General features: G+C 68.0%; 41 protein-coding genes and 3 pseudogenes. 28 read left to right on the forward strand and 16 right to left on the reverse strand.

What is annotated here, in order from left to right; translation table 11 throughout:
• From RZ84_RS35830 to RZ84_RS00810, 5 genes and pseudogenes are all read left to right on the forward strand, one after another.
• Positions 1 to 2623 (forward strand): amino acid adenylation domain-containing protein (locus RZ84_RS35830; protein ID WP_198539922.1); only part of this gene is annotated, 2623 nt, incomplete at its 5' end.
• Between the two features lie 3 nt (positions 2624 to 2626).
• The gene (locus RZ84_RS00800) at positions 2627 to 2848 is read left to right on the forward strand and encodes an MbtH family protein (RefSeq protein ID WP_043262698.1); all 222 of its coding nucleotides are present in this window, start codon (positions 2627 to 2629) and stop codon (positions 2846 to 2848) included.
• A pseudogene (locus RZ84_RS39470) lies at positions 2848 to 3077 on the forward strand (ATP-binding cassette domain-containing protein); the annotation flags it as partial. The gene RZ84_RS00800 and the pseudogene RZ84_RS39470, both read left to right, overlap by 1 nt.
• A 101-nt stretch (positions 3078 to 3178) precedes the next feature.
• On the forward strand, positions 3179 to 3574 hold the full coding sequence (locus RZ84_RS39475) for an IS110 family transposase (RefSeq protein WP_052229651.1): 396 nt from the start codon (positions 3179 to 3181) through the stop codon (positions 3572 to 3574).
• A gap of 63 nt (positions 3575 to 3637) precedes the next feature.
• Complete coding sequence (locus RZ84_RS00810) at positions 3638 to 3904, forward strand: hypothetical protein (RefSeq protein ID WP_157878721.1); 267 nt, start codon at positions 3638 to 3640, stop codon at positions 3902 to 3904.
• Between the two features lie 178 nt (positions 3905 to 4082).
• Here RZ84_RS00810 and RZ84_RS00815 read toward each other — a convergent pair whose 3' ends face one another.
• Complete coding sequence (locus RZ84_RS00815) at positions 4083 to 4580, reverse strand: MarR family winged helix-turn-helix transcriptional regulator (RefSeq protein WP_043262700.1); 498 nt, start codon at positions 4578 to 4580, stop codon at positions 4083 to 4085.
• Between the two features lie 117 nt (positions 4581 to 4697).
• Between RZ84_RS00815 and RZ84_RS00820 the strand changes: the two genes are divergently transcribed.
• A complete protein-coding gene (locus tag RZ84_RS00820) occupies positions 4698 to 5072 on the forward strand; it encodes a DoxX family protein (protein WP_043268707.1) in 375 nt (124 codons plus the stop codon).
• A 62-nt stretch (positions 5073 to 5134) separates the two neighbouring features.
• Here RZ84_RS00820 and RZ84_RS00825 read toward each other — a convergent pair whose 3' ends face one another.
• On the reverse strand, positions 5135 to 5395 hold the full coding sequence (locus RZ84_RS00825) for a hypothetical protein (protein ID WP_043262701.1): 261 nt from the start codon (positions 5393 to 5395) through the stop codon (positions 5135 to 5137).
• Positions 5396 to 6322: 927 nt separating this feature from the next.
• Between RZ84_RS00825 and RZ84_RS00830 the strand changes: the two genes are divergently transcribed.
• Both RZ84_RS00830 and RZ84_RS35840 read left to right on the forward strand, forming a co-directional pair.
• Complete coding sequence (locus RZ84_RS00830; RefSeq protein WP_043262702.1) at positions 6323 to 6949, forward strand: isochorismatase family protein; 627 nt, start codon at positions 6323 to 6325, stop codon at positions 6947 to 6949.
• Between the two features lie 272 nt (positions 6950 to 7221).
• Positions 7222 to 7641 carry a nuclear transport factor 2 family protein gene (locus tag RZ84_RS35840; RefSeq protein ID WP_241777484.1) on the forward strand — a complete coding sequence of 140 codons (420 nt, stop codon included), beginning with the start codon at positions 7222 to 7224 and terminating at the stop codon, positions 7639 to 7641.
• A gap of 492 nt (positions 7642 to 8133) precedes the next feature.
• Here RZ84_RS35840 and wrbA read toward each other — a convergent pair whose 3' ends face one another.
• Positions 8134 to 8751 (reverse strand): NAD(P)H:quinone oxidoreductase, encoded by a 618-nt coding sequence (gene wrbA, locus RZ84_RS00840; RefSeq protein WP_043262703.1) that lies wholly within the window; start codon positions 8749 to 8751, stop codon positions 8134 to 8136.
• Between the two features lie 495 nt (positions 8752 to 9246).
• Positions 9247 to 9699, reverse strand: a complete 453-nt coding sequence (locus RZ84_RS00845) for a hypothetical protein (RefSeq protein WP_157878722.1) — start codon at positions 9697 to 9699, stop codon at positions 9247 to 9249.
• Between the two features lie 160 nt (positions 9700 to 9859).
• Between RZ84_RS00845 and RZ84_RS35845 the strand changes: the two genes are divergently transcribed.
• Positions 9860 to 9997 carry a DDE-type integrase/transposase/recombinase gene (locus RZ84_RS35845; protein WP_157878723.1) on the forward strand — a complete coding sequence of 46 codons (138 nt, stop codon included), beginning with the start codon at positions 9860 to 9862 and terminating at the stop codon, positions 9995 to 9997.
• A gap of 409 nt (positions 9998 to 10406) precedes the next feature.
• Here the strand turns inward: RZ84_RS35845 and RZ84_RS38655 are convergent, their stop codons facing one another.
• Complete coding sequence (locus RZ84_RS38655; protein WP_157878724.1) at positions 10407 to 10670, reverse strand: hypothetical protein; 264 nt, start codon at positions 10668 to 10670, stop codon at positions 10407 to 10409.
• Between the two features lie 181 nt (positions 10671 to 10851).
• The gene (locus RZ84_RS00850) at positions 10852 to 11499 is read right to left on the reverse strand and encodes a LysE family transporter (protein WP_043262705.1); all 648 of its coding nucleotides are present in this window, start codon (positions 11497 to 11499) and stop codon (positions 10852 to 10854) included.
• 81 nt (positions 11500 to 11580) lie between these two features.
• Here RZ84_RS00850 and RZ84_RS00855 point away from each other — a divergent pair, with 81 nt between their 5' ends.
• On the forward strand, positions 11581 to 12516 hold the full coding sequence (locus RZ84_RS00855; RefSeq protein WP_043262706.1) for a LysR family transcriptional regulator: 936 nt from the start codon (positions 11581 to 11583) through the stop codon (positions 12514 to 12516).
• 167 nt (positions 12517 to 12683) lie between these two features.
• Here the strand turns inward: RZ84_RS00855 and RZ84_RS00860 are convergent, their stop codons facing one another.
• Positions 12684 to 12998 carry a DUF6980 family protein gene (locus RZ84_RS00860; protein ID WP_043262707.1) on the reverse strand — a complete coding sequence of 105 codons (315 nt, stop codon included), beginning with the start codon at positions 12996 to 12998 and terminating at the stop codon, positions 12684 to 12686.
• Positions 12999 to 13169: 171 nt separating this feature from the next.
• Here RZ84_RS00860 and RZ84_RS40315 point away from each other — a divergent pair, with 171 nt between their 5' ends.
• Both RZ84_RS40315 and RZ84_RS39480 read left to right on the forward strand, forming a co-directional pair.
• Complete coding sequence (locus RZ84_RS40315; RefSeq protein ID WP_241777994.1) at positions 13170 to 13244, forward strand: hypothetical protein; 75 nt, start codon at positions 13170 to 13172, stop codon at positions 13242 to 13244.
• Positions 13245 to 13488: 244 nt separating this feature from the next.
• Positions 13489 to 13818: a hypothetical protein gene (locus RZ84_RS39480; protein WP_063772643.1), complete on the forward strand. Its 330-nt coding sequence runs from the start codon at positions 13489 to 13491 to the stop codon at positions 13816 to 13818.
• A gap of 147 nt (positions 13819 to 13965) precedes the next feature.
• Here RZ84_RS39480 and RZ84_RS00870 read toward each other — a convergent pair whose 3' ends face one another.
• The 4 genes and pseudogenes from RZ84_RS00870 to RZ84_RS00880 form a co-directional block, all read right to left on the reverse strand.
• Positions 13966 to 15180 carry a metal-dependent hydrolase family protein gene (locus RZ84_RS00870; RefSeq protein WP_052229652.1) on the reverse strand — a complete coding sequence of 405 codons (1215 nt, stop codon included), beginning with the start codon at positions 15178 to 15180 and terminating at the stop codon, positions 13966 to 13968.
• A gap of 281 nt (positions 15181 to 15461) precedes the next feature.
• Complete coding sequence (locus tag RZ84_RS00875) at positions 15462 to 16007, reverse strand: hypothetical protein (protein WP_043262708.1); 546 nt, start codon at positions 16005 to 16007, stop codon at positions 15462 to 15464.
• A gap of 175 nt (positions 16008 to 16182) precedes the next feature.
• Positions 16183 to 16305: pseudogene (locus tag RZ84_RS37745) on the reverse strand (IS256 family transposase); the annotation flags it as partial.
• 177 nt (positions 16306 to 16482) lie between these two features.
• A complete protein-coding gene (locus tag RZ84_RS00880) occupies positions 16483 to 17358 on the reverse strand; it encodes an SDR family oxidoreductase (protein ID WP_043262709.1) in 876 nt (291 codons plus the stop codon).
• 104 nt (positions 17359 to 17462) lie between these two features.
• Here RZ84_RS00880 and RZ84_RS00885 point away from each other — a divergent pair, with 104 nt between their 5' ends.
• Entirely contained in the window at positions 17463 to 18437 is a 975-nt protein-coding gene (locus RZ84_RS00885) for an Lrp/AsnC family transcriptional regulator (RefSeq protein WP_043268716.1), read from the forward strand.
• A gap of 533 nt (positions 18438 to 18970) precedes the next feature.
• On the opposite strand, the gene RZ84_RS42440 is transcribed toward RZ84_RS00885, so the two are convergent.
• Positions 18971 to 19339 (reverse strand): NUDIX hydrolase, encoded by a 369-nt coding sequence (locus tag RZ84_RS42440; RefSeq protein ID WP_347232718.1) that lies wholly within the window; start codon positions 19337 to 19339, stop codon positions 18971 to 18973.
• Here RZ84_RS42440 and RZ84_RS00890 point away from each other — a divergent pair.
• Positions 19301 to 20065 carry a GNAT family N-acetyltransferase gene (locus tag RZ84_RS00890; protein ID WP_043268718.1) on the forward strand — a complete coding sequence of 255 codons (765 nt, stop codon included), beginning with the start codon at positions 19301 to 19303 and terminating at the stop codon, positions 20063 to 20065. The genes RZ84_RS42440 and RZ84_RS00890 overlap by 39 nt on opposite strands.
• Positions 20066 to 20114: 49 nt before the next feature.
• Here RZ84_RS00890 and RZ84_RS35870 read toward each other — a convergent pair.
• The 3 genes and pseudogenes from RZ84_RS35870 to RZ84_RS00895 all read right to left on the reverse strand — a co-directional run bounded on the left by RZ84_RS35870 (position 20115) and on the right by RZ84_RS00895 (position 22405).
• Positions 20115 to 20619, reverse strand: a pseudogene (locus tag RZ84_RS35870) (transposase).
• A gap of 124 nt (positions 20620 to 20743) precedes the next feature.
• On the reverse strand, positions 20744 to 21061 hold the full coding sequence (locus RZ84_RS38665) for an SH3 domain-containing protein (RefSeq protein WP_157878726.1): 318 nt from the start codon (positions 21059 to 21061) through the stop codon (positions 20744 to 20746).
• Between the two features lie 921 nt (positions 21062 to 21982).
• Positions 21983 to 22405, reverse strand: coding sequence for a MarR family winged helix-turn-helix transcriptional regulator (locus tag RZ84_RS00895; RefSeq protein ID WP_043262710.1), 423 nt, complete (start codon positions 22403 to 22405; stop codon positions 21983 to 21985).
• A gap of 182 nt (positions 22406 to 22587) precedes the next feature.
• On the opposite strand from RZ84_RS00895, the gene eno reads away from it, so the two are divergent.
• The 12 genes from eno (at position 22588) to RZ84_RS00955 (ending at position 38086) form a co-directional block, all read left to right on the forward strand.
• Positions 22588 to 23865: a phosphopyruvate hydratase gene (gene eno, locus RZ84_RS00900; RefSeq protein ID WP_043262711.1), complete on the forward strand. Its 1278-nt coding sequence runs from the start codon at positions 22588 to 22590 to the stop codon at positions 23863 to 23865.
• Between the two features lie 344 nt (positions 23866 to 24209).
• A complete protein-coding gene (locus RZ84_RS40325; RefSeq protein ID WP_241777487.1) occupies positions 24210 to 24677 on the forward strand; it encodes a transposase in 468 nt (155 codons plus the stop codon).
• 780 nt (positions 24678 to 25457) lie between these two features.
• On the forward strand, positions 25458 to 25943 hold the full coding sequence (locus tag RZ84_RS00910; RefSeq protein WP_157878727.1) for a hypothetical protein: 486 nt from the start codon (positions 25458 to 25460) through the stop codon (positions 25941 to 25943).
• Positions 25944 to 27120: 1177 nt separating this feature from the next.
• On the forward strand, positions 27121 to 28488 hold the full coding sequence (locus RZ84_RS00915; RefSeq protein ID WP_043262712.1) for a hypothetical protein: 1368 nt from the start codon (positions 27121 to 27123) through the stop codon (positions 28486 to 28488).
• A gap of 95 nt (positions 28489 to 28583) precedes the next feature.
• Positions 28584 to 28874, forward strand: coding sequence for a hypothetical protein (locus RZ84_RS00920; protein WP_043262713.1), 291 nt, complete (start codon positions 28584 to 28586; stop codon positions 28872 to 28874).
• A 19-nt stretch (positions 28875 to 28893) separates the two neighbouring features.
• Positions 28894 to 29331 carry a hypothetical protein gene (locus RZ84_RS00925; RefSeq protein WP_198539923.1) on the forward strand — a complete coding sequence of 146 codons (438 nt, stop codon included), beginning with the start codon at positions 28894 to 28896 and terminating at the stop codon, positions 29329 to 29331.
• Positions 29332 to 29984: 653 nt separating this feature from the next.
• Positions 29985 to 30926 (forward strand): ABC transporter ATP-binding protein, encoded by a 942-nt coding sequence (locus RZ84_RS00930; RefSeq protein ID WP_043262714.1) that lies wholly within the window; start codon positions 29985 to 29987, stop codon positions 30924 to 30926.
• A 59-nt stretch (positions 30927 to 30985) separates the two neighbouring features.
• Positions 30986 to 32320 carry an ABC transporter permease gene (locus RZ84_RS00935; protein WP_107068214.1) on the forward strand — a complete coding sequence of 445 codons (1335 nt, stop codon included), beginning with the start codon at positions 30986 to 30988 and terminating at the stop codon, positions 32318 to 32320.
• A gap of 4 nt (positions 32321 to 32324) precedes the next feature.
• Complete coding sequence (locus tag RZ84_RS00940; RefSeq protein ID WP_043262716.1) at positions 32325 to 35078, forward strand: bifunctional YncE family protein/alkaline phosphatase family protein; 2754 nt, start codon at positions 32325 to 32327, stop codon at positions 35076 to 35078.
• 362 nt (positions 35079 to 35440) lie between these two features.
• Positions 35441 to 36112 carry a metal ABC transporter permease gene (locus RZ84_RS40330; protein ID WP_241777488.1) on the forward strand — a complete coding sequence of 224 codons (672 nt, stop codon included), beginning with the start codon at positions 35441 to 35443 and terminating at the stop codon, positions 36110 to 36112.
• Positions 36113 to 36746: 634 nt separating this feature from the next.
• A complete protein-coding gene (locus RZ84_RS00950; RefSeq protein WP_043262717.1) occupies positions 36747 to 36974 on the forward strand; it encodes a hypothetical protein in 228 nt (75 codons plus the stop codon).
• A 623-nt stretch (positions 36975 to 37597) separates the two neighbouring features.
• Positions 37598 to 38086, forward strand: a complete 489-nt coding sequence (locus tag RZ84_RS00955; RefSeq protein ID WP_052229654.1) for a DUF6069 family protein — start codon at positions 37598 to 37600, stop codon at positions 38084 to 38086.
• A 730-nt stretch (positions 38087 to 38816) separates the two neighbouring features.
• Here RZ84_RS00955 and RZ84_RS00960 read toward each other — a convergent pair.
• The gene (locus RZ84_RS00960) at positions 38817 to 39395 is read right to left on the reverse strand and encodes a TetR/AcrR family transcriptional regulator (RefSeq protein ID WP_063772644.1); all 579 of its coding nucleotides are present in this window, start codon (positions 39393 to 39395) and stop codon (positions 38817 to 38819) included.
• A gap of 464 nt (positions 39396 to 39859) precedes the next feature.
• Between RZ84_RS00960 and RZ84_RS00965 the strand changes: the two genes are divergently transcribed.
• Both RZ84_RS00965 and RZ84_RS00970 read left to right on the forward strand, forming a co-directional pair.
• Entirely contained in the window at positions 39860 to 41263 is a 1404-nt protein-coding gene (locus tag RZ84_RS00965) for an MFS transporter (RefSeq protein ID WP_052229656.1), read from the forward strand.
• A gap of 62 nt (positions 41264 to 41325) precedes the next feature.
• Positions 41326 to 42210 (forward strand): IS982 family transposase, encoded by an 885-nt coding sequence (locus tag RZ84_RS00970; protein ID WP_043262718.1) that lies wholly within the window; start codon positions 41326 to 41328, stop codon positions 42208 to 42210.
• The last annotated feature ends 23 nt before the right edge of the window (positions 42211 to 42233 follow it).

A 42233-nucleotide genomic window follows, 5' to 3' on the forward strand; every position in this document is an offset into this window, starting at 1 on the left:
GCGCGGCCCACGGCACGACGAACCGGGCGCGACGATCGCCGCCGAGTTCGAGCGCCGGGCGGCGGACCGACCGGACGCACGGGCGCTGGTGTGCGGCGGGGACGCGCTCACCTTCGCCGAGTTGGACGCCCGCGCCAACCGGCTGGCCCGGCTGCTGCTGGCCCACGGCGCCCGGCCCGGCCGGCCGGTCGCGGTCGCGCTGCCGCGGTCGCTCGACACCGTCGCCGTGCTGCTGGCCACCGCCAAGGCCGGCGCGGTCTACCTGCCGGTGGACGTCGAGTACCCGGCCGAGCGGATCGCGTACCTGCTAAAGGACTCCCGGCCCGCGCTGGTCGTCAGCACCGCGGCGGTGGCGCCGCGCACCGACGGTGCGGTTCCGGTGGTGCTGCTGGACGAGGAGTCCGCACGGCTCGACGGGCTCGCGGGCACCCCGCCGTCCACCGCGGAACGCCCCGCGGTCGCCCCGACCGACCCCGCTTACCTGCTCTACACCTCGGGATCGACCGGCCGCCCCAAGGGCGTCGAGGTGGAGCACGCCTCGCTGACGAACCTGCTGCGTGCCCACCGCGAGGGGCTGTTCGCGTCGGCGTGCCGGGTCGCCGGTCGCGAGGTGCTGCGCGTCGCGCACACCGCGGGCGTGTCCTTCGACGCGTCGTGGGACCCGGTGCTGTGGCTGCTGGACGGGCACGAACTGCACGTGGTCACCGACGACGTCCGCCGCAACCCCGAGGAGCTGCTGGCCTACCTGCGCGACCAGCGGATCGACTCGATCGAGACCACTCCGTCCTACGCGCACCAGCTCGTCGCGATGGGGCTGGTGGACCCCGACCAGCACTACCCGGCCGCGATCGCGCTCGGCGGCGAGGCCGTGGACCAGCGGCTGTGGACCGCGCTCGCGGACATCCCGGACGCGCTGGCGTGGAACCTCTACGGGCCGACCGAGGCCACCGTCGACTCGGTGATCGCGCGGGTGGGCGACCAACCGGCGCCGGTCATCGGCTCGGTGGTCCGCAACGGGCAGGCGTACGTGCTCGACGCGGGCCTGCAGCCGGTCCCGTCCGGCGTCGCCGGCGAGCTGTACCTGGCCGGTGACGGCCTCGCCCGCGGCTACCGCGGACGCGGCGGGCTCACCGCGGAGCGCTTCGTCGCCGACCCGTTCGCCGCCGACGGCAGCCGGATGTACCGCACCGGCGACCTGGTGCGGATGCGCCGGGACGGCACGCTGGAGTTCGTCGGCCGGGTCGACGACCAGGTCAAGGTCCGCGGGTTCCGGGTCGAGCTCGAAGAGGTCTCCGCCGCGGTGTCGTCGGCTCCGGAGGTGGCTTCCGCGGCGGTGATCGTGTCCGAGGATCGGATCCTCGCCTACGTCCTCGCCGAGCCGGGGTCCACCGTGGACCCGGCCGCGGTCCGCGCGCACGCGTCCCAGGCGTTGCCGGACTACATGGTGCCGCGGACGGTGACCGTGCTGAACGAGTTCCCACTGACCCCCAACGGCAAGCTGGACACCGGCGCGCTGCCCGAACCGCACGCCGAGGCCCGCGGCACCGCACCGGGCGCCGGGCCGCGCTCGCCCCGGGAGGACGTGCTGTGCACGTTGTTCGCCGACGCGCTCGAGGTGGACCGGGTCGGTATCCATGACAGCTTCTTCGACCTCGGCGGGCACTCGCTGCTGGCCGGCCGGCTCATCTCCGAGATCGCGAGCACGTTCGGCGTCCGGGTCCCGATCCGGCGGCTGTTCGAGAACCCCACGGTCGCCGGGCTGGCCGCGCACCTGGACGACGGCGGGGAGGACGGCTCGCTGGACGTGTTGCTGCCGCTGCGGTCCGCGGGAAGCCGGCCGCCGCTGTTCTGCGTGCACCCGGTCAGCGCGCTGTCCTGGGGCTACGCCGGTCTGCTGCGGTACCTGCCGACGGACCGGCCGCTGTACGGCCTGCAGTCGCGCAAGCTCACCGAGCCGGACTACACCCCGGCCGGCATCACCGAGATCGCCCACGACTACGTCGCGCAGATCCGCTCGGTCCAGCCGCACGGACCGTACTTCCTGCTGGGCTGGTCGCTGGGCGGGAACATCGCGCACGAGATGGCCGTGCAGCTGGAGGAGTCCGGCGAGCGGGTGGAGTTCCTGGGGCTGCTGGACTCCTACCCGCACGCCTCGGCGGAGGGCCTGGCCACCGCCGGCGAGGCGCAGGTCTTTCGCGCGATGCTGATCAGCGAGGGCCACGAGCTGCCGGACGACTGGTTGCCCGACCGGGCCGACGTCAAGCGTTTCCACCAGGAGGCCGGCAACCCGATGGGCAGCCTGGACGAGGAGTCCATCGACGCGGTGGTGCGGGCCTTCGCCGCCCAGGCCGAGCTGATGTCGACGTTCACGCCAAGGGAGTTCCACGGCGAGACCGTGTTCGTCACCGCGCGCTCCGACGCCGACCACGCCACGCCGCAGGCCCGCGGGTGGGACCGCTACCTGCGCGGTCCCATCGAGCACCACGCCGTGCCCTTCCTCCACGCCCACCTGCTGAAGCCGGGCGCACTCGAACAGATCGGCCCGGTCGTCGCCAAGCACCTCGTCACCGCACAGGACGAGGGCGAACAATCCGGCAAGCCACAAGCCACAACCAGGAGCTGAACCATGGCCAACCGCGTCACCAACCCCTTCGAGTCCGCCGACGGCGAGTACTTCGTGCTGGTCAACCACGAGGACCAGCACTCGCTGTGGCCGGCGTGGATCGACGTTCCACCCGGGTGGACGGTCACCTACGGTCCGGACGAGCGCCGGGCGTGCCTGGACCACGTCGAACGCGTCTGGACCGACATCACCCCGAGGAGCCGGCGTGCGGAGGACGCCGCCTGATGCGGGACGAACCGACCGTACGCGTCCGGGACCTGCGCAAGTCCTTCGCCGGCCAGCCGGCGCTGCGCGGGATCGCCCCGAACATGCGGCCGGCGGCGTGTTCGCGCTGCTCGGCCCGAACGGCGCCGGCAAGACGACGACCGTGCGCATCCTGACCACGCTGCTGCGCCCGGACTCCGGCACAGTCACCGTCGCCGGGCACGACGTGGTGACCCACCCGGACCGGGTCCACGTCGACTCCGGGCAGATCGCGCCGGCCGACGCGGTCAGCCAGCTGAACCTGCGGGCCGTGCGCGTGCTCGACCTCGGGCTGCGCCGCACGACACAGCGGTGGCGACCGCCCTGCGCGACATCTTCGGCAACGCGACACCGCCCGGCCTGCCGCAACCCGACGGCTGGCCGGCCCAACACGCCCCGGCCGAGGGCCGGCGGGTACAGCAGGTATGGAATGTCACCTCGGCCACCAACGCGATCCTGGAACTCGGCGACAAGCTGACCTGTCAGGGCGTTCAGCGGGTGGTCATGGAAGCGACAGGTCCCTACTGGCGGCCCTTCTTCTACCTCTTGCAGACGAGGGGACTGGAGTGTCGGCCGGTCAACGCGCGGTATATGAAGAACGTCCCTGGCCGACCCGAGTCCGACAAACTGGATGCAGTCCGGCTGGCCACGCCGGCCGAACACGGCATGGTCCGGGCCCCGTTCGTCCCGCCGAAGCCCGTCCGGTAGCTGCGGGACCTGACCCGCACCCGGACCGTGTTCGTCCAGGAACGCACCCGGCACAAGCATCGGGTGGACAAGATCCTTCAGGACGCGCAGATCAAGCTTTCCAGCGTGGTCTCGGACCTCTTCGGACTGTCGAGCCGGGCCATGCTCGACGCGCTCGTCGCCGGCGAACGCAATCCCCGGACGCTGGCCGGCCTCGCCCAGGGAGCCTGGTCAAGCAGAAGTCCGCTCTGGTCGAGGCATGGACCGGGCATCTCGATGACCATCACGGCCGCCTGCTGCGCGTGCTACTGGAGACTGTTGATCACCTCACCGCCCAACTCCGTGAGCTGACTTCGCGTCCATCGAGGTGTTCTGCGCCCTGGACGCGGGCAACTTCGAGCTGGACAACTTCTCCCCGCACAAGCACGCCAAGGTGCGAACTCGGGCCGCCGAGAACGATATCGAGCTGGTCTTCCTGCCAACCTGCGGCCCTTGGCTGAACTGGATCGAAGCCGGGTTCGTCGCGCCGTCAGCTCGAGTGCGGATCTGTCAGGCACCTGTTGTCCGGGTCGATGGACCGGACGATCCGGCGGCCGATGTCACGCAATTGCCGCGTCTGTGCTTTGGTCAGCGGATCGAACACGAGCCTGCGCACTTCCTCCACATACCCAGGGGCGGTTTCGACGATCTTGGCCCAGCCTGCATCGGTGAGTGTGGCCAGGGTGTAGCGGCCATCACTCGGGTCGGGCGTGCGGCGCACGCACCCCTTCTTCTCCAGTCGGCCGACCACCTGGGACAGGCGGGAGAGCGATCCATTGGTGAGCGCCGCCAGCTCGCTCATCCGCAGGGTGCGCTCTGGCGCCTCGGACAGGTTCGCCATGACCCCGTACTCGAAGTGGGTGACCCCGGCGTCGCGGTGCAACTGGGCATCCAGGGCGGTCGGCAGCTTGAGCAACAAGCTGGCGAGTGCGAGCCAGGTCCGCATCTCCTCATCGGTGAGCCAGCGGGGCTGCTGCGGCGTCTCCATGCGAGCAGTGTAACTCAATCGTTGAAGTGATCGACTCGACTTTTTAGTTGGCGATTGAAGTAGTTGGCGGCTAGCTTTGACTTAAATGTTGAAGTAATGGAAGGGGTGTGGAGCCCGATGAACATCGTCTTGTGGGTCATTGCGAGTGTGCTCGCGTTCGCGTTTCTCGGTGCCGGGTTGATGAAGATCGGCCAGCCGAAGGAGAAATTGGCTGCTTCCGGCATGGGTTGGGCTGACGATTTCCCGACCGGCACGATCAAGGCCATCGGCGCGCTGGAGGTCGTTGCCGCCGTTGGTCTTATCCTGCCGACTGCCCTGGGAATTGCGCCGGCGCTGGCGCCCGTGGCCGCGCTGGGCCTGGTCGGACTCATGCTGGGTGCCGCGATCACCCACGGCCGGCGCAAGGAGGCTCAGTTCGTCGTGGTGAATCTGGTGCTGCTCGCGCTGGCTGCCGTGGTCGCCTGGGGCCGGTTTGGCCCGTATCCGTCATAGTCATCGATCCGCTCCAGGCCGCTGCCATCGAGCTGGTGGCGTGCGCGAGACCGCCACGTGGATCACACGGGCCGCGCTGTGGCTGAGCATCCGCTGGAGGCCGTCGTTCGTCGACGGAGGGGACGTTGAAGCCCTGACCGATGCGTACGGAAGTCCACGCGCCCCGTGGCCTTGTGCGCGGTGGGGACGGTGACCTTCGCCTTGCCTTCGGGGGACAGGCGGCCCACGGCGGAGAGGATCCGGTCGGGGCCGTAGGTGTCGACGAGCTGGACGATGGCCTTGAGTTCCCGGCCGCCTTCGTCGTGCTCAACGTAGTCCTGCACGGCGGGTCTCCAACACACACCCGCAGGGCGCTTACCGCAGACCTCCCTGGCTACAGGGGAGTTGACAAAGTATAGGAATACAGCCGATCGGCTTCCACGAATCCTGACGGCTCGTAGAGAGCGTTCGCTGCGGTTCGATCCCTCTCGTCTCCGGGTGGGGCGTCGTCGCCCACGTAGAGGATCCCCTCTGTGGCGCCGAGCGCCCTTCAATGGCCACAGGACGGCCCATCGGACAATGGCTGTCCACTGCCACCGCCCGGACGCCCTGTCGCCGGAGCGGGACAACGCACCGGACGCGCCAGGCAGTCCCGACGGCTGGTGAGCGGGCTCAACCAACTCGGTTACCAAGTCACTCTCCCGACCGCCGAAGCTGCCTGAGCTGCGGGAACGGAAGGCGGGACGGGGATTCATATGAGGACGGCGGTGAAGGTGGTAGTGGCGCGCATGAGGGCACGGGGTACGTGGCGCCGTCGAAGCGGACACGCTCCACCTCTGCCTAGAGCGCCGCTGGTCCGAGGTCCTCGGCGACAGCACGAGCGCACCCGTCACACAGCGGACCGAGGACTGCCCCACGCCGATCACTCAAGGGACGGGAGCCACAGGTGACCTGCGTCGGCATGCGCCGATTTCGTACATCACACCCGAGACGGTGTCTGGGGTGGGCGTACGGCTCCAGTGACTGGTACGGAGGGCGCCTGGAGCGTGCCGACGGGATCGGCATGGACGTGCTCGTCCTCGCCTCGCGCATCAGCGCACTGCGCGATCTGCGTTCGGCGGGGAAAGAGGTGCCGTGGGCGCGGCCGACAGTGATCAGCAGGACGTTTAAATGTCCTGTTTGCGCACCTTGTAGTCGCGGTAAATGTCACGAGAAATGCGCGCGCAGAGGAGACGCGTGACGCACCGTACACGGAGCTCACGAGGGGCGACATGGCAGGCGAGACACCTATCCGCAGCGATGACCACTTGCTGACCCCGGACAACGCAGCGGTCGTCGTGATCGACTACCAGCCCGAGCAGATCGGCACGGTCGCTTCTACCGGTCGCGACGAAATGATGCTCAACGCGACAGCCGTCGCCCGCACTGCCACGGCATATCAGCTCCCCCTGGTCCTGACCACCGCAGCAGTCAAGCTCGGCGCCAACACCGGCACCATCCAGGAACTCCGCGACACACTGCCGACGATCGATGAGATCGACCGGACGACATTGAACGCCTGGGAAGACCCGGAGTTTCGCTCCGCCGTCGAAGCAACGGGCCGCAAGAAGATCATCATGATGGGGCTATGGACCGAGGTCTGCGTCGCCTTCCCCGCCCTCGACATGCTCCGCACGGGATACGACGTCTATCCGGTCGCCGACGCCATCGGCGGCGTCAGCCGCGACGCGCATGAGCGGGCGATGCAGCGGATGATCCAGGCGGGGGCCCAACCCGTCACTGCGATCTCGATGGTCGCAGAGCTGCAGCGCGACTGGGGCCGGGCTGGTGCTGACAACCTGCGCAGCATTCTTCGATGGTACTTCCCCCGTCTTCAGGAAATCCGCGCCGGCGCGTAAGACCGGCAATCGAGACCAGCCGAGCGGACAGCCACGATCTATGCCGCCGTGGATCCTGTTGTTGGAGCAACTGCACTGATCAGGTCGACCATGGTCAGAGCGCGGCCCGGGCAGCGACCAGGACGACCTGGTGGAAGTCAGTGCGGTGGCTCAGCACGCCTGCAGGAAACACCAGTCTGCCGGTCATCCAGGCCCAGAGCTGTGGGGTGAGTCTGGAATTCGTGCTCGGCGGGCACTCTTCGACACCGCATACGGAACGAATCAGACACGTCATGAGCAACAAGGAACTGGCCCTGCAGGCTGTCGGCGAACTGTTCGGACAGAAGGACCCCTCCGCGGTGGACCGCTGGGTCACCGCCGACTACCGACAGCACAGCACGCTGGTCACCGAGGGCCCCGAGCCGCTGCGTGACCTGGCGGGCCGGGGACAAGCGGGCCGAGCAGGCAAGAACCTCCTCTACACGACCGTGCACAGGGTTGTCGCCGAGGGTGATTTCGTCCTGCTCCGGTCCGAGGCCAAGTGCGGTGTCCCGGTCGCCTACTGGGGCCTCTTCCGTGTCGCGACGGCAAGGTCGTCGAGCACTGGGACGTCATCGCTCCCATCCCCACCGAACTTCCGTACAATAACGGCGCGTTCTGACCATTCCCCTACACGCGCGGCAACGAACCAACCGACAGAGCAGGGCACATGAGCGAGCTCATATACGCCGGCAAGACCTTCAAGTTCCAACGCACGCGGTGGCAGTAGCCCTCCGGCCGCCCGCCCCGCCCCTGAAGCCACGCCGGCACCGACAGCGACGGCCGGATGACCTGCCACTCCGCCTCCGTCAGGTCCGAGCCGTAACACCGCACGCGGTCGGGCCCGTCCGCCGCGTTGCCGAACCTGTGCGCGAGACAGTCACACGACGGGGACGGCGAGTTGGACTCCACACATGCCAGCACGAAAGATCTGTGACAACAGGGCCTCTTGGTGCTGCTCGGTTCGGATCGCAACCCCGAGCCACCAAGAGGCCCTGCTGTCATGCCCCGATCGCCACCAGATCACACGAAGGGGAACCCGTTCGACTAGTCAAGCCCATCGAGCGGTGAGCCGATGGCTTCTCAGAAGTCGACTACTTCCGGCGTCGAAGGTGCTCACCTGCTGGCGGCCACAGCACCGGGTCTCTCCGACCCGGCAAGTCCCATTAGGCGGCGAGGCCGCTTGTGATCGCGGAGGCGATCTCGACTACGCGCTTGGCCTGGTGGCGGGCAGCGTTGCGGGTCTGCTCGCCGATGGCGTTGTTGCCCTGGGCATCGACATGGGACGTGCCGTACGGGTTGCCGTCGGCGAACTTCACTGCGTCGGTGTAGCCGGGAGAGGCGATCAGGCCGCCGAAGTGGTGGATGGAGTTGTACAGCGCCAGCAGTGTGGACTCCTGGCCGCCATGCGTGGTGGCCGTGGTGACGAATCCGCTGTAGACCTTGTTGGCCAACTTGCCCTGGGTCCACAGACCGCCGAGGGTGTCGATGAACTGCTTCAGTTGGGAGGAGACGTTCCCGAAGCGGGTGGGGGTGCCGAAGATCACCGCGTCGGCCCACTCGACGTCGGCGGGCGTCGCCTCTGGAATGCCAGCGCTGGCGGCGGCGTGCGTGGCCCAGGCTTCGTTGGAGGCGATGGCGGCCTCCGGCGCGAGTTCGGCCACCTTGAGCAGGCGCACGTCGGCGCCGGCCGACGCGGCGGCGCCGGAGATTTCCTTGGCGATCTCGGCACTGAAACCGGTCGAAGAGTAGTAGATGATGGCAAGCTTGACGGGAGTGTGCATGGTTTCGGTCTCCGTTTCCTTGGCGCCTGTGGTGTGATTGCGGCCAAAAATTCGCATGCGAAATCTTCTCTAGGTTTCTCGTATGGGTATCCCTATCTGCGGCGATGGCAGAGGCACCTTCGGGGCAGATGAAGGGTGATCGGTTGCTTCAGGGGTGACATTGCCGCCGCAAGGAGAGGCGTGCTCGAGCCCAATATCCTGGTGGTCGAACTGCCAGGGATGGTCGGAAGACTCTGAGGCCGGAAATACCGGGCGAGAACACGATCTATTTTGTTCACCGGCATCAATTCCCCAGGGGGAGCTGGCAGATATGACGGCCCCATGAGACCGGCTTCGCCTTCCGAAGTGTGTAAGTGTCGGTCCTGCCCGTGGAGGCAGGACCGACACCCGAAGGGGGCTGCCCTTAAGACTCAGTAGCGGGAATGCTCGCAGGAGTGAACGAAGTGCTCATGAATGCCGCTACGCCAGTCGCTCTCGAAGTGGCGATGACCGAGGTCACCGGTGATGCGCGGACAGTGGCGGCAGCTCCCCGGCCCAGGGGTCGACCCAGTGATGACCGAGGTCACCGTGATGCGCGGGCGGCGTCAGCTGCCCCTCGGCCCAGGAGTCGATCGTCACCGGACGTCCCCCGAACATCGACCGACGGCCCTCGCCCCGGCCGTCGAAGCGGTGGTGGTGCTCGCCGCTGTGGCCGTAGATGTGGGACCGGTTGCCGTATCCGTCGTGATAGCGGATACCGATCGACGATTCCTGCCAATTCTCGCCATGGTCGTAGCGCCCGCCGTGGAAGCTGGCGGCCGTCGCGGACTCGACCAGAGTGCCCCGGGCGGGAGCGTGCCCATTGGCCGAAGGGGTGGCCGCCATCGCGGAACTGGGGGCAAGGAGCGCCCCTCCCGCGACCGCCACGGAAGCACTTGCGATCGCGATACGACGCACAAGCTTGTTCACTGTCTTTCCTCCTTTTAACTGTTCCACCTTCCGGTGGCTTGGTGGTCCTGCCGATGTTTTCGACGTTGTTGAAGCTACACATCCCGAGTTGGTTGAACAATAAACTAGCTGGTGGGAAACGTCACAAAGCAGCCGGGAATAGGTGCGCGACACTGCGGTGGTGCCGACCACAGGCCGGAAGAAATGGCATCTCGACGCGGTGTTCGTGAAGGTCAACGGCGAGCGCGCGTGCCTATGGCGGGCCCTCGACCAGGACGGCGACGTGCTCGACATCCTGCTGCTGCCCGGCGCGATGTGAAGACCGCCCGGCGATTCATGGACGCTGGTCACCGACAAGCTGGCAAGTCACGGCACCGCCCGCCGCGAGTTGAACACCGGAGCGGCGGAAGGGAGGGCGGGGAAAAGCCCGCCTGGGCGGGGACTTGGCGGCGGGCGACGTGCAGGCTGCGGGTGAAGGAGATCCGGTCCGGATCCAGTTGCCGTGATCGCGCTGCCTGGTGGGCGAACCGTCGGAGGGCGTGATGCACCAAGAGCATGCCGTGGAGCTCTTGGGCCACGCCCTCCGGCATCTTGGACCGCAGGAGGGAACCCACACCGTTTTGATGAACTTTCAGTTCATCCAGCAAGGATTTCGCTCTCCCATCGCTCCTGGTAGAGCACGGCGAGTTCGCGTGCGGGTACTTGATCGGGATCGAGGATGGTGGTGATCAGCCGGTAGACCCCGTGCTGCCTTCCAGGGTGTACTCGATGGCGCGGACGTGCTCGGGGTCGTGGCACTGGTAGTAGTCCTCAGCGGCGAAGGTCTGCGACAGGTAGGAGCCGTCCTCCAGCTGGCGGCACAGCGGCAGGACCGCGTTGCTCTTGACCCGCCACAGGAGGTCGGCTCCGCTGGTCCTGGCGGCGCGCCAGGGCGGAAGGCAGGGAGGTTCCGGTCGGCCAACACCAGCATTCCCGGCTCCAGTCGGTCCCACAGCTGCCCCACCAGCGCGACCTCGCATGCGGTGCAGTGGCTTCTGCCGGTGGCGGCTGGCGTGTTGGGAGTGGTGGCGCTGGTGACGGGCGCGCCCGCGGGGATTGTGCTGCTTGCCGGCGGTGTCAGTTGGGGTTCCTGGTTGTCGAACCGGGCGCGGGCTGCGGAGGATGCGCGGGCGCTCACGGCCTGGCCACCAGGCTCACCGCGAGCGCCCCGGTCACCGCGCTCGACACCAACGCGGTGATAAGCCGTCCCCGTGGGCCGGTAAGCGCCCTGCCCAGGAGTGCTCCACCCGTGGCCAGGAGCAGCTGCCAGCTTGCGGAGGCGGTGATCACTGCCGCGACGAATGCGGCACGGGCCGACCCGTCGGCATCACCACCGGTGTGCCCGGCCAGCACGAGGGCCGAGAAGTAGACGATGGTCCAAGGGTTGAGGAGAGTCAGGCACATGAAGCCGAGATAGGCACCTCCCGGGCGGCCCAGGGCGGAGGACGGGGCTGCTGGGTCCCGGGCGATGTCCCGTTCACGTATCGCCGTCAGTGCTCCCCGGACCGCCAGGCCCAGCAGGATCGCGCAGGCGATCCAGCGCAGCGGAGCTGTGACGGACTGGACGGCCCGTGAGAGGGCGGCACCGCCGAGCACGGCGAGCGCCGCATAGAGGCCGTCGGCGGTGGCCACGCCGAGCGCCGCCGAGGCGCCCACTCTCAGCGAGGTCCGCGCGGTCACACTCACGAGGAGGACAGCCAGTGCGCCCACGGGCACGGCGAGGGCGTAACCGGCCCATAGGCCCGACAGAAGGGCATCGGTGACGAGTTCGGAGAGGGCCATGCAGGCAGTCTCCGAGGCCGTGATCGTTCGCGTCCATCGAATGTTTTCGCTCACAACCATGCGGTCACGCCGAATGGTTGCATGATCGATCCCCGGCTTCAGACTCTGCGGGTCCTGTACGAGCAAGGCACGGTCACCGCGACCGCCCGCGTTCTGCACCTCACCCCATCCACTGTGTCCCAGCAGCTGAGGCAACTCGCGGCCCAGGTGGGCGTCGAGTTACTGGAACCGGACGGGCGGCGCGTCCGGCTCACGCCTGCCGCACTGGCCCTGATCCGGCACGCCGACGCACTGTTCGCACGCTGGGAACAGGCGAGCGCAGAGCTGGCGGCCTACCGGAAGGAGGAGGCAGGCCGACTGCGGATCACGGGTGTGGCCACGGCCATCACAGCAGTGATAGCGCCCGCCGCCCGGCGCCTACTCGACGAGCATCCGCAGATGAGAGTGGAGGTCGGCGAGGACCACGCCGAGAACCGGTACGACCTACTGCTGACGGAGCGCGCGGACATCGCGGTGGTCATCCCGGCACCTGACGGCCCGGCACAGGGCGATGCGCGCTTTACTCAACTGTCGCTACTGGAGGAACCCCTCGATGTGCTGGTGCCACCCAGGCACCGCTTCGCGGCACGCACGGACGGCATCGACCTGGCGGAAGCCGCCGACGAGACTTGGGTCAGGGCCGGGGACCCGCACGATCAAGAGCAACTACTGACGACGGCGGGCGCGACCGCCGGGTTCACACCTCGGACGGCGCATGCTGCGGTGGACTGGTGTGCGGTGGCCGCTCTGGTCGCACACGGCTTCGGGATAGCGCTGGTGCCGCGCCTCGCGGCGGTTCCGCGAGAGCCGAAGCTGGTACGGGTGCCCCTGCGCGGTGCCCCTGCGCCGGTACGGCGCTTGGTCGCCTGTGTGCGGCGCGGCAGCGAAGAACACCCCCTGATCGCCCGCGGGCTGGCGGCACTGCGCGCGGCTGCCGCCGTTGATGAGGAGCGGCGGGTGGGCATCAGCTTGTGTTAACCAGGGTTTGGCGTCCGACGGTGGCGTGGTGGGGTGGCGCGTTCGGTGGCCGCGGGGATGGTGCTTGCGCCCGCCGCGACAACCAGAACTCGGACCAACACCGCCCAACAGCAACACCAGCCTTGCCAGGGCGCGTATCGGAAGTGGCTTGAGGGACTATCGCTTCGTTAGTCCTGAGGCAGTGTGGTGAGCCAGCGGTCATCCTGGAACTCGGCGGGGACGTCGTCCTCCCACGGATCGATGCCGCGGCGTTCCAGTTCGTCAAACCACCGGTCCCGCTGCGACTCGGGCAGGCGTCGTCCGCACCAGGGATAGAAGTCGATCGTGATGCTCGATGTGCCGCCGTCATGGATGATCAGCCCGTACTCCTGAAACCCGGCGCTGAATTTGATCAGCGCGTCCGGGCAGGCGAAGGGGTCGTCGTGCTGGTCACAGCGCACGTTCACGCGGCTGCTCATCGCCTGGCAGCAGTGGTTGTTCATGGCCTCGGCTTCTTGCTGGTCGGTACTACGCCCACAAGTAGATCACGGACTGTGATGATCACCGGGTGGCACCTGGAGATATGACGGACACGCAGTGGGCCCGGTTCGAGCCCCTGCTACCCAAGAGGGAAGGAAACCGGACGGCCGCCGACCTGGTCCAGGCGGCAGCTGATCGACGGCATACCGTTCCGCACCCGGACTGGCGTTCCGTGGTGGCGGGATGTGCCCGAGCGGTACGGCCCGTGAGGCCGGGTGTGCTGCCTGCTCCGCCGCTGGCAGCGCAACGGCACATGGAAGGGGCTCCTATCCAACTGCAGGCCGACGCGGACGCGAAGAGCCTGACCACTTGGAACGAGTCGGTGGCCGTGGACCGCGCCCGCCGGCACGCCGCCGGGGCGCCGCCGCACAGCGCCGTTGCGCGCAAAACCCAGCACGGGTCGAGGGGAGCCGTCGGCATGCTGCGGAGAGGTAGCTCGCATCCCTTCCCACCATGGACCTCAACCTGACTGCGGAGGAGGAAGCGCTCGTCTTTCATCTGGCCGCCCTCCTCCGCTCCGGCCGATCCCCCACCAACGACGACTTGGCGGACGAGCTGGGCGACGAGGTCCGCCCGCTGCTGCAATCGCTCCTTGAGAAGGGCTGGCTCACCGTCAACGAGAAGCGGGAACTGACCTTGTCGGTGATCGCGCGGCTGCGGTGTCCAGTCGGAAGGAAGTGGCAGGGCCTCAGTCGACCGACACGAAGCGCGCACAAACGACAGCCCCGCTCATGCCCCGTAGACCAAGACCCGAGCAGGGTCGGCGGCGACGAAGCTAACTGAGGCTTGGTGCGCCTTCTCGGCTGCGGCGGGCCCGGGCTTGGTGGCGTCGGCGCCAGATAGACCAGTGTCGTCGGTGCGCAAGGTCGTGGACGGGTCGACCGAGCAGGGCGGTGAACAGGCGCTTGATCTCGTTGCAGGTGAGCGGGATCAGCCCTTGAACATCCTTCCAGCTCGCATCACGGCTCGGATGTCGAGCAGAGTCTCCAGATGCTGCAGCGGATTACCGGCTACCGCGATGAGGTCGGCGTCGTAGCCGACGGCGATCCTTCCTTTGCGATCGGCCAGCCCGCATGCCTGCGCGGCAACGGAGGTGGCCGAAGCCAAGGCTTCGGTGTTGGTGAGGCCGAGAGAGCCGAAGTGGATGATCCCGTACGGGAGCACGCCGTGGGGCTTACGGGGACCGGCACCGGCATCGGAGCAGCACACCAGCCGCGCTCCTTCGCGGTGCATCCGTGCGAAATTCGCGCTGCGCTGCTCGACACGCTCGGCCATGTGCGGTGCGACCATCGAGCCTGTCGGCAGCCATGCTTCGGTGGCGCCGATGAAGATGCCTGCCTCCACCACGGCCCCGACGGTCTTCCAGTCGGGTTCGACACCGTCCTCGGTGAAGAAGGAGGCGTGCTCCAGGCCGTCGACGCCGGCTGCGACGGCATCAGCCATCCCCTGCCGGCCGTGTGCATGTGCGGTGACCGGCCTGCCGTGCGCATGGGCGGCCCGGGTCACCGCGGCCAGTTCGTCGCGTGTGTACTGCGACTGATGCGGCCCCCATCCAGGCGTGGTCACACCACCGGTCGCCATGACCTTGACCACGTCGACGCCGCGAGCGACGCGCTCCCCGACCGCGGCCTCCACAGCCGCGATGCCGTCGGCTTCGCCTCCCAAGAACCAGCAGTGTCCGCCAGTTCGCGTGATGGGAGGCCCGGCGGCAACAACCTCCGGGCCCATCTCCATGCCTGCCGTGTAGCGGTCACGGATCGACAGGGCAAGAAAGCGACGATCGCCGAGGTCCCGTACGGTCGTGACGCCCGCCCGCAGTTGCTGCCCCGCGTGGAAGCCCATGCGCGTCAGGGTGATGTGGTCACTTTCATCCGCCATCGCCTGCTTCGACCTGTCGTCGGGGTCGAAGGCGAGGTGCACGTGGGAGTCGATGAGCCCGGGCAACAGCGTGACGTCGCCGAGATCCAGAACGCGCAGATCCGCGGAGGGAACTGTTCCCGTCATATCGACACCGGCAATGCGCGAACCCTCGATGAGCACCAGCGGGCGCCCCGCTCGCAATGCGTACCCGTCGAACAGCCGCGCCGCGCGGACCGCCCAGATCCGCTGGCCCTGTATGTGTTGTTGATCGCCGCTGACAATCACCCGGCTGTGTCTCCTCACCACTCAGTAACTGCTCATACCCCAGCCGCAGTTCGCGATCTTGCCGATGGGGTGGCAGACCGACACTAGGTCACGGGACAGCCCACGGACAGGTCCGCTCAGGAGGAGGCAAAGGCACCGTTGGCCCATGAGCCCCTGGACACCCGGCTCAGCTCGTCCGGAGTCATTGTCAAGAGCTGTGGACGAGTTGAGGTGGCTCAGGGAGCGCGAGCCGCCGGCCCCGGAACGGACCGGCGGCTACTGGGCGGGTGGGCGCGGTGCGCCTAAGCCGATGCGAAGGTCAGCGTCGCCGGGCCCGTCTGGTTCTTCACTCCCGCGCCGCTGCACGCAGTGGCGTTCAGCTCGGGCAGTGTGACCGTGCGGGTGGCCTTGTCGCCCTTGCCGAAACCGTCGGTGACCTGGCCGGTCGCGGTGACCTGGGTGCTGCCGTCGGCCAGTCTCGCGACCGCCACCGTGGTGAAGGTGACGGTCGACTTCTTGTCGTTGTTCCACTCGTAGGTGACCACGTCGGTGACGCTTCCCGGCTGGTTGATGGTGGTGCAGGACGCGTTCTCCGTGATGGAGAAGGAGCCCTTGCCGGAGGCGATTCCGGCGGGGTTGGGCAGGCAGGAGGTGTAAGTCTCGGTGATCTGCACCTTGGTCGACTGGGTAGTGTTGGTCAGCGGTGGTTTGTAGGTGGCGGTCTGCGAGCCGCTGCACGACAGGTCGAGCCCGGTGGCGTGTGCCTCGGCAGGGACGAGGAGTCCGCTGCCCGCGAGGGTGAGGGCTGCGGCGGTGCAGGCGGTCCGGCAACGTATGCTGGTGAACACGGAGCCTCCCTGGGCTCGTTGGGTATTGCGGACAGAGCCCATTAGCGAGCCGTTTCGGCCATCTGGCCAGACCTCGACGGCACCGAGAGAGGGCGCACCGTAGCGGTCCGGGGCGCCAGCCCGGCGTCGCGCTTCAGGGCAGTTACTGCGTTGGCTTATAGATCAGTTGAGTGGCTCAGGCCGCGCTGAGCTCGGGTCGCTCGACGAGTTGACCGTGTTCGAAGCGGGCTCCGGCGCGGACGAGGGCGACGAGATGAGGTGCGTGCACGGCCCGCCACCGCTGCTGGACGGACTCGACGGAGTGGCTGTTACCGGCACATTCGAAGCGGCCGGGGCGGCGGGGAAAACGGTTCGCGATGCGAGTGGAGCGGGAAACGGCCGCACCGGCAGACCTGCTCATGTTCCTCACCCGTGCGTCCGCCAGCTTCCAAGAATCGCGCACGTGCTGGGGGGGGATCAACTGCATACGCAGGTTTCAGCGGAAGTCAGCGGCATGGTCGCAGACCCATGCACGGTAGGTACGTGCAGGTGTGCCGGTGACTGCTTCGACTGTGTGGGTAATGGTCGGGCGAGGGGCGGCGAGCATGTCGGCGTAGCCGTCGAGGAGGGGTTCCACGAACGTGTCGGGGAAGCTGTCGTCGGCCAGGAGTCGGCGGCGTGCTGCCTCGCGAGAAAGCTCAACCCACTGGAGTGGGCGGCCCAGTACCTGGCCGATGGTTCGCACTTGCTCTGCCTGGGTGAGGACTTCGGGGCCGGTCAGGTGATAAGTGGCGCGGTCGTGCCCGTCTTCGGTGAGCGCGCGCACGGCCACTGCGGCGATGTCCGCCTCATGGAGGAGCGCCATGGGCACGGCCCCGTACGCGCCGTGCACGACATCACCGGCTCGAAGCTGATCGGCCCACCACAAGGTGTTCGCGGCGAAGGTGCTCGGGCGAAGGTAGGTCCAGGAGAGCGCGGACTGCTCGATGAGCTGTTCCACGCGCGCATGCGACCGACCCACGGGATGGTGCTGCTGCTCGGGGAGGAACCCATCCTGGACAGCGCCGGAGGACAGGAAGACCACGCGACGGGCGTGGTGCTTGATGGTGTCCACGACGACGACGGCAGGCTCGGCGCTGTGGAAGGGCCACATCAGGAACACCACATCCGCTCCGGCCACCGCCGCCTCCAGTGCCACCGGGTCGCTCAGGTCGCCCTGCCGCACGTCGACTTGGCTGGGCAGGCCGGCCCCGGCCGGCGTGCGGGTCAGTGCCCGCACCGTGCCGGAACGTGCGGCCAGGAGTTGGGAGACCACCTGTCGGCCCACGTTCCCGCTCGCCCCTGTGACCAGGATGGTGCTGTTGTGTGTCATCGAATCCCTCCGCCCTCGGCTCCCCTCACTCTTATCGGACGGGGGCGAAGTCTCCAGTCGGCACCACATCGTTGCAAAGATCCGGCATGAACTAGTCTTGAATGATGGAAACCGTCACTCTCGATGGCGTCGATCGAGGTCTGATCCACGCACTGCGGATCAACGGGCGGGTGCCGTTCCGCACCTTCGCGGAAGTACTCGGCGTGTCGGAGAACACGGTGGCCCGTCGCTACCGACGGCTGCGGTCGTCCGGCCTGCTGCGGGTCGTGGGAGCGGTCAACGGCGCGCGCCTCGGCCACACCTCGTGGACTCTGCGAGTGCAGTGCACCCCTGACGGAGCCGGAGCCATCGCAAGCGCGCTCGCAGCGCGGCCCGACACTGCCTACGTGTACCTGCTCTCCGGGGGAACGGAGGTATCGTGCAACGTCCAAACCCCGAACGCCGATGAGCGTGACGCCCTGCTCCTGGACAAACTCCCCCGTACCAGCCGCGTCACCGCAGTCTCCGCGCACCTGCTCCTCCGCGCGACGGTGTTGCCGGGCACCTGGGCCGGCGCGGCCTCGCTCACCGAAGAACAGGTCCACACCCTCGGCCCCGCCGCCACTTCGGCGACCACCGAGGCGATCACTCTCGACGATCAGGACCGAGCCATGCTGGAGATCCTGGCCCGCGACGGACGGACCGGCTATTCCGAGCTCGCCCTGGCCACAGGCACCGCAGAGTCCACCGTCAAGCGCCGTGTGGACGCGCTGCGCCACGCCGGAGTACTCACATTCACGACGGACATCGCGCCGTCCGCGCTGGGTTTTCCCACCGAAGCACGACTGTGGATGTCGGTACGGCCATCCCAACTGGCCGACGTCGCACGCCGGATGGCCAGCCATCCCGAAGTCTCCTTCGCTGCCATGACCACCGGTCCCAGCAATCTCGTCGCCGCAGTGAACTGCCGTGACACCGAGGACCTGTGCCGCTATCTCACCGAACGCGTAGCTGCGCTCGATGCCATCCACGCCATCGAGACCGCCCCCGTCATCCGCACCCTCAAACGCGCTGCAGCCTGCGTCCTCACACCCCGCTGACCCGCATCCCACCACGCACGACAGCGGCGCCCACCGAGCTGCCGAACAAGAAGCACCCGCATACCAATTCAGATCCTGATCAACCATGGCGCAACCTCCGATTGAGCCTGCGCCCTAGTACGGCCGACGAGCGGGGATGACCATTGTTCTCAAAGAGCGCCAACAACCCGCGAACTCGAAATGGCCGTACAGCCGAGGTTGCCCGGCCGTAAGCGTGCGGACATTCAAGCCGCGATGCGCGCCGACAGAACACGCATCGCGTACGGGTGCGCGATCACCTGGTCAGCGAACCGCAGACACAGCCACGGAGGCGGAATCCCGCCAACACGCGACACGCAGACGCGAAAGCCCGGCGCCAGGGAGAGTGGCGGCCACCAGTCGGGACCGTCACCGCCCTACGCACAGCCGCCCACGCGATCCTCCGCAACCACCAACACCGCCCCAAGCCCCCGCCCACCCCAGTAGGGCACAGCAGCCACCACAAAGTCCCCGACACACCATGGTCGGATGGCTCTTCAAGTCGCATTCCGGGCTCAGAACGAGCCTGTATATGCTGCGACATGACGAAACCTCACTGAGAGTACTCCTCCACATTTTCCGCAAGGCCCGACGGTCAGGCTGGTCTCTTCTTGAGTCCCCCGCACAGCGGTCCGCTCGGCGGCCTCGCCGGCCTCGACCTTGCCCGCCGGGAACTGCCGGCGCAGATCGCCTTCTTCGACCCTAGGGCGTGTATCGAATGCGCCGGTCGCCAGCGCGACACCGTCGGCGGACGATCCAAAATCACGTGCGACCTTCGCCTGGTCATGCTGGGGTTGTTCGCTGTGAATGCTCATTTCCTCGATGAAGCCGACTTGATGGACAGGATGGAACGGAACCTGGCGGAGCATGCCTGTCACCTGCATCGAAGCATGACCGGTGCGGCCGTCACAGAGACTGGTGACCTCTTGGTCGCCGACAGCGGCCTGGACGACGACACTTTCAACATCGTTGCCGCAGCCCGCTTCGCCGCCGCCACCGCACCGGCACGTATCACCGAAACTGCTCAGACGCTGGCTCGCACCGGCCGCCGCTTCTCCTGGTGGGTGGGGCCTGCCTCGACACCACTGGACCTCGCCGCCCGTCTGACGGCCGCCGGTCTGCCGGCGTCCGAACGCGAGACGGCCATGTGGGCCGAGCTGGACGACACCCTGCCACTGCCCGCCGCCCAAGGACTGGACATCCAGACGGTGGCCACACCCGAACGGCTCGCCGACTACGCCTCGGTTCTCGCTGCGAACTGGGACCCGCCTGCTGACACCGTCCGCCGCTTCTTCGCCCAGGCCGCCCCGCAGGCACTGGCCGCGCACTGCCCGGCCCGGTACCTGGTCGGCTACGTGGGGGGCCGTCCGGTCTGTTCGGCCGAAGTGTTTCATCACGCGGGGGTTGCCGGGATCTACAACATCTGCACTCTGGCCACCCACCGCCGACGTGGCTACGGCGGTGCCATCACGCTCGCGGCACTCCGCACGGCCCGCGACCGAGATCACCGCATCGCGGTCTTGCAGGCGTCCGCCGACGGCGAGCCCGTCTACCGCCGCCTGGGGTTCCGCTCCTGTGGCCAGTTCACCGAACACACCATCAACCCCTGACCCGCTTAAACTCCGCTGGCCCTCTGCCCGCTTTTCCTGACAGCGCTGGTCACAGCCACTCGTTGATGGCCGCAACGAGGACAGTGGCCTCGTAGCGGACCGCGAGCTTGTCGTATCTCGTGGCCACAGCGCGGTGCCTTTTGAGGCGATCAATACCGCACTCGACAGCGTGCCGAGCCTTGTAGTCCTCGGCGTCGAACTTGGGCGGCAGGCCAGCAAGCGAGCCGAGATTCCTGCGGTTGCGAGCTTGGTCCGCCTTGTGCGGGATGGTGCAGCGGATACCGCGTCAGCGCAGGTAGGCACGGTTGCAACTCGGCGAAGATCCGCTGCCAGGTGCCGTCCCGCTGCCAGCGGCGGAACAGGTCGTACACCCGGACCCAGGGCCCATACCGCTCCGACACATGCCGCCACGGGACGCCGGTGCGGGTACGAAACCGTATGCCGTCGATCAGCTGCCGCCTGGTCGATATCGGCGGACGGCCCGGCTTCCTGCCCCTGGGCAACACCGGCTCCATGCGGGCCCATTGCGTATCCGTCAGGTCTCCACGCGCCACAGAACCAGATCATCTCACCTCAAGATCCACTTCCGATACACGCCCTAGTTCACAGACGTGTGGGGCTCCCCACCAGCCTGTGACCGGCGGGGGAGCCCGATGGTTTGATCGAGTCGGGAGATGGTCAGCAGACCGGGGGGTCGGGGGTCCCCCAGTCGCGCAACACCTGGTTCGGCTGCCATACCCAGCCGGCGGCTTCGGGGGCGTTGAGGTTCCACCAATTGCCGTCGGGAGTTTGGCAGTTGATTGTGACTGGCTGGCCGTTCCGGCCTTTGCCCACGATCGCTCCGTCGGGAGCTGCCAGGATGTCGGCGTCTGCGATGAAGCGCCCGGGCACTCCTGCCGCGGCTTGGGCCGCCTGTGCCTGCGGGGACAGGAGCGTTCCTCCGACGAAAGCAACGGACAGGCCAACCAGTGTCAGCTTTGAAGCGAGTTTACGCACTAGATCTCCATGGCTGGAGGCGATACTCGTGAATACTGGAATATCGCATGGTCAATTCCCGATGCACGCTAGTAGGCGGCGATGAAATTCCGGTATAACGGTCCGCAGACCATGGCGTCGGCTCGATCCTGAAAGTGCTACGGGTCTGTGGGCCTCGGACGTGGACCGGGCGGCCCGACAGATAGACGACGTCGCCCTCGCGAAAGGCTCCCGTATACGCGCCCAGATAGGACCGCATCTGCGTGATCCGACGGGCGAATTCGGCCGATTCGTCGATCGTGGACCCGCGGACGGTATCCACCGCGATCCCGTACACAGCCGATGCCGCGAGGCCCTCGGTATGGTCAGTCACCCGAGCCGGCACACTGATCGCACCGACCTCCTGGGCAACAACTCCGGCCAGCGTCCCGGCTCCGGCTTCGCGCAGCGGCTCGCAGCTGATATGCGTGCCGGCCCCGGTCCGTGAGCCCCTGCAGCTTGCGCGACTCCTGCTGTATCAGCGCGCCGAACGAGCTGCCCACCATGTAATTGGGCGAAATGGGAGTACGTCTCATCACGAATCGACAAGCTCAAGGAGGGCGGAAGATGAACTTTTGGCAAGCCATTACAGGCAGCGATCTCACAACCGAATGGAAGGCGTTCGAAGCCCGGGCCGGGGCTTGCCGGCCGACTACCGGGCGGCGTGGGATCAGATCAAGGTTCACCTCTCCCCGTACTCGTGCTTGAAACGACGTCGCTGCCTTCCGTGACGACCTGGTCAAGGACTCGCGCACCTGCGCGGACATGTATCAGGCTTCCATCAGCGGGGAATCCGGCACGGCCGAGTAGTAACACCCGTCGTTGTCATACCAGTAGGCGTAAGCCCGAACGACCCCTGGCAAGCCGAGTAGCCTGCCGGCGCGTCGGCAAATCCGCGCTTGGCTAGTGGGCTGCGAGCCTCTCCACCAGACCAATCCCCCGCGCCAGCAACTCCCGCTCCTCCCCCGTCAATTCCGCCTCAATCGCCCGCGCAAGCCAATCCGCCCTGCGCCCCCGCTCCTCCTCCAGCAGCGCCTGCCCCGCAGAGGAGAGCTCGACCAGGCTCTTACGGCCGTCGGTCGGATGCGCCCGGCGCGTGATCAGCCCCTGCTCCATGAGCAGCCCAACGGCTCGGGCCATGGACTGGGGGCGCACCCGCTGATCGGCCGCCAGTTCGCTGGTCGTCATCGCACCGCTGCGGTCCAGCGCACCGAGGACGGCCACCTGACCGAGCGGCATCTGGTCCTCGAGCTTCACGCGCCGCGTGAGCTTTCCCATCGCGGTGCGCAGTTCGGCCGCGACGGCGGCGGATTCCGGAAGGGGCATACCGAATTTTAACGCAGCACAGCTGCACAGCAGAACTGAACAGAAGACTGTACAGCAAGACTGAACAGCGAAACTAAACAGCACAACTGCACAGCATTGCTGTAGAGTGTCCTGCGCCGGGTCCAGCGCCACCGTCGCCGCAGCCGGACCCCGGCACACATGCGACAACGGGAAGGACTCCCATGACCGCCATCACCTCCGTGACCGGCCGCCGCGTCCTCGACAGCAGGGGCAACCCCACCGTCGAAGTGGACGTGGAACTGGCGGACGGATCCATCGGCCGGGCCGCAGTCCCCTCCGGTGCCTCAACCGGCGCCCGCGAGGCCGTCGAGCTCCGCGACGGCAACCCGGCCCGCTGGCACGGCAAGGGCGTCGACCACGCGGTCCGCCACGTCAACACGGAGCTCGCCACCGCCGTCACCGGCCGCGAGGCCGAGGACCAGGCCGGCCTCGACGCCGCCCTCGTCGCCACGGACGGCACCCCCACCAAGTCCAGGCTCGGCGCCAACGCGATCCTCGGGGTCTCCCTGGCCACCGCCAAGGCCGCAGCCGCCGCCCACCGCCTGCCGCTCTACCGCTACCTCGGCGGCTCCGACGCCCGGCTGCTGCCCGTACCGATGATGAACATCGTCAACGGGGGCGCGCACGCCGACAATCCCCTGGACTTCCAGGAGTTCATGATCGCCCCGATCGGCGCGCAGACCTTCGCCGAGGCCGTGCGGATGGGGTCCGAGATCTTCCACACCCTGCGCCGCGACCTTCTCGCCGCCGGGCACTCCACGGGGGTGGGCGACGAGGGCGGCTTCGCACCCGCCCTGCGCACCGCCGAGGAGGCCCTCGACTTCGTGGTGACCGCCGTCGAGCGCACGGGATATCGGCCGGGCACGGACATCGGCCTGGTCATGGACCCGGCGTCGTCCGAGTTCTTCCGCGAAGGCGTCTACGACTACACCGGGGAAGGGACACGGCGCACACCCGCCGAACACGCCGACTACCTGGTCAAGTTGATCGACGCCTACCCCATCGTGTCGATCGAGGACCCGATGGCCGAGGACGACCTGACGGGGTGGCGGGACCTGACCGCACGGGTCGGTGCGCGCTGCCAGCTCACCGGTGACGACGTGTTCTGCACGAACGAGACCCTCCTGCGCGAGGGCATCGGCTCCGGCGTCGCCAACTCGGTCCTGGTGAAGGTCAATCAGATCGGCACCCTGACCGAGTCCCTGGCCACCGTCAACGCCGCCCACCGGGCGGGCTACACCGTCGTCATGTCGCACCGCTCGGGAGAGACGGAGGACACGACGATCGCGGACCTGGCGGTGGCCACGGGCTGCGGCCAGATCAAGACCGGATCACTGTCCCGCTCCGACCGCACCGCCAAGTACAACCAACTCATCCGCATCGAGGAGCAGTTGGGCGACAGCGCCCAGTACGCAGGCACGGAAGCGTTGCGCCGCTAGGGCCTGTCGGCGGATCATGCCTGGGCCGCGGAGTCTGGCACGCCCGTCTGCGGCGTTGTCCTCAAACTTCCCCACGCTCTCGACTTCGTTCGAGCAGGGGAGACCGCATCGACCCCACTTACCACCACCGATCAGAGCCGGCTCCCAGAGCCACCATGATCCGCCGCGAGAGGTAGTAGTGCCTGGTCAGGTTCACTCACCGGTGGGTGTGTCCGTTTGATCAGGTGTGTTGTTGACCGGGTGTGTCAGGTGGGGAGTTGGCCGCGGTCCGGTGTGATCTGGAGGACTTTTGCGGCGGAGATGTTCGAGCCGTTTGCGCGGGCGGATCAGCGGCGGTGTGCGGTGTGTATCTGCGAGGACTGCTGCTGGACGGGCGACGCAAGTCGGTGGGACCGATGGCCGCTCGGCTGGGCAAGGACGGCAACCGGCAAGCCCTGGCCCACTTCATCACCACCAGCCCGTGGGACGAGGCACGTGTACGAGCCCGCCTGGCCTGGAGGATGCAGCGGGTGATCAAGCCGGCCGCGCTGATCGTCGTTGACACCGGGTTCCTCAAGGACGGGGCGCCTCGGCGTGCGTGGCACGGCAGTACTCCGGGCACCGCCGGCAAGGTCACCAACTGCCAGGCAGGTATCTCGCTACACCTGGCCTACGACCTCGCCTCGGCAGCGGTCGACTGGCGGCTGTTCGTACCCGAGAGCTGGGATCCCGCCTCGCCCAAGGCCGATGCGGCCAAGGTCGCCGCCGCACCACGTGCGGCATCCCCGCCGACGCCGGACACGTCGAGAAGTGGCAACTGGCCCTGGACATGATCGACGAGACCAGATCGTGGAGCATCGAGGTCCCCCTCGTCGCCGGTCGTGCCGCTTCGGGCTGGGCGTGGCCGTCCGACCTGCCCGCCGACACCCCACCGGCCACCCTCGTACGCACAGCGAAACTGCGCCGGCGCATCGAGCACGACTACCGCGAGATGAAACAGGCCTGGGCCTGGCCCACTTCGAAGGCCGCACCTTCAAGGCCGGCACCGCCACGTCACCCTCGTCTCCGTCACGCACGCCTTCTGCACCCTCCAGCGCATCAGCCGGTCCCCACAAGAGACGGCGCCGGCTTGAACCTCTACCGAGTCGCCCGCGAACTGCAGTTAATCCTCGTGGCCTGGACCGGCGTCTGCCGCAGCTGTCACCGCGACAGGCCAGAACCGATACCAACCTGACCAAGCACTACCAGCACCTGCGTACGGGTTCCCAGATTTCCGTCGCGGTCGGGGACGGCCGACCTCCCGGGCGGCGTGCGCGCTCCGAGTCAACAGCCATTCGATCCAAAGCTGAGCGGACGGTTCACGACCGCGTACCCCCGCTCACGGTAGAGGTGCAGAAAGGGGTGCATGCAGCGGTTCGCAACTTTTCATATGCGTACAACCGAGTTAGGTGCCGGTTGGGTGGGGATGCCGATACGAGAGGGCCCCGCAGGATGGGCCCGGCCCTACGGGGCGACTCAACCCCCCTCCGTATGCGAAGTGAGGCATGGTCATGTGGCCCAACGCCCTTGACGATTTTGCCAGTTCGGTGACCGCAGGCGAGTCGGTGATGTTCGTGAGTCGACTCAACGGCACCTACATCCGGAAGCAGGGTGACGCCCAGGTCGTCAACCTGCCACTCAAGAACAACACGGACAACGCACATCTCTTCCGTCTGCACATCGCCGGCAAGCATGCCGGCAACAACCTGTACTCCATCGAGAGCCTGGAAACCCACCTCCCCTCCGAACCGGCCCTGTACATGTCGGTCAACCCCGACAACGTCGCCGACGGTATCCGGTGGGTCGACCCGAAGACCGTCAGCGGGAAGGCCGCGAAGGCTCTGCTGTGGTACATCGTCCCGCAGCCTTGTGGAGGTGTCGCCCTGCTGCCGGGTCTCGACCCTTCCTACGGTCTCGGCTTCATCGACAAGAACCCCGGCGTCAATGTCTGCGGACGCCCCACCGAGCTCATCTACGGCTGGGTCCCCGTGATGAACACGTGGGACATCACCGGGCAGCGGGACAGGGAGTGCCCGCCCACCAAGATCCCGGAGGTCTGACGGGGCAGGCGTGGCACGTTCATCAGGACAAGCGCTCGTCAGGACAAGCCTGTTGGCTGGTTGTGCGCCCGGCCGAGGTTCGTTCACGGCCACAACTGAGCCGGCGGCAAGAAGCTCCTGCCGCCGACCGTGAAGAAGTCGGTGACCGGTGGAAGCGGCCAGTGACGTGAGCGGTGCCTTACGACCTATCGCCGACGCTGTGACCGGCGTCACGGATGACGTGATGGCTGTCGTTCTGAGTGGGCTCGGTGTCGTCGTCTCAGAGCGTCGGCGATACGTCGCGGCAGAAGCGCGCAGAACGCCGCTACCGACTGAGGGAGGACTGCCGAACGTCCACTGCGGCATGCAGCTGCTCGGCGTCCTGGCCCTTCGCTACTCCAACGACCGGCACAAGCCCGTCATCGACGTCCTGAGGCTGGTTGAACGGCACAAGGACTCCTCCACCACCCACCTTCCGCTCGGCGAGACCATCCCGCTGGAAGGCATCGTGCGCAAGGACTGGACGGCGGACCCGTCGCGCCCGGCCCCGTCCAAACGGTCCGCAAGGGCAGCGCCCGAAGATGCCGAGCACCTCGCCGACGGCCAGGCCGGCCAGTATGCGCAACGCTCTCCTGCGCGTGTTCCCCGCCTCCGCGCACACCCGAGCCGGGGGCGGGGTGGGGCGCCGACACGGGGCTGGGATGGGAAGCCCCCAGCGATCAGCCAGGCTCCTGTCGGCACGCTCAGCGAGTTGATCGATCACAGAGGCCGCTGGGCTGTGTCACCGAGGCGGTGGGGCGAGATGGCTGCCAGGAGCGACGACGAGGTGCTGACCGGCCTTGTTCAGGGACATCCTGGAGGGCGCATTCCCAGGGACTCGGGCGTGCGGTCGACGTGCGTCCGCTGCGCCTCGCGGCTGCCTCGGTCGTACGTCAGGGCGCTCTTCGGCTGTGATGCGTGCCGCAGCCCGGCTGTGCTTCGCGACACACCTCGCCCGCGCTCCGGGACACACCGCGTCCGCGCAGACCAGCGCCCACCAGTCATCCCACCCCCGGAAACCATTGGTTTCATATTCAACATAGAAATTGCACTTTCAAGGAATTCATCCGTCTATTGATACCGCTTACATCTTTTACTTATCTTGTGTGCCCATAAGTCACTCTCCGACCTGTTTCCCCCATCGGAGCACCCCTCGCACATGACCCATCGCCCCGTGCGCCATCCCCTCGCGCTGCTGCGCAAACGGGAAGGCCTCTCACACGCCGCCTACGCCAGTCGCATCGCCGACGCCCATGCCGAACTCGGCTTCGGGACCATGGCGGCCCGCCGCGAGAAGATCGCCCGCTGGGAGTCCGGCAAGGTCACTCCCGAACTCAACGCCCAGTTCGCCCTCGCCCACCTCCACGACGTGCCCCGCTCCGAGGTGCTCCGGCTCGGCTGGCCGGAGTGGCTGTACACGGCCACCGGACAGGCATCCCTGCTCCAGACACCGTGGAGCTGCGACGAGGCACTGCACGCCCTGGACACCATCGGCCGGACCCCGCCGCGTCCGGACGGGAACGACGACGGTCTCATCTCCTGCGAGCAGGCCATCACCAGCCTGACCACGGCGTGGCTGGACAACGCCGCTCCGTTCGAACCACCCGGCCGCGGACTGCGCATCGGCGCGGAATGTGTGGCCGCCCTGGAACAACGCCAACTGAAAACCCGGGAGCTCTACGACGAGCTGGGGCACCACGGTATCCGCACGCTCGTGGACGCCGAACTCCTCCTGCTGTGCGACCTGGTCCGCAACGCCTCATACGACGGGCCGACGGGAGCCGCCCTCCTGGCCCTGACGGCCAACGCGGCCTGCTACAGCGGCTGGCTCTCCTTCGACTTCGGCGACCACAGACGTGCGAAGTCCGCCCTCCTGGCCGCCATGCGCACCGCTGCCGCCGCCGAGAACCGCCCGCTCGGCGCATGGGCGATGACGCTGCTCGCCATGCTGCAGGTGTACAGCGAGAAGCCTGCCAACGCCCACTCCCTCCTCGACGCCGCATACCGGACCTGTGAACGCTCCGGTCACAGCCCCCGGCTGGCCGCCCTGATCGGCCTCATCCGCACCAGCACGTACGCGATGCAGGGGGAAGAGACCGCCGCCCTCGGTCAGTTGCACTTCGCCCGTGCGCTCTACTCCCCCTCCCCGCACGACAACGACCCCCCGTTCCTGAACTGGTTCACCGCCGACCAGATGGAACTCTTCGTCGGCGCCGCCCACTTCTTTCTCAGAAAGATGGACCGCGCCCTCGACCATCTGCTGCCCCTGCTCGACCCGGCCCCCACGGCCACCCGATTCGAGGTCCGCAGTGCGGCCCTGGGGAACGGATATGCCGCACGGGCACACCTCGCCTCCGGTGACGCCGACGTGGCCCTGGACCGCGCCCGCCAGGCCGTCACCTTCCTCGTCCAATCCCCCTCGTTCGGTGTCGAGAAGCAGTGGCAACTCCTGCGTACGGAACTCCCCGACCCCCAGGCCGACGCCTGGCAGGAGCTCTCCGCGTCCCTCGCCTGCCGCACCGCCTGAGTGCCCTGGGCCGCGCACGTCTATGCGGCCGACGTGGGGCTGCCGCTGCGTGACGAACCGGCCACCGGCCTCCCGAACTCGCCTCCGGTATCCCCATGTTCGCGCTCCTGTTGGCCGCGGTGAGCGAGGGCATGCTGTGGCTGCGCCGCGCATACGGCCGCGTCGCGCGCCGGCTGCCGCAGCTTCTCGGCGCCGTCGGCGGCCTCGTGCTCGGCGCCTCCATGCTCCTGCAGCGCTCCCTGCTCGGCAGGCCCGACACCGACGGCGCCACCGCCCTGGTCACCGACGTCCTCGTGAGCCTGCTCTTCGGTGCTCTCGCCGGGGGTTTCGCCGTCCTGCTGCGCGCCAACTCACCAGCCACCGCACCGATCCCGGAAGGCCGTTGAACTCGTGCACCGACCAGTGATGCGACGCATTCGCGCACTGCTGCTCGTATTGTCCGCGACGGCCGCGGCCGTCTTCGTGTCGTCCCCCGTGGCCCTGGCCTACCAGCCGGTCGAGATCGTCCACACCGAACAGGTGCAGGCCGGTCCCCACCACCTGACGGTCGGCTTCTCCACGTGGCCGCTGCGCGCCCTGAAGTCGCTGGACTTCACCTTCGTTCCGGATGGCGGCACAGCCGGCACATCCGGGACGCCGACCCGCAGCGGCCCCGGCCTGAAGGTCACCACCCCGCTGGTCCGCCATCCGCGCCGACGGGACGTCTGGGGACTGGACGTCAAGGCGCTGCTCGAACCCGGACATGGACGTTCACCTTCGACATCGACGGCCCGGCCGGCCACGGTACGGGCTCCCTCCGGAACCTCACCGTCCTCGACCAGCCCGGCTCGCCCCTGCCGTTGAGCTGGAGCATTTGCGCACTACCGGTTGTCGGACTGATCGCCTTCCTTGTCATCGCCTGGCGTCGCCACAGCCCCACCGCACCATTGCGGCCCTCGGCCACTGACCGGGCGCTCCAACGGCCGTCGAGCCGGGGCTGAACGGTTCCCCCTGGCCACCTCACCTGCGTCGGCGCTTCATCGCCTCGCCCGCCGACGTGCGGCTTCAGGATGAAACGAGCTCCGGTCGGGAGGCTGCCTGGCGGGTGGCTCGGCGTTCCTCGGGCGCGCCGTTGTTCACCTCGCCGGCATGCCTTCGGGCCGGGCCCAGCCGCCCGCGCGAACGCCGGTGACCAAGCGTCCTTCCCGCCCCGATGCCCGCCGCCGAGGTGCTGCGCGGACGTGCTGCGCGCGGGATACCTCAGCAGACGTCGATGACATCCGAGGAACACCTGGAATCATCCGGTCGATCCCGGCTGGGCGCGGAGCCTTCGTTCACGCCTTGTTCGGGTTGGCCGGCGAGGACTTCCACATCCCGGCCATCTCGGCGCGACCCGCCCGGGCATCGTCGCGGTGCATGCCGGTCGTCAACCGTTTCATGGGCATTCAACTGACTGCTCCTGATCACCGTTGGGCACTTCATCTACGGTCCTTGAGGTCTTCGAAGGGAGGGGACTCATGGACGCACTCCTTGCAGTCCGGGCTCGCGGGATCACCAAGTGGTTCGGCGATGTCGTCGCGCTCGACGGCGTCGACCTGGATGTGGCGCAGGGGCAGATTCACGGCCTGGTCGGACCGAACGGCGCCGGCAAGACGACCTTGCTCGGCCTCCTGCTGGGTCTGGCCGTCGCCGAAAGCGGCAGCCTCGACATCCGGGGTACACCGGTCGGGCGGGCGCTCGACGCTCCCGACGGTGTCGCCGGCTTCGTGGACGCCCCCGGTCTCTACCCCTCGCTCACCGCCCGGCAGAACCTCGCCGCGCTGGCCGCTCTCCGTGGTGACGACGCGCGGACGACGGCGATCGACGACGCGCTTGCGCAGGTCGGGCTCACCGATGTCGCCGACGAACGGGCCCGCGGCTTCTCGCTCGGCATGCGACAGCGGCTGGGGCTGGCCGCGGCGCTGCTCACCAAGCCGCGGCTGCTCGTGCTCGACGAGCCGTCCAACGGTCTGGATCCGGCCGGCAAAAGACACGTTCACGGTGTCCTGACCCGGCTCGCGACGGACGGCACCAGCGTGGTGCTCTCCAGTCACCGCATGGACGACCTCGAGGCCCTGTGCTCCGACGTCACCATCCTCGCCACCGGGCGGGTCGTCTTCTCCGGGCCGCTGAGCAAGCTGGCCGCCGAGGAGCAGGAGCTCGACTACCGGGTACGCACCTCCGATGCGCACGCCGCCCGCCAACTGGCTGCCGCAACGGCCGGGATCCGCCTCGTGGATGACACCGGGTCACGGCACGACGCGCAGGTGCTCGTGGTGCGTGCGCCGGTGCCTGCCCTCGACGATCTGGTGGTGCGGCTGGTGCAGGCGGGCGTCGCGGTACGCGAGCTCTCCCCCGTGGTATCGCCGCTCGAGGCAGCGTTCCTCGCCCTCACCGGACCTGAGGAGTCCGGGCGGTGACCGCGACCCACGCCCACGCCCACGCTCAGCCCCACGGTGCCGGTACCCGCCGCGCCTCGGTGGCGCGTGGCTACCGCTTCGAGCTGGTCAAGCTGGTCTCGCAGTGGCGGATCCGCCTGCTGGTTCTTGCCTGTTGGATCGCGCCGGCGCTCTTCGTCGCCGCGGTGAGCCAGCAGAGCACGCTCCCCGTCGACACCCTTTTCGGCCGCTGGATGCACGCCACGGGATGGGCCGGACCGCTGGTGATGCTCGGTTTCGCGGGCTCCTGGGCGCTTCCGTTGCTGACCTCGGTGGTGGCCGGCGACGTGTTCGCCGCCGAGGACCGGCTCGGCACCTGGCGCCACCTGCTCGTGGCGGTCCGGTCGCCCAGGCGGATCTTCGCCGCGAAGGCGTTCGCCAGTCTCACCGTCCTCCTGCTGCTGGTGGCCGGGCTGGCCTGTTCCAGCGCGGCCGGTGGGGTCGTGGCGGTCGGCAACCAGCCGCTGGTCGGCCTCGACGGCCACCTGCTGACGCCGGCGGACGCTGCCGTCAAGGTCCTGCTCGCCTGGGTCTGCGTCCTCGCTCCGACCCTCGCCCTCGCCGGGATCGGACTGCTCGGGTCGGTCGCGCTGGGGCGCTCCCCGATGGGACTGCTGCTGCCCGTGCTCGTCGCCCTCGCGATGCAGCTCGCCCAGATGATGCCGCTGCCCGTCGCCGTACGCCTCGCCCTGCCCAGCTACGCCTTCATCGCCTGGAACGGCCTGTTCACCGCCCCGGCCCAGCTCGCCCCGCTCCTGATCGGCATCGGTGTCAGCCTGGCGTGGGCCGTGCTGGCGACGGCGCTGGCCTATCTGCTGTTCCTGCGGCGCGACTTCACGAACCCGAGCTACGACGGCTCGGGGCGCCGCGTGGTCACGGTCGGAGTGCTGCCGCTGCTCGGGCTGGTCGCCATGACGGTGGCGGTCCTCACCACCTCGATCACGGCCACGGACACGGCGACGGCCAGGGCGACGGCGACCGGTTCCGGGATCGGGCAGGCGAAGGTGCAAAGCTCGGTCGCCACCGCATTCGCCCACCTGTACCGCATGCAGACCGAGCAGCTCCACCGACCCGCCGTCACCGAGGCCCGGCTGAGAGCCACGGCGACGTGCGACAAGGGCGGCCTCCAGGTCGCCGCGCAGGGGCCGGGCAACGACTGGCGCTGCGTCGTCTCCTGGCATCTCCCCGGCGTCCAGCCCGCGGGGCAGGCCGTCTATCAGCTCGACGTGACCCCGGACGGGCGGTTCATGGCCGATGGCGATGGGCCGAAGGAAGTCAACGGCTACTTCCTGGTGCGGACCCCGGAGGGGGACGCACCGAACCCGCTGTGGCAGTTCGACGGCAATGTCGAACTTCTCTCCACCTCGAAGGGATGACTCCATGCAGGTCCTACGCCGCCGTCGGCATGACGAGAACGACCGTTCCGGCTTTCTCGACAGACGCTTCAGCCGCCGCAGTGCCCTGGCAACGGCCACCGCGGTCGTTCTCGCCGCCACCGCCGGCATCGGTTATGCCCAGACGCACCAGTTCGGCACCGACCAGGTCGGCCAGAAGACGGCCGACGGCCAGGTCGTCTCCAGCGACCAGTACATCGCCCCCTACGGCGACCGCCTCGTCATCAACAACGGCAAGATCATGTCGTCCTCGGTCAGTCCGGACGGCACCCACGTCGCGGCCTCACTGACCGACGGCGGAGCGGCGCTGGCCATCGTGGACCGCAAGAACTGGAAGGTGCAGCAGTTCGTCAGCGCCTCCGCATCGTCGAACCCGCGCATCAGCAGCAACTCCGTGGGCCAGGAAGGCCCCACGTACTCGCCCGACGGCAAGCAGCTGTGGCTGGGCCAGACCGACGGCTACACCAAGTTCACCGTGAGCCCGGACGGCAGCGTCACCGACCCGACGTTCATCCGGATCCCGGCGGACGGTTCCAAGCACGCGCTGGTGGGTGAGCCGGTGTTCTCGTCCGACGGCTCCACCGTGTACGCCGCGGTCAACGGCCAGAACAAGGTGGTTGCCCTCGATGCGGCGACCGGGGCGATCAGGCACAGCTGGGACGTGGGCAACGCCCCGCGTGACATGGTCAGGGTCGGCGACAAGCTCTACGTCAGCAACGAGGGCGGCCGTCCGGCCAAGCCCGGCGATACCACGATCAACTCCTACGACACCCAGGTGCCTGCCGACCCGAAGACCGGTGCCACCACCACCGGCACGGTCAGCGTCATCAACCTGGCGAAGCCGGCCGCCGCCGTCGAGAGCATCGACGTCGGCCTGCACCCGACCGCCCTGTACGCCAAGGGCGGGGCACTGTTCGTCACCAACACCGCCACCAACGACGTGTCGGTCATCAGCACCGCCGGCGACAAGGTCGTGCAGACCATCGCCACCCGTCCGTGGCCGGAGGCGTCGGTGGGTTACGAACCCAACGCGGTGACACTCACCGACGACGGTCATCTGCTGGTGACGCTCGGCCGCGCCAACGCGGTCGCCGTATACAAGTACAAAAGCCCGCAGGAACCGGTCAGCTACGTCGGCCTGCTCCCCACGGACTACTTCCCCTCGCAGATCGCCACCGTCGGCAACCAGGTGCTGGTCTCCAACACCCGTGGTGTCGACGCCCGCCGCCCCAACACCAGCGGCGCGCACGGCACCCACGACACCACCTCCAGCCTGCAGCGGTTCACCCTGCCGGACGACAGCGTCATCAGGTCCGAGACGGCCAAGGTCTTCAAGCAGAACGGCTGGACGGGCGACTCGGTCAAGAAGACCGACGGCAGGAGCCACGCGAAGCCGATAGCGGTCCCGCGGCGGCTCGGCGACCCCTCGACGATCAAGCACGTCTTCCTGATCGTCAAGGAGAACCGGACCTACGACCAGGTCTTCGGCGACATCCCGCGGGGCAACGGCGACGCGAAGCTGACGCAGTTCGGCGAGAACGTGACGCCGAACCAGCATGCGATGGCCAGGCAGTTCGGGCTGTACGACAACACCTACGACATCGGCACGAACTCTGCCGAGGGCCACAACTGGCTGATGCAGAGCGACAATCCGGAGTACACCGAGTCCTCGGCCGGTGAGTACCAGCGCAGCTACGACACCGAGAACGACGCTCTCGGCCACCAGAAGTCCGGTTTTCTGTGGACCGGTGCGCAGGCGGCAGGCAAGTCCGTCAAGGACTTCGGCGAGTTCCAGTCGGTGGAGAGCAAGCCGTCCGCGGCGTCCTGGCAGAACCTGTACTGCGACGCCAAGACCATGGACGCAACCGGGCGGCCCACGGCCTACCCCATCAAGACCGGGTCGGCGATCCCCTCGCTCAACGACGTGTCGGTGCGCGGCTTCCCGATGTTCGACCTCGACGTCCCGGACATCTACAAGTACCAGGTCTGGAAGCGGGACTTCGAGAAGAACGGGCCGGCGAACCTGAACATGCTCTGGTTCTCCAACGACCACACGGGTGGTCCCGCGAGCCCGTCCGCCCAGGTCGCGGACAACGACCTCGCGGTCGGCAAGATGGTCGACAAGATCTCGCACAGCAAGTACTGGAAGGACTCGGCCATCTTCGTCGTCGAGGACGACTCCCAGGCCGGCCTCGACCACGTCGACGGGCACCGGGCCCCGATCCAGATCATCAGCCCCTGGGCACAGCACGGCAAGACCGACAGCCACTACTACAGCCAGATCACGATGATCCGGACCATCGAGCAGATCCTCGGGATCCACCCGATGAACCAGAAGGACAGCGCGGCCACCCCCATGAGCGGCGCCTTCACCCCCACCCCGGACACCACCCCGTTCAAGGCGCAGCCCAACCGCGTCCCACTCACCGACGGCCTGAAGACCCAGCCGCCCTGCGGCTCGGACAACCCGGCACCGCAGAGCCCCAAGGCAGCGGCCGTCTCGCCCGCGAAGGTACCCGCGGACAAGCAGGACCTGGCGGCAACCTGGGACAAGTGGAAGTCCAAGCAGCGACTGACCGGCCCCCACGCCGTCCCCGACTACGCCAACCCCGCCCAGATGAACCACCTCACCTGGTACGAGACGCACAACTGGAACAAGCCGTACCCGGGCGAGAACAAGATCTTCGCGCCGCAGGATGTGCCAGGGGCGTACATTCCGTCCTCGGAGAACGACGGCTGATGTCTGCTGGAGACTGAGGGGCGACTGGCTTCACCGCGGCCCGGAGCACAGCCGGTCCCGGGCCGCGGCCCGGGACCGGCAAGTTCAGCAGCACCCCGCCTCGTCACCCGATGCCTTCCGCCATCCACTACTGAGGTTGAACTCGTAGTGCCGGATGCGGCCATGCGGGGTTGATGGTGAGGCCGATCAGCGAGCCGCAGGCGCTCGCGTGTGAGGTCGTGCTGTGCGCCTGGTCCGGCTGAGAGCCTGGCTCTATGAGGGCATACCAGAGCGAGCGAGCGTCCGAACCAGGTGCAGCCATGCTTCGTTGTCGCCGGCATCTGCGGCCGGGCGAGCGAGGCGCTCGGCCGCTGTGTGGTCCTTTGCTGTCCGCCATCTCCTCCGCTGGCGCGATCGTCGCCGCATCGGTGGCCGCCGGGGTCGTCCTGCTGGTGGTCCTCATCGCCCGGCCGCTGCTGTTCGCCACGCTCGACGAGGCCGTGGCCGCCGCCCGCGGGGTACCGGTCCGCCTACTCGGGTACGGCTTCCTCGCCCTGGCCGGCATCAGCGCCGCCGAGGCGACCCAGGCGGTCGGCTCACTGCTCCTGCTCGGCCTGCTCGCCGCCCCCGCGGGCGCCGCGATCCGGCTCACCGACCGGCCCTACCGGGCACTTGCCCTCTCCGCCGCACTGGCGGCACTGGAGATGTGGACCGGGCTGTTCGCCGCGTACACGGTGCCGAAGATACCGCCGAGCTTCGCCGTCCGCCTTCCTCACCGGGGACGGCCTCACGATCGACAGCGGCTTCACTGCGTAGCGGGGACGAGCCAGTCCAGATGGTTGTGCGACCGTGCGGTGAGCCGTGAGCACAGGAGCGGCTGCGCGCCCAACGGCCGTCTGGCCGGCGTGTGGCTCAGCGCGGCCGGCGTTCCCCGACGGGTGGTGAGCTGTCCGCGCCGCCTCTGTCCGGCGAGACCGAGGGCAGCCGTGGTACCCGGCACTGGAACCGCATCCACGTCGATCACGGCCAAGTGTGCGGCCGGGTCCGGGTGTTGACCGATCCTGCATCTGCGGTCTGCTGCATCGCGAACTCGTGGCAGCCAGATGCACCACTTTGTGTGGTCGGCGGCGGTACGGACCTGGGCGGAGGGTACCGAGGGCGTGGAGGACCGGGCTGTCCACGGCGCCCGCCGCGCTGCGCCGCACGGTCTGCTGGAGGAGGGCGCGGGCGGACGGGGCGGCGCGGGAGATCGTGCCGGTGTCATAGCGGCGAAAGTCTGTGGGCCGCCCCCGAAGCAACCGGCGCCGACTGGCACGTCACCTCACTCACTGACCTGATCGCCACTCCGCGAACCTGAGAGCACATGTCAGCTGCGATCACCTTCCGAGCCTCAGTGGCGCACACAGGAAGGCCACAACTCCCTCGCGCCGCCGCGATCCGCCGGGTCCCCTCCGGCCTCTAACACCAACGTGCCCCACTGAATCCACGGCGCCGGCGGCGCCGTAAACCGGCCACAGTGTCGGATCTCGAAAAACATGTGAAGGAGTCGCTGACATCCCGTGACTGGTCTGCCGGTCGGTAAGTACGGATATTGGGAACCTCGACAGACATTACCGATGGGCCGGGGTCGCCGACTGGCCGGTCGGCATGGTTTGCTCTCGCGCCAAGCCACGAGTGGAAAGGTCAGACATGCGTAATGACTGCACCCCCGTCAAAACCCGAGAGATTTCCGACGCCGACCTGGACGGTGTTTCCGGAGGCATTCTCGGCGACATGATGCAGGACGCCCCGTCCGCGCTCCCTGGTCTGCCGGGGTTGCCCGCGCTGCCCGGCGGCGCGATCAGCGGTGGCGGCGGCATACAGGTCGACGGCCCCGTCTCGGGCCAGGCTGGCGTTTTCGGCATCGCCGCGCTCTGAGGCACCCATGGGCCCCGGGAGCCTCTTGCCGCTATCGAGGCAATTTCGGGGCTGACCACTTCGCCCTGCCGATCGTTTGGTCGGCGGGGTGAAATGCTGCGAGCCTGCTGGTGCGGTCTCGTGGTCTTCTGGTGAAGTGGCGTCGGAGCAGGCGAGGTTGCCCTCCAACGAGAAGGGCGGCCCCACTGGACCGTCATATCTGACCCCATTCAGCGATCTTCGCTGCCTTGTCTGACCGGGGAGAATTGGCCGCACGGCGGCGTTTCCTGTGTACTCAAGGCCCTGCGGTCAGTGCATCTCGATCACGCGCATCCGATGTGATGCGTTGTGAACCCGGCCATCCCTCATCCCGTGTCCGGCCGTGCCTGCTCCGATGTCACCTCACCTGTGAGCAACCGTTGCAATAGCGTCACAGCAGGTACGTGGCACGCTTCGGGAAGCGTCGTTAGCGTTTGTGGCCAATCGATCCCGGGCGTCAGCGTGAACCAGGTCGCCGGTACTCGCGGCGGCGGTGTCAGACCTCAAAGGGGTGGCGTCCCGGCAGGGTCGGACGTCGCGTCGGGGCTTTGCAAGGCCGGGCAACTCAGGCTGATTTCATCGACCAAGGAAATGAGGAGAGCCCAATGACGAGTGGCTACCTGGAGCGTGACGAACTACGGATCGATGGCGGACGGTTGTGGGCGGGTGGGCTCGCGACAGCCGTGGTCGCTGGACTGGTCGCGGAGGTCGGTATCCTCGTCGCGCGAGGACTGCTGCACCTCGCGGTCTTTGCTCCCATGGGTGATGGTCTGTGGGGCGACGCCAACACCACCACCTACGCCGTGGGCGCTGGTGTCGTCGCGCTGGCCGCCACCGGGCTGCTGCACTTCCTGGTCGGAACCACCCCGAGCGGTACCACCTTCTTCGGCTGGATCATGGGATTGCTGACCGTCCTCGCCGTGGCGATTCCCCTGAAGGTCATCGGTACCAGCACCGAGACCATCGCCACTACCGTGCTCAACGCGCTCATCGGGCTGGTCATCACCACGCTGCTGATCGGCGCGGGTGGCGGAGCACGGACGTGGGTGCGCACTCAGTACCGCCAAGCCACGCACGAACCTCCCCGGTGGTAGACGCGATCACAGCCAGACGACCACGTCGGATGGCGTAACGCGTGCTACCCGCGCTATCCGCAATCAGCCGAGTGGTAGCAATGCACGCCGCAAGTGCGTGGCCCCACTTGGATGCCGGCAGGAGTGATGACCGCGCCGGCCGCGGCGGGAGGCACTGCGGTGGTGCAAGCCCCAAGCGCAGGCGCAGGCGCATGGACAGGCTTCCGTCAGCAGGTAGCCCGTCGCTCGGCCGAGGAAGCCCGCAGCGCGAGGACGCCGAACTGGAGCCGCTCGACCGGTGCAAGCAGCCCCAGGAATCCCCGGAGTTGGACCGTGCGGAAATCGGCATCCCCAACTCCCAGTTCCGCCTGGCTCTCCAACTTGACGTATATAGCGGCGCGTTGGGCTCTACCCGCCACCCCTCGGCGGACGCGACGATCTTCGCCGACTTGCCGCAAGCGTCACAAACACCGACGTGGAGTTGGCGGGAATCTGCACCCCGGGGAAGCCGCCGAACGGCTGGGTGGTGGTGGGGTGTTCAGTGACGTCCCAAAGATGTTGCGCGTGCTGGGGGAAGTCCTTATGGTCCACGAACCAGACCAGTGGCGTGTTTGCCTGCACAAATACCCGACTGGTTAGTTCGGTGGCGCAGCGAACTGTTCAGTGCCGTACGCCACTGGCTCTCTGTTTCCCCGGTCGGACCGCACGATTGGGAAGCAGAAGTCCATCCCTGTCGCCGCGGCTACTGGCTCTAGCCGTCCTCAGCCTGGACGCTCCCCAGCAGCACCTCCACCAGGGTGTCGAAATCCATCGGAGGGTCGGCCGGGAACCGCCCGGATTCCTCGGCGGCCAGCCACCCCAGGACGGCGGTCGCGAAGACGTACCAACGCTGACGGGCGTGTTCGGGCGGTAGCCCGCCGAGCGTGAAGGCCGTCACCACGCCACGCTCGACGATGTCATGTCCCACCGCCCGGTGCCCGCCGGTGAGGGCGCGGGCGGCGAAGCCGGGCACCGCGCGGAACTCGCGCCGGATCCGGTGGGCGAGTTCGGCCAGCCAGTCACGCCAGTCGGCTTCCGTCGGTTCGCGCCGGGGCACGATCCGCCGGCTCAACTCGGCGCTGGCCAGGTCGAGTAGTTCCGCACGGCCGCCCACCCAGCGGTAGAGCGCAGAGGTCGCCACGCCCAGGCGGCGCGCGACCGCCTGCATGGTGAGAGTGTCCTGGTCCAGCTCCAGGGCAGCCGCAACGATGCGATCGCGGTCGATCACCGCGGGGCGACCAGGGCGGGGGGTACGGGCGGCAGGCTTACGGCCGGGGGTGAGCTCGGGCATGACCGCCAGCCTAGTGAGGGATGGCCACGCATTTAATGAATTCATTTCACAAACTACTAAGGTTGCCCTAACCTGTTGCCCTGACCGGCTGGGGCCTCCGGCGCATTTCCACGCTGCGCTGCCCCGGTTCTGCTCTGCCCCGGGGCTCCGCTGCCCGGGGCCGCGTTGTCCCGAGGCCGCTGCTCCGGTTCGTACCGTCCCGCGCTCCGGGCCGGCTCCGCGCCGTCCCGTTCCTCCACACTCCGGAAGGATCCACCATGCCCGCACCACAGCCAATACCCACACCACAGGCCAGGACCGCGCGGCAGGCCATGCCCGCCCGGACGCGCCGAACTCCCCTACTACGCCGCACACTTCGGCTATTTCGGCCACCGCAGTCGGCCCAACCCGTCCCACGAGCCCGCCCGGTTCAGCCGGTTCGCCCGGTCCACAACGGTGCGCTGCTCGCACTGGCCTGCCTGGTGATGTTCCTGATCGTCCTGGACGCAACGATCGTCTCCGTCGCCCTGCCCTCCCTCCGCGCCGACCTGGGCATCGGACCCACCGCACTGCCCTGGGTCGTCAATGCCTACACCCTCGCCTTCGCCGGCTTTTTGCTGGTCGGCGGGCGCTGCGGCGACTTATACGGACGGCGCCGCACCCTTCTGATCGGCATCGCCCTGTTCACTCTGGCCAGTGCCGTCGGTGGCCTCGCCACCGAGGCTGGTCCGCTGCTCATCGCACGCGCCGTCCAAGGGCTGGGTGGGGCGCTGTTGATGCCCACCACCCTGTCGGTGATCATCCAGACCTTTCCGGAGGGGCCCCGGAGAGCCAGGGCCCTGGCGGTGTGGAGCGCTGTCGGCGCGGTGGGCGCGGCCTCCGGGACCGTGCTGGGCGGAGTGCTCACCCAACTCCTGGACTGGCGTTGGGTGTTCTTGATCAACCTGCCGTTCGGGGCGGTCGCGGCCACCACCGCCTGGCGCGTCCTGTTCGACGTGCGGCGAGAAGTACCGGCAGCGGAACAGCGACGCGAGGATGGCGAACCCGCGCCGCGGCAGCGACTCGACCTGCCCGGCGCCATGCTGGTCACCGCCGGACTGGCCGCCGCGCTGTACGGGCTGATGGAGTCGACCGTGTACGGCTGGGCCGCGCCCCGTGTCTGGGGCCCCGTTGCCGCTGGAGCCATCGCGCTTGCCCTCTTCGCCGTGCATCAGGCGCGCTGGGCGGAGCAGCCCCTCGTCTCACCGTTGGTGGTTCGCAGGCGCCCGGTCCAGGTCGCCAACGCCACCATGTTCCTTCTCGGCTTGGCCTTTTTCGCGAGCCCGGTCCTCGTCTCGCTGCATCTGCAGAACGTCCACCACTACAGCCCTCTCCGCGCAGGCCTGGGCTTCCTGCCCACCGCGGTCGCGCTGATGGTCTCTGGTCTGGTGACCGGCCGGCTCATCCCCCGGTTCGGGGCTCGCGCCGTGGCCGTCGCCGGCCTGACTCTGGCCGCAGCCGGCTTCGGCGCGCTGGCGCTGACGCTCGGCGGGCATGGCCCGTACACGCTGACCGTCGCCCTGCCGGGCGTCGTTTTCGGACTCGGAGTCGGCTCCGCCTTCACCCCCGTCACGGCGTGTGCTACCAGCGGAGTTTCGCCGTCCCTTGCCGGAGTCGCCGCGGGCATCCTGAACACCACGCGCCAGGTCAGCGGTGCCGTCGGGCTCGCCGTCCTGAGCACCCTGGCCGCCGCCGGAGCGGACTCGTACGCGCGGTCGCACCCGGCCGCGGGCGGCGCGACAGGCGCTGATGCCCTGGCCCATGGCAACGCGCTGGCCTTCGGCGTCGCGGCCTGCTGTGCACTGGCCTCCGCAGTGGTGGCGACCCGGCTGCCACCACCCCAGCCCTAGATGAATGAGTCCGATGTTTGTGCTGGCCGCGACCATGGCGAAGGGCGCCCGTTGGCTCGTGTGTGACGACAAACCTAGACGCCCTTCTGGCGGCACTCTACGTGTTCATCGACGACCATGTGGCCCCTCGTCGCCGGATCGGGCGACCCCCGAAACTGACAGACGCCGAACTGCTGTGCCTGGCCGTCGCCCAGGTCCTGCTCGGCTTTCCCTCTACCCGTCACTGGATCCGCTTCGCGCACGCCCGCCTACGACACCTCTTCCGCTACCTGCCCCAGCAATCCGCCTACAACAAGCGCCTGAACGCCGCCGGCCCACTGATCTCGGCCGTGCTCCAGGCACTGGCCCAGCAGGTGCCCACCTGGCACGACAACCTGCGCCTGGTCGACTCCACCCCACTGCCGTGCGCCGCCTCCCGCCAGACAGTCAAACGCTCCGAACTGGCAGGGCACGCCGGATACGGATACTGCCCCAGCCATTCCCGCTTCTTCTGGGGCTTTCGGCTCTACCTGCTGACCACCGCGGAAGGCATGCCCATCTCCTGGTGCCTGGCCCATCCCAAGATCGGCGAACGGGAGGTGATGACCGCACTGCTGGAACGCGACCACCACCTCGTACGCTCCGGCCAAGTGATCCTCGCCGACAAGGGCTTCGCCGGAAGGGAGTTCGAGGCGTTCCTGACCGAGAGCCTGGGCGTCCATCTGGTGCGTCCGGACCGGAAGGACGAGCCCGTGCGACACGGCCGTCTCGCCCGTGTCCGCCAATGGATCGAGGCCGTGTTCGCCACACTCAAAGGCCAGCTCAGCCTGGAACAACACGGAGGCAGAACCCTGCCTGGAGTGTTCGCCCGCACCGGCCAACGACTCCTCGCACTCGCAGCAGGTGTCTGGCACAACTGGACCACCGGCGCCAAGATCAAACGATCCCTGACCGCCTTCGACCACTGAGAACATCGGACTCATTCATCTAG

Source organism: Streptomyces sp. CT34 (assembly GCF_000805335.1).
Taxonomy (GTDB): domain Bacteria; phylum Actinomycetota; class Actinomycetes; order Streptomycetales; family Streptomycetaceae; genus Streptomyces.

Coding starts and splice junctions, on each gene's coding strand:
- RZ84_RS00800 (WP_043262698.1), top strand. CDS start 2,627: ATGGCCAACCGCGTCACCAACCCCTTCGAGTCCGCCGACGGCGAGTAC.
- RZ84_RS00815 (WP_043262700.1), bottom strand. CDS start 4,580: ATGGAGACGCCGCAGCAGCCCCGCTGGCTCACCGATGAGGAGATGCGG.
- RZ84_RS00820 (WP_043268707.1), top strand. CDS start 4,698: ATGAACATCGTCTTGTGGGTCATTGCGAGTGTGCTCGCGTTCGCGTTT.
- RZ84_RS00830 (WP_043262702.1), top strand. CDS start 6,323: ATGGCAGGCGAGACACCTATCCGCAGCGATGACCACTTGCTGACCCCG.
- RZ84_RS35840 (WP_241777484.1), top strand. CDS start 7,222: ATGAGCAACAAGGAACTGGCCCTGCAGGCTGTCGGCGAACTGTTCGGA.
- wrbA (WP_043262703.1), bottom strand. CDS start 8,751: ATGCACACTCCCGTCAAGCTTGCCATCATCTACTACTCTTCGACCGGT.
- RZ84_RS00850 (WP_043262705.1), bottom strand. CDS start 11,499: ATGGCCCTCTCCGAACTCGTCACCGATGCCCTTCTGTCGGGCCTATGG.
- RZ84_RS00855 (WP_043262706.1), top strand. CDS start 11,581: ATGATCGATCCCCGGCTTCAGACTCTGCGGGTCCTGTACGAGCAAGGC.
- RZ84_RS00860 (WP_043262707.1), bottom strand. CDS start 12,998: ATGAACAACCACTGCTGCCAGGCGATGAGCAGCCGCGTGAACGTGCGC.
- RZ84_RS39480 (WP_063772643.1), top strand. CDS start 13,489: ATGGACCTCAACCTGACTGCGGAGGAGGAAGCGCTCGTCTTTCATCTG.
- RZ84_RS00880 (WP_043262709.1), bottom strand. CDS start 17,358: ATGACACACAACAGCACCATCCTGGTCACAGGGGCGAGCGGGAACGTG.
- RZ84_RS00885 (WP_043268716.1), top strand. CDS start 17,463: ATGGAAACCGTCACTCTCGATGGCGTCGATCGAGGTCTGATCCACGCA.
- RZ84_RS00890 (WP_043268718.1), top strand. CDS start 19,301: ATGGAACGGAACCTGGCGGAGCATGCCTGTCACCTGCATCGAAGCATG.
- RZ84_RS42440 (WP_347232718.1), bottom strand. CDS start 19,339: ATGCAGGTGACAGGCATGCTCCGCCAGGTTCCGTTCCATCCTGTCCAT.
- RZ84_RS00895 (WP_043262710.1), bottom strand. CDS start 22,405: ATGCCCCTTCCGGAATCCGCCGCCGTCGCGGCCGAACTGCGCACCGCG.
- eno (WP_043262711.1), top strand. CDS start 22,588: ATGACCGCCATCACCTCCGTGACCGGCCGCCGCGTCCTCGACAGCAGG.
- RZ84_RS00915 (WP_043262712.1), top strand. CDS start 27,121: ATGACCCATCGCCCCGTGCGCCATCCCCTCGCGCTGCTGCGCAAACGG.
- RZ84_RS00920 (WP_043262713.1), top strand. CDS start 28,584: ATGTTCGCGCTCCTGTTGGCCGCGGTGAGCGAGGGCATGCTGTGGCTG.
- RZ84_RS00925 (WP_198539923.1), top strand. CDS start 28,894: ATGCGACGCATTCGCGCACTGCTGCTCGTATTGTCCGCGACGGCCGCG.
- RZ84_RS00930 (WP_043262714.1), top strand. CDS start 29,985: ATGGACGCACTCCTTGCAGTCCGGGCTCGCGGGATCACCAAGTGGTTC.
- RZ84_RS00940 (WP_043262716.1), top strand. CDS start 32,325: ATGCAGGTCCTACGCCGCCGTCGGCATGACGAGAACGACCGTTCCGGC.
- RZ84_RS00950 (WP_043262717.1), top strand. CDS start 36,747: ATGCGTAATGACTGCACCCCCGTCAAAACCCGAGAGATTTCCGACGCC.
- RZ84_RS00955 (WP_052229654.1), top strand. CDS start 37,598: ATGACGAGTGGCTACCTGGAGCGTGACGAACTACGGATCGATGGCGGA.
- RZ84_RS00960 (WP_063772644.1), bottom strand. CDS start 39,395: ATGCCCGAGCTCACCCCCGGCCGTAAGCCTGCCGCCCGTACCCCCCGC.
- RZ84_RS00965 (WP_052229656.1), top strand. CDS start 39,860: ATGTTCCTGATCGTCCTGGACGCAACGATCGTCTCCGTCGCCCTGCCC.